Raw genomic sequence first — 52,477 nt, forward strand, 5'->3', positions numbered from 1 at the left:
GGGGCGGGCGGCGAGCCAGGCGCGGTATTCGTCGCGGGCCGGGCCGGGGGTGAGCCGGGCGCAGCCGAGCAGCATGTCGGCGGCGGACTGCTCGATGTTCCCGGCGGGGCTCTGGGCGGCGACGCAGATCTGTTCCAGCTTGACCCAGACCGCCCAGTTGCCGAGCGGGGTGAGGGTGGCGTGTCCGGCGCCGAGGGTGAGCGCGCCGACGGCGGCCAGTCCCTCCAGGGCCCAGTCGAGAAGAAGGGCGACCAGGGCGGCGGGGTGCGCGGCGGGGGCGGATTCGGCCGGTGCGGGCAGCGGCTGCGGTCCGTACGGCACCTCGCAGCGCTCCTCGTGGAGTTCCGCGACGCGCTGGCCGAGCAGGTCCAGGAGGGCGGGCACGGTGACCGGGCCGGCCGAGAGCTGGAGGAGGGAGAGCACCTGGGGCACGGCCTCGACGGCCTCGGCGACCGCGGTGGACTCGATGCCCTCGGGCGCGGGGTGGACCAGCGACCACGCGTCGAAGAGCGCCACCCAGCCGCGGAGCACTGCGGAGTCGTCGCGGTCCCAGGCGCGCAGCCGCCAGCCGGGGCGTGCGGTGCCGCCGTGCAGTTCGACGAGACCGGCGAGGCGGGCCCGGTCCCAGCCGGAGCGCACCTGCGCCGGGGACAACTCCAGGGCCGTCGCGGCCCGTTCGAGAGCCTGGACGGCCGGTGGCGGTGCGCCGGGGACCGCGCCGTCGGCTGCCCAGTGGGCGATTCGTACGGCGTCGGCGAGGACCGCCCTGGCCTGGCGGGCCAGTTCGGCCCGGGGCGGGGTGCCCTCCGGGGGGCGGGGGGCCGGCCTGGTCCGCCGGGCGGTCACGGCCTTGCGAGCGGTGGCGATGGGTCGCGGGCGGACAAGTCGCAGCCTGGAGTCGCGCGGGGTACGGGACGTCACGGGGAGCAGTCTTGCCCCTGACGGCCCGAAAGCCCAAACGGAACCCGAATTCGCGGGGGAGGGCGCCGGAGGGGGTCCGGCACCAATCGGCCGAACCCTCGCATCAGGTCACATCAGGGGCGTGAGGAACCGGCGCAGGGCCTCTTCGTAGTGGACCGGATCGGCATTCCACATCGCCGCATGCGGAGCCTGCGGGACGGCGCGCAGGGCGACCAGGTCCGGGCGGCGGGCGGCCAGCTCGCGGGACGGCTGCCAGGGGGCCAGGGTGTCGTCCGGGCCGTGGAAGATCAGGGTCGGGACGCGGAGCTCCGCCGCGAGGGAGCCGTCCAGGAGCCGGGCGCCGCGCAGCCCGGTCTGCCCCTGGGCGGCACGGACGGCGAGCGGCAGCAGCGCGGTCGGCACCCCGCGGGCGACGGCCAGGGCGCGCAGCGTGGCGACCCAGTCCAGGACCGGGGAATCGAGGACGAGACCGCGGATCCGGTCGCGCAGCGCGGAGTTGACGGCCGCGTGCAGCGCCATGGAGGCGCCGGTGGACCAGCCGTGCAGGACGACCTTCTCGGCCCCGTACCGCACGGCGAAGCGGATGGCCGCGTCCAGGTCGCGCCATTCGGATTCGCCGAGATGGGCGAGGCCGTCCGGGGAGCGCGGGGCTCCGGCGTCGCCCCGGTAGGCCAGGTCGAGCACGGGCAGGCGCAGGTCGTGCAGGAACCCCATGACGTTCAGGGGGTGCTCCCTGGTGGTGCCGAGGCCGTGCACGGTGATGACCCAGGTGGCGCGGGCGCCGGGCAGGAACCAGGCGGGCAGCGCGCCGAGTTCGCCGGGGATCTCGACTTCCCTGTGGGCGAGGCCGAGGGCCGTGGAGGGGTCGCCGCTGTACAGCTGCGGGGTGACGCAGACCTTGGCGCCGGGTTCCAGGCTGCCGCGGCTGACCCGCTCCAGCCGGCGGACGACGGTGTCGGGGGCGTGAGGGGCGTGTTCGATCACCGGGCCGACGACGGCGTGGATGTCGTCGCCCACGAGCCCGTACCTGCCGGGCCGCAGGGCGGCGAAGGAGCGGGTCAGGGTGACCTGCCCGGCGGCCGTGGCGTGCACGGTGAGCCTGCGGTCGGCGGGGAGCGGCCGTCCGGACGGCGCCCTGAGGGCGGCGTCGCTGGCGTACCGGCCGGCCGCGACAGCTGCCGCACCGACGCCGAGGATCGTGGTGACGGCTGCTGCCGTGACTGTTGCCGGGCGCACCGCTTCAGTGTCGTGGGGTGTGCCGCACCCTGCCAGCGGACGGGGGCCGTCCGGTGTCCCGGCGGGGACCGGGCGGCCGGGTCTGCGGCCCGGTTGTCCTTGTCCTTTCGGGGCGGCGGGGCAGCGGGGCCCCGGGGGCGGGGGCCGGGGGGCCGGACGCCCGGTCAGCCGCCGGGTCAGCCGCCGGGTTGTCCGTATCCCTTCAGGGCTTCCCGGACTTCACGCAGTTGGGCCGGGGAGAGCAGGCTCGGGGTGTGTCCGGGGACGGAGCTCGCGGTGAGCCAGAGCCGGCAGAGCCATTCCAGCTGGGCGGTCCGGTCGTACGCCTCGTCCAGGGTGGCTCCGTAGGTGACGGTTCCGTGGTTCTGGAGCAGGCAGCCCGTCCGGCCGCGCAGGGCGGTGAGCATGTTCTCGGCCAGTTCCACGGTCCCGTAGCGCGCGTAGGCCGCGACCCGGACGGAGCCCCCGAGCACGGCGACGGCGTAGTGGACCGGGGGGACCTCGGGGACCAGGGTGGAGACGGCCGTGGCATGCACCGCGTGGGTGTGTACGACGGCCGCCGCGTCGCTGTTCCGGTAGACCGCGAGATGGAGCGGGAGTTCGCTGGTCGGCGCCAGTTCACCGAGGACGCGGTTGCCGTCCAGATCGACGCCGACCGCGTCCTCGGGGCCGAGCCGGTCGTACGGCACTCCGCTCGGGGTGACCAGGACCGTCCCGCCGACCCGGGCCGACACGTTTCCCGAGGTTCCGACGACGAGGCCGTCCGCCGCCGTCCTGCGGGCGGTGGCTACGACACCCTCCCAGGCCCGTTCGATCGCGTCCCGCTGCTGATCGCTCATGCGGAGATCCTGTCAGCCCGGAGGCCGGACGGACATGCCGTCGACCGGAGAGACCGCCGACCGGAGAGACCGCCGTCACGGATCGGAGAAATTAACAAAAGGGTGACAAGTGGCCGAAACATACCTCGCCCGGCGCTGCACCCGGCCCGCACGGCCCCGGAGAACGACCGGAGGACGGGCAGAGCGGCACGACGACGTACGGAGACACCACAACGCCCTGCTCAGTTCATCTTCCGTTCACCCAGGTTGCCTACGGTCCACATGCCACTGACGTCGAACGATTGCCTGGGTAAATGGAACACATCACGCTGCTCCTCGCGATTGTGATCGTGACAGCTCTAGTGTTCGATTTCACGAACGGTTTCCACGACACCGCCAACGCGATGGCGACCACCATCTCGACCGGCGCACTCAAACCGAAGACCGCGGTGGCCATGTCCGCCGTTCTCAACCTCGTCGGCGCGTTCCTGTCCGTGGAGGTCGCCAAGACGATCTCCGGCGGGATCATCAACGAGAACGGGCTGCGGACGGAAGTCATCTTCGCGGCACTCGTCGGCGCCATCCTGTGGAATCTGCTGACCTGGCTGGTCGGACTGCCGTCCAGCTCCTCGCACGCCCTGTTCGGCGGCCTGATCGGCGCTGCGGTGATGTCGGCGGGCTGGTCGTCGGTCAACGGCGGCACCGTCGTCACCAAGGTGCTGCTCCCCGCGGTCGCCGCCCCGATCGTCGCCGGTCTGGCCGCGCTGCTGGCCACCCGGCTGACGTACCGGATCGGCGGGAAGATCCGCGACGGCGCCCAGGAGAAGGCCACCGCGAAGGGCTACCGCGCCGGTCAGATCGCCTCGGCCGGACTGGTCTCCCTCGCCCACGGCACCAACGACGCGCAGAAGACCATGGGCATCATCACCCTCGCGCTGGTCACCGGCGGCGTCCTGCACCCCGGCTCCAACCCGCCGGTCTGGGTCATCGTCTGCGCCGGTACGGCCATCGCGCTCGGCACCTACCTGGGCGGCTGGCGCATCATCCGCACCATGGGCAGCGGCCTCACCGATCTCAAGCCGCCGCAGGGCTTCGCCGCGCAGACCAGTGCGGCCACGGTCATCCTGGCCTCCTCGCACCTCGGCTTCTCCCTCTCCACCACGCAGTCCTGCTCCGGCGCCGTGATGGGCGCGGGCCTCGGCCGCCAGGGCGGCGTGGTCCGCTGGTCCACCGCCACCCGGATGTTCGTCGCCTGGGGGCTGACCCTGCCGGCCGCGGGCCTGGTCGGCGCGGGCGCGGAGTTCCTCACCCGGCAGGGCACCTGGGGTGTCGTCGTCGTCGCGGTGCTGCTGGTCGCGGGCTCCGGGGCGATCTGGCTGGTGTCGCGGCGCAAGCCGGTCGGCCACGGCGATGTCGCGCCGGCGGACGTCCCTGCCGAGCCCGCGGGCGTCGTCACCACGGCCATCGCCGCCGTCAGCCCGCCGCCCACCGCGGCCCAGGCGACGGCCCAGGACCTCAAGACCACCATTCCGGCCCCGGCCGGCACCGCCCCGGACCCGGCGCGACCCGCCACTGTCTAGGCCGGCCCTCCAGGCCCGGCCGTCCGTCTAAGGAATCAGCATGAAAATCGACTGGGCAGCCCTCGGCTCCGTCTTCGGTGTCTCCCTCGTCGTCACCGTCGCGCTGGTGGGCCTCTTCACCCTGGGAATCGTCGGCCTCTCGAAGCAGCCCGAACCGGCGGCGCAGGGCGGCTCCGGCGGCTCACTGCTGCTGGCCCGCGCCGGCGCGTACGTCTGCTTCACGCTGTGCGCGGCGGCGGTCGCGTACGGGATCTATCTGATCGTCGCCTGAGCGGTCCTCCGCTCACCCCCGTCGGGCCGGACACCTCTCGTGTGTCCGGCCCGCAGTGGTGTGCTCCGGCCCGGTGTGGGCCTCAGCACACTGCGCCGCCGCAGGTCAACGGCAAGTTGACGGGCGTTTGCACAGCGTGGTGGACTGCCGGAGCCAATTACGGCGACAGCAGAGGAAGCCGGTGCGAATCCGGCGCGGTCCCGCCACTGTCACCGGGGAGCAGTCCCCCACACCGGAAGTCACGGCACGCGCGAGCGGGCTGGAAGGCCGGGGAACTGCGGATCCGGGAGCCAGGAGACTCTCGTCGCCGGTCACGTCGAACCAGGGCGCGGACCCTGAGTGAGGACATATCGCCATGCCTGGCTGCCGTGCGTCCGATGCCGTGGCGCTCTCGACGAGAGCCGCCTGTACGAAGCTCCTCCGAGGCGTGACGGCCGGTTGAGCCGTGCGTGCCGACCGCATCTTCGCGTACGGCGCCACAGTCGGCCTGATCGGCGATCTGCTGCTCGGTGACCCCCGCAGGGGGCATCCCGTCGCCGCCTTCGGACGGGCCGCGGCGGGCGTCGAGCGCCGGCTGTGGCGCGACCACCGCGGGTGGGGCGCGCTGCACACCCTTGTCTGCGCCGGAGGCGCCGCGGGTGGTGCCGCGCTGATCACCCGTGCCGTACGCAGCCGCCCCGCCGCCTCCGTCGCGCTGACCGCCGCAGCCACCTGGTCCGTCGTCGGCGGTACGTCCCTGGGGCGTGAGGCCCGGACCATCGGCGCCGCCCTGGCCGCCGGTGACATCGAGCGTGCCCGCGAGCGGCTGCCGCATCTGTGCGGGCGGGACCCGTACTCCCTCGACGGACCGCAGATCGCCCGTGCCGTGGTGGAGTCCGTGGCCGAGAACACCTCGGACGCCGTGGTCGGCGCCCTGGTGTGGGGTGCGCTGGCCGGGGTGCCCGGCCTCGTCGGCTTCCGGGCCGCCAACACCCTCGACGCCATGGTCGGCCACAGGTCGCCCCGCCACCGCCGCTACGGCTGGGCCTCGGCCCGGCTCGACGACCTCGCGGGCTGGCCGGGTGCCCGGCTCACGGCCCTGCTCGCCGTGGCCGCGGGCGGGCGGCCACGGGCAGCGGTACGGGCCTGGCGGGCCGACGCGGCCGAGCACCCGAGCCCCAACGCGGGCCCGGTGGAAGCCTCGTTCGCGGGTGCGCTCGGCGTACGGCTCGGCGGGACGCTCGCGTACGGCGGCCGGGTCGAGCACCGTCCGGTCCTCAACGGGGAGACGGGCCGGGCCGTGGAGACCGAGGACATCGAACGCGCGGTACGGCTGTCGCGCCGGGTGGGCGCACTGGCCCTCGGCGTGTGCGTGGCGGGACGGCTGGGCGCGGGCCTCGCCGCACGGCGGATCGCGGGGCGCGGGACCGCCGGAACCCGTGTGCCGGGAACGCGCATCACAGGACGGAGACGGACATGAGCGGCGGACTGCTGGTCGCCGGAACCACCTCGGACGCGGGCAAGAGCGTCGTCACCGCGGGCATCTGCCGCTGGCTCGTGCGCCGGGGCGTGAAGGTGGCGCCCTTCAAGGCGCAGAACATGTCGCTGAACTCGTTCGTCACCCGCGAGGGTGCCGAGATCGGCCGTGCCCAGGCCATGCAGGCGCAGGCCGCCCGGGTGGAGCCGACCGCGCTGATGAACCCGGTCCTGCTCAAGCCCGGCGGCGACCGCTCCAGCCAGGTCGTCCTGATGGGCAGGCCGGTGGGCGAGATGAGCGCCCGCGGCTACCACGGGGGCCGGCAGGAAGCGCTGCTCTCCACGGTCGTGGACTGCCTGGAACAGCTTCGGGGCACGTATGACGCGGTGATCTGCGAGGGGGCGGGCAGTCCGGCCGAGATCAATCTGCGGCGCACGGACATCGTGAACATGGGTATCGCCCGGGCGGCGCGCTTCCCCGTGGTGGTCGTCGGCGACATCGACCGCGGCGGCGTCTTCGCCTCGTTCTTCGGTACGACGGCACTGCTCGACGCCGAGGACCAGTCGCTGATCGCGGGGTACCTCGTCAACAAGTTCCGGGGCGACGTGTCGCTGCTGGAGCCGGGCCTGGAAATGCTGCGCGGGATCACCGGGCGGCAGACGTACGGGGTGCTGCCCTTCGCCCACGGCCTCGGCATCGACGAGGAGGACGGGCTGCGGGTCTCGCTGCGCGGAGCCGTACGCGAATCGGTCGTCGCGCCGCCGTACGGCGACGAGGTGCTGCGGGTCGCGGTGTGCGCCGTGCCCCTGATGTCGAACTTCACCGATGTGGACGCGCTGGCCGCCGAACCGGGCGTCGTCGTCCGGTTCGTGGACCGCGCCGAGGAGCTGGCCGACGCGGACCTCGTCATCGTGCCCGGCACCCGCGGCACCGTGAAGGCGCTGTCCTGGCTGCGCGAGCGCGGCCTCGCCGACGCCCTGGTGCGGCGCGCCGCCGAGGACCGGCCGGTCCTCGGGATCTGCGGCGGCTTCCAGATCCTCGGCGAACACATCGAGGACGAGGTCGAGTCGGGAGCCGGGCACGTCGACGGCCTCGGCCTGCTGCCCGTACGCGTCCGCTTCGACCGCGAGAAGACCCTCGCCCGCCCCGTCGGCGAGGCGCTCGGCGCCCCTGTCGAGGGGTACGAGATCCACCACGGCGTCGCCGACGTACGCGGCGGGGAGGCGTTCCTCGACGGATGCCGGGCCGGTGCCGTGTGGGGCACCCACTGGCACGGCTCGCTGGAGAGCGACGCGTTCCGCCGCCGCTTCCTGACCGAGATCGCACGGACCGCCGGCCGGCGCTTCGTCCCCGCCCCCGACACCTGCTTCGCCGCGCTGCGCGAGGAACAGCTCGACCGCCTCGGCGACCTCATCGAAGAACACGCGGACACCGACGCGCTGCTGCGGCTCATCGAGTCGGGCGCGCCGGCAGAACTTCCCTTCATCGCCCCCGGAGCACCTGGAGCACGCGCATGAACGCCCCTATGAGCACCGTGCTGTTGTTGTCGACCGCCGACACGGACCTCCTCGCCGCGCGTGCCTCCGGCGCGCCGTACCGCATCGGCAACCCCACCCGCATCGACGCCCGCGAGGAACTCCCCGCGCTGATCGAGGGCTCCTCCGTCGCCGTCGTCCGTCTCCTCGGCGGCAAGCGCGCCTGGGAGGACGGGCTGGCCGTCCTCAGGGCGTCCGGCGTCCCGACCGTGCTGCTGGGCGGCGAGGCCGTCCCGGACGCGGAGCTGATGGCCGAGTCGTCCGTGCCGGCCGGTGTGGTCGCCGAGGCGCTGCGCTACCTCGTGGAGGGCGGCCCCGGAAACCTCGTGGAGCTGGCCCGCTTCCTCTCCGACACCGTCCTGCTGACCGGCCACGGCTTCGCCGAGCCGCAGAAGATGCCCGAGTGGGGCCTGCACGGCGACCGCGCGTCCGTCGAGGGCCGCCCGACCGTCGGGGTGCTCTTCTACCGGGCGCACCAGCTGTCCGGGAACACCTCGTTCGTGGACGTCCTCTGCGACGCGGTCGAGGCCCGCGGTGCCAACGCCCTGCCGGTGTACTGCGGTTCGCTGCGCGGCGCGGACGCCGGTCTCTACGAGCTGCTCGGCCGTACGGACGCCCTGGTCGCCACGGTCCTCGCGGCGGGCGGCACCCGCGCGTCGGACGCCTCCGCCGGGGGCGACGACGAGGCCTGGGACATCGGCGCGCTGGCCGATCTGGACGTCCCCGTGCTCCAGGGCCTGTGCCTGACCTCGTCGCGCGCCGCGTGGGAGGCGTCGGACGCCGCCCTCTCCCCCATGGACGCCGCGATGCAGGTCGCGATCCCGGAGTTCGACGGCCGGCTGATCACCGTCCCGTTCTCCTTCAAGGAGCAGGGCCCGGACGACGTGCCGGTGTACCGCGCCGACCCCGAGCGCGCCGCGCGCGTCGCCGGAATCGCGGTGCGCCACGCCGTCCTCAAGCACAAGGCGAACGCCGAGAAGAAGCTCGCCCTCGTCTTCACCGCCTACCCGACCAAGCACTCCCGCGTCGGCAACGCCGTCGGCCTGGACACGCCCGCGTCCGCGGTGCGGGTCCTGGACGCCCTGCGCGACGCCGGCTACGGGGTCGACGGGCACCCCGACAACGGCGACGAGCTGATCCACCGCCTCATCAACGCCGGTGGCCACGACGTCGAGTGGCTGACCGAGGAGCAGCTCGCGGCCGCCCCCGCGCGCGTCCCGCTCGCCGACTACCGGGCCTGGTTCGACACGCTGGAGCCGGAGCTGCGCGACTCGATGCTGGAGCACTGGGGCGAGCCGCCGGGCTCGCTGTACGTGGACGGGGACGAGATCGTCCTCGCCTCGCTGCAGTTCGGGAATGTGGTGGTGCTGATCCAGCCGCCGCGCGGCTTCGGCGAGAACCCGATCGCGATCTACCACGACCCGGACATGCCGCCGTCGCACCACTACATGGCGACGTACCGCTGGCTGGAGAATTCGTTCGGCGCGGACGCCGTCGTCCACATGGGCAAGCACGGCACGATGGAGTGGCTGCCGGGCAAGGGCCTCGGCCTGTCCGCCGGGTGCGGTCCCGACGCCGTCCTCGGCGAACTGCCGCTGATCTACCCGTTCATCGTCAACGACCCGGGCGAGGGCACCCAGGCCAAGCGGCGTGGGCACGCCACGGTGGTGGACCATCTGGTGCCGCCGATGGCACGTGCCGACACCTATGGCGACCTGGCCAAGCTGGAGCAGCTGCTCGACGAGTACGCGCTGGTCAGCGATCTCGACCCGACGAAGGCCCCGGCGGTCCGGGCCCAGATCTGGACGCTGGTGAAGGCCGCCGAGCTGCACCACGACCTCCATGTCGACGAACAGCCGGGCGAGGACGCCTTCGACTCGTTCGTCATGCACATCGACGGCTACCTCTGCGAGATCAAGGACGTCCAGATCCGGGACGGCCTGCACATCCTCGGCGGCGGCCCCGTCGACGAGGCACGGGTCAACCTGGTGCTGGCCGTGCTGCGCGCCTCCCAGGTGTGGGGCGGAACGGCGAACGCGCTGCCGGGGCTGCGGGCGTCGGTCGCCGAGCACTTCGGGCTCAGCGAGAAGGAGTTGCTGGCCGAGCCGGGCGCCGCGGTGAAGGTGCCGGCCGAGCTGACCGGACTGGTCGACGGCCCGGCGCGCACCGGTGCGGACGCGATCGACCTGCTGGAGCGGCTGTGCCGCCGGCTCGCGGAGGGCATGGAGGAGCGCGGCTGGGACCTCGCGGCCGTTGCGGGACTGGTGCGGGACGTCCTGGGCTTCGAACTCCCGGCCGCCGTGGCCGTGCTGGGCTTCGCGTGCGAGGAGGTCGTGCCGCGGCTGGCCCGGACGACGGACGAGATCGACCACATCCTGCGGGCGCTGGACGGCGGCTTCGTACCGGCCGGGCCTTCGGGCTCGCCCACGCGCGGGCTCGTCAATGTGCTGCCGACCGGCCGCAACTTCTACTCGGTCGACCCGAAGGCGATTCCGTCCCGGCTGTCGTGGGAGGTCGGGCAGTCGCTCGCGGACTCCCTGATCGCCCGGTACCTCGCGGACACGGGCGACTATCCGAAGTCGGTCGGTCTGACCGTGTGGGGCACCTCGGCCATGCGCACGCAGGGTGACGACATCGCGGAGATCCTGGCCCTGCTCGGCTGCCGGCCGGTGTGGGACGACGCGTCGCGCCGGGTGACCGGCTTCGAGGTCGTACCGGTGGGCGAGCTGGGCCGGCCGCGCATCGATGTGACCGTACGGATCTCCGGATTCTTCCGCGACGCGTTCCCGCATGTGGTGGGGCTGATCGACGACGCGGTACGGACGGTGGCGGAGCTGGACGAGCCGGCCGACGCCAACTACGTACGGGCGCACGCCGATGAGGACACGGCGGACCACGGCGACCGGCGGCGGGCCACGGCACGCATCTTCGGGTCCAAGCCGGGGGCGTACGGGGCGGGGCTGCTGCCGCTGATCGACGCCCGGAACTGGCGGTCGGACGCGGATCTGGCCGAGGTGTACGCGGTCTGGGGCGGTTACGCGTACGGGCGAGGGCTCGACGGGCGGGCGGCGCGCGGCGACATGGAGACCGCGTTCCGGCGGATCGCGGTGGCGGCGAAGAACGTCGACACGCGCGAGCACGACCTGGTGGACGCGGACGACTACTTCCAGTACCACGGCGGCATGGTCGCCATGGTGCGGCACCTGACCGGCGAGTCGCCCGAGGCGTACGTCGGCGACAGCGCCACGCCGGACCAGGTGAAGACGCGGACGCTGGGCGAGGAGACGCACCGGGTGTTCCGGGCGCGGGTGGTGAACCCGCGGTGGATGGCGGCGATGCGGCGGCACGGGTACAAGGGCGCTTTCGAGATGGCCGCGACCGTGGACTACCTGTTCGGGTACGACGCGACGGCGGGTGTCGTCGACGACTGGATGTACGAGAAGTTGTCGGCGGAGTACGTCTTCGACCCGGAGAACCGGGAGTTCATGCAGAAGTCCAACCCCTGGGCGCTGCGCGGGATTTCGGAGCGGCTGCTGGAGGCGGCCGAGCGGGGGCTGTGGGCGGAGCCGGACGCGGAGACGCTGGAGCGGTTGCGGGCCACGTATCTGGAGCTCGAAGGCGATCTGGAGGGGGACGGGTGAGCGGGCTGCGCGCACCCGACGACCGGGGGATCCGCCCCCGGAACCCCGCTCCGCGAACGCCGCAGGGGCCGACAGCACACCGTTCACCCATGGAGGCACCGTGAGTACGCCGTACCCCTTCACCGCCGTCGTCGGGCAGGACGATCTCCGGCTCGGGCTGCTGCTGAACGCCGTCTCGCCCGCCGTCGGCGGTGTGCTGGTGCGCGGCGAGAAGGGCACCGCCAAGTCCACCGCCGTGCGGGCGCTCGCCGCGCTCCTGCCGGAGGTTCCCGTCGTCGCCGGGTGCCGGTTCTCGTGCGACCCGGCGTCGCCCGATCCGGCGTGTCCCGACGGTCCCCACGAGGCCGGGGCCGGCGTGTCGCGGGATGCGCGCATGGTGGAGCTTCCGGTCGGCGCGTCCGAGGACCGGCTCGTCGGGGCGCTCGACATCGAGCGGGCGCTCGCCGAGGGCGTGAAGGCCTTCGAACCCGGGCTGCTCGCCGACGCCCATCGCGGCATCCTGTACGTCGACGAGGTCAACCTGCTCCACGACCACCTCGTGGACCTGCTGCTGGACGCGGCCGCCATGGGCGCTTCGTACGTGGAGCGCGAAGGCGTCTCCGTACGGCACGCGGCGCGTTTCCTGCTGGTCGGGACCATGAACCCCGAAGAGGGGGAGCTGCGGCCCCAGCTCCTGGACCGGTTCGGGCTGACCGTCGAGGTCGCCGCGTCCCGCGAGACCGACCAGCGGGTCGAGGTCGTGCGCAGGCGACTCGCGTACGACGACGATCCCGCCGGTTTCGCCGCCGAGTGGGCCGCCGAGGAAGGCGCGTTGCGGGCGAGGATCGTCGCCGCGCGTGCGCTGCTCCCCGAAGTGCGCCTCGGGGACGGGGCGTTGCGGCAGATCGCGGCCACCTGCGCGGCCTTCGAGGTCGACGGGATGCGCGCGGACATCGTGATGGCCCGGACGGCGACCGCGCTGGCCGCCTGGGCGGGGCGTACGGATGTGCTCGCCGAGGACGTACGGCAGGCCGCCCTGCTCGCGCTCCCCCACCGGCGTCGGCGCAATCCCTTCGACGCGCCGGGCCTGGACGAGGACAAGCTCGACGACACGCTGGAGCAGAACAGCGGCGAGGGCGACGACCCGGACCCGGACGGCCCCGGTGGCGGCGGCCGGCCCCCGCAGGGCGACGGGCCCGGCACGCCGCCGCAGCCCGAGGGCGAGGCCGGTGACACGCCCGCGCAGTCCGTGCCCGAGCAGGGGCAGGGGCAGCAGTCCTCCGGGGGCGGTGAGCAGCAGCCCGTACGTGCTGCCGAGCCGTTCCGTACGAAGCCGCTGAGCGTGCCCGGCCTGGGCGAGGGTGCGGCGGGACGGCGGTCCCGGGCGCGCACCGAGCACGGGCGTACGACCGGTGCGCGGCGTCCGCGGGGCGCCCTGACCAAGCTGCATCTGGCGGCGACCGTGCAGGCCGCCGCCCCCCATCAGCGGGCGCGGGGGCGGTCGGGACGGGGGCTGGTGGTCCGGCGGGACGATCTGCGGCAGGCGACCCGGGAGGGGCGCGAGGGGAACCTCGTGCTGTTCGTGGTGGACGCCTCCGGGTCGATGGCCGCCCGGCAGCGGATGAGTGCCGTGAAGGGGGCGGTCCTTTCGCTGCTGCTGGACGCCTACCAGCGGCGGGACAAGGTCGGGCTGGTCACCTTCCGGGGCAGCGACGCCGAGGTGGTGCTGCCGCCGACGTCGTCGGTGGACGCGGCGGCGGCACGGCTGGAGGCGCTGCCGACCGGCGGGCGTACGCCCGTCGCGGCCGGGCTGTTGAAGGCCCATGAGGTGCTGCGGGTGGAGCGGCTGCGTGATCCGTCGCGGCGGCCGTTGCTGGTCGTGGTGACCGACGGGCGGGCGACCGGGGGGCCCGAGCCGGTGGCGCTGGCGTCGCGGGCGGCGCGGCTGCACGAGGCGGAGGGCATCGCGTCGGTCGTCGTGGACTGCGAGTCGGGGCCCGTACGGCTCGGGCTCGCGGGCGCCCTCGCGCGTGATCTCGGCGGCACCGCCGTGACGCTCGACGAGCTGCGGGCGGACTCGATCGCCGGACTCGTCAAGGATGTTCAGTCGACCAGCAGGAGGGCCGCGTAATGCCGCAGGGACAGCCGACCACCGTGCCGGACGACGGGCTCACCACCCGTCAGCGCCGCAACCGTCCGCTGCTGGTGGTGCACACCGGCATCGGGAAGGGGAAGTCGACGGCGGCCTTCGGGCTCGCGCTGCGCGCCTGGAATCAGGGGTGGCCGATCGGCGTCTTCCAGTTCGTCAAGTCGGCGAAGTGGAAGGTCGGCGAGGAGAACGCGCTGAAGGTCCTCGGGGCGAGCGGCGAGGGGGGCTCCGTCGCCTGGCACAAGATGGGCGAGGGCTGGTCGTGGGTGCAGCGCGACCGGCAGCTGAACAACGAGGAGGCGGCGCGCGAGGGCTGGGAGCAGGTCAAGCGCGACCTGGCCGCCGAGACGTACCGGCTGTACGTCCTCGACGAGTTCGCGTACCCGATGCACTGGGGCTGGGTCGACACCGGCGAGGTGATCGAGGTGCTGCGCAACCGTCCCGGTACGCAGCATGTGGTGATCACCGGGCGCAACGCGCCCGCGGAGCTGGTGGAGGCCGCCGATCTGGTGACCGACATGTCGAAGGTCAAGCACCCGATGGACGCCGGTCAGAAGGGTCAGCGGGGCATCGAATGGTGAGGGACCCGCGGTGAACGTTCCGCGTCTGGTGATCGCCGCGCCCTCGTCGGGGAGCGGCAAGACCACCGTGGCCACGGGGCTGATGGCGGCCTTCGCGGGGCGGGGTCTCGCCGTGTCCGCGCACAAGGTCGGGCCCGACTACATCGATCCGGGGTACCACACGCTGGCCACGGGGCGGCCGGGCCGCAATCTCGACGCGTACATGTGCGGTCCGGAGCTGGTCGCTCCGCTGTTCGCGCACGGTGCGCTCGGCTGCGATCTGGCGGTCGTCGAGGGCGTGATGGGGCTGTACGACGGGGCGGCGGGCCACGGTGAGCTGGCGTCGACCGCCCAGGTCGCGAAGGTGCTGCGGGCGCCCGTGGTGCTGGTGGTCGACGCGTCGTCGCAGTCGCGGTCCGTGGCCGCGCTGGTGCACGGCTTCGCCTCGTGGGATCCGCGGGTGCGGATCGGCGGGGTGATCCTGAACAAGGTCGGCTCGCAGCGGCACGAGGCGCTGCTGCGGGAGGCGCTGGACGAGTCGGGTGTGCCGGTGCTGGGGGTGCTGCGGCGGACGGAGCGGGTGGCCGTGCCGTCACGGCATCTGGGCCTGGTGCCGGTGGCCGAGCGGCGGGGCGACGCGGTGGACGCCGTCGCGGCGATGGCGGACCGGGTGCGGGCGGGATGCGACCTGGACGCGCTCATGGCGTTGGCGCGGTCGGCGCCCGCGGTGCCGGGCGCGGTGTGGGACGCGGCGGAGGCGGTGGGCGGCGCCCGCGACGGGGCCGCTCCCCGGCTCCAACGGGTCGCCGTCGCGGCCGGGGCCGCGTTCACGTTCTCCTACGCCGAGCACACCGAGCTGCTTGCCGCCGCCGGGGCCGAGGTCGTGCCGTTCGACCCGTTGCGGGACGAGGCGCTGCCCGAGGGCACGCGCGGGCTGGTCGTCGGGGGCGGGTTTCCCGAGGTGTACGCCCCCGAGCTGTCCGCCAACGAGCCGTTGCGCAAGGCCGTCGCGGAGCTGGCGGCCTCGGGGGCTCCGGTGGCCGCCGAGTGTGCGGGGCTGCTGTATCTGGCGCGTTCGCTCGACGGGCTGCCGATGTGCGGGGTCCTCGACGCCGAGGCACGGATGTCCGAACGGCTGACGCTGGGCTACCGGGAGGCCGTGGCGGTCTCCGAGAGTGTGCTGGCGGCGCCCGGGACGCGGGTGCGCGGGCACGAGTTCCACCGGACCGTGCTGGAGCCGGGCGCCGGGGCCGCACCGGCGTGGGGTCTGCATCAGCCGGAGCGGCGCGTGGAGGGGTTCGTGCAGCGGGGCGTGCACGCGAGTTATCTGCATACGCATGGGGCTTCGGCGCCCGGTATGGTCCGCCGATTCGTTGAGAGGTGCGAGGGATGAACCACGGTCACGGTACGAGCAGGCTGGTCGGCGTCGGCGTGGGCCCCGGTGACCCGGAGCTGGTGACCGTCAAGGGCGTGAACGCGCTGCGCGATGCCGCGGTCGTCGTCGTGCCGGTGATGGACACCGGTGAGCGGGGGCGGGCGGAGGCGACCGTGCTGCACTACGTGGCGGCCGACAAGGTCGTGCGGGTGGTGTTCGCGCTCAATGAGCGGACGGACCGGGCACGCCGGGAGGCGGCGTGGGACGCGGCGGGCGAGCGGGTCGCCGCGTTGCTGCGTACCCATGGTTCGGTGGCGTTCGCGACGATCGGCGACCCCAATGTGTACTCGACGTTCACCTATCTCGCGCAGACGATAGGCGAGCTGCTGCCGGGGACGGCCGTGGAGACCGTGCCCGGGATCACGGCCATGCAGGATCTGGCCGCCCGCAGCGGTGCGGTGCTGACGGAGGGCACGGAGCCGCTGACGCTGGTGCCGGTGACGGCGGGGGCCGCGGCGCTGAAGGAGGCCCTCGAAGGTCCCGGGACGGTCGTCGCGTACAAGTTCGGCCGGCTGGCGGCGGAGGTGGCCGCGGCGCTGCGGGAGACGGGGCGTACCGAGGACGCGGTCTGGGGTTCCGCGCTCGGGCTGCCCGAGGAGTCGATCCGGCCGGCGGCGGACCTCACCGAGGGGCCGTTGCCGTACCTGTCGACGCTGATCGCGCCCGCGCCGCGCGACGGCGGGCGGGGCGGGAAATTGTGAGGTGCCCGGGTGCGGCGCGGTGGTCAGTCCGCGATGCCCACGACCAGCCAGATGAAACCCACCCCGGCCACCGTGCACAGCAGCGTGGAGCGGGCCGGGTGTTCGTGGTGTGCCTCGGGGAGGATCTCGGCGGCGGCGAGGTAGAGCAGTGCGCCGCCGAAGAAGCCGAGATAGCAGCCGAGCGGTTCCTCCGGAAGGGTGAACAGCAGCGTCGTCGCGGCGCCCACGACCGGTGCCAGGGCGTCGGCGAACAGCATGAGCAGGGCCTTGCGGCGGGCGTTCCCGTACAGGCTGGTGATCGTGTAGGTGTTGAAGCCGTCGGCGAAGTCGTGCGTGATGACGGCGAGGGCGACGGCGGCTCCCATGCCCGCGCCCACCTGGAAGGCCGCGCCGAGCGCGACGCCGTCCATCAGGCTGTGGCCGACCATCGCCGCCGCCGCCGTGAGTCCGACCTGCGGCACCCGCTCCTCGCCCGCGCCGTGTGCCGCCTGGCGCACCGCGAGCAGGCGCTCCACCAGATGGGCGACGAGGAAGCCGCCCACGAACAGCAGCAGGGCTGCGGGGACGCCGAAGACGGGCTCGCCCGCGGCGCCGACCGCCTCCGGCAGCAGGTCCAGGCCGACCACACCGAGCATCAGTCCGCCGGCGAAACCGAGTACCAGATGGCGGCGGTCGGTGACGCGTTGGGCGACCCAGCCGCCGGCCAGGGTCATCAGGAACGCGCCGAGCGCGACGAACACCGCCATGCGCTCTTGCTAGCCGATTGACCCGGGTGCGCGCATCTCTGCGCGCGCCGCCACCCGTACCACCGTTTCCGTCCCCCCTGTCCCGTTTTCCGAAAGGACCCCGTCCCATGTCCGAAGCAGTCGACGCAGCCGGCGCGGCCGCCCCGCCCACCCACGGCAAAGTGACATTCGTCGGTGCCGGCCCCGGCGCCGCCGATCTGCTGACCTTCCGGGCGGCGCGGGCCATCGCGGATGCCGACATCGTCATCTGGGCGGCGAGCCTGGTGCAGGCGGAGGTCCTGGAGCACGCCCGGGAGGGCGCGGAGATCCTCGATTCGGCGCAGATGTCGCTGGAGCAGGTCGTCGCCGTGTACGAACGCGCGGCCGCCGAGGGGCTGAAGGTGGCCCGCATCCACTCCGGCGACCCGGCGCTGTGGGGCGGCACGCAGGAGCAGGTCGACCGGTGTGCCGGGTTGGGGGTGGCGGTCGAGATCGTGCCGGGGGTGTCGTCGTTCTCGGCGGTCGCGGCGATCGCGCAGCGGGAGCTGACGATTCCGGAGGTCGCGCAGTCCGTGATCCTGACCCGTCTCGGCGGCGGCAAGACGCCGATGCCGCCGGGCGAGGAGGTACGGGAGTTCGCGCGTCACGGCACGACGATGGCGCTGTTCCTTTCGGCTGCCCGCTCCGGGCAGCTCACCCAGGAGCTTCTGGAGGGCGGCTATCCGACCTCGACGCCGGTCGTGATCGCGTACCAGGCGACCTGGCCGGAGGAGCTGGTCCTGCACTGCACGATCGAGACGCTGGAGGAGACGGTCAAGGAGCACAAGCTCTGGAAGCACACCCTCTTCCTGGTCGGTCCGGCGCTGTCGGCGTCGGGGACGCGTTCGCACCTCTACCACCCGGGGCACTTCCACGGTTTCCGCAAGGCCGACAAGGCGGCGCGGGCCCAGCTGCGCGCCCAGCGGTCCGGCTCGTGACCGGAACCTCCGGTACCGGGACCGCCGCGCCGGTGCTGGTCTTCGGTACGGGGACGGGCGAGCCGCTCGGTCACGAGGCCCGCCGGGCGCTGGCCGCGGCCACGCTGGTGGTCGGCGCCCGGCGCCACCTGGAAGCCGCGGGGCGGGAGGAGCGGACCGGGCGGGCCGAGCACGTCGTCCTCGGTCCGCTGGCACCCGCGCTCGACCGGATCGCGGAGCACGCGCCCGGGGACGGGGCCCGGGTGGTCGTGCTGGCCTCCGGCGACCCCGGATTCTTCGGGATCGTACGGGCGCTGGCGGAGCGTTTCGGGGCGGCCGCGCTCGATGTGCGGCCGGGCGCGCCGTCCGTCGCGGTCGCGTTCGCCCGGCTCGGGCTGGCGTGGGACGACGCGGTCGTGGTCAGCGCGCACGGCCGCGACCCGAGGAGCGCGGTGAACGTGTGCCTGGCGCACCCGAAGGTGGCCGTCCTGACCGGGCCCGGCGCCGGGCCCGCCGAGCTGGCCGCCGGGCTGGCGCACGGAACCGAGGGGCGCGTCCTGGTCGTCGCGACGGCGCTCGGCGATCCGGAGCGGGAGCGCGTCGAGCGGCTGACTCCCGCCGAGGCGCTGGCCCGTGACTGGCCGGATCCGGTGAGTGTGGTGCTGTGCCTGGACGAGTCCCGGGTGCTCTCCCCGGTGCGGACCGTCGCGGGAGCGGCGGCCGGGCCCGGCCGGTGGGCGCTGGACGAGACGGAGTTCGAGCACCGCGACTCGATGATCACCAAGTTCGAGGTCCGGGCCCTGGCGCTGGCCCGGCTGGGGCCGCGCACCGGTGACCTCGTGTGGGACATCGGTGCGGGTTCGGGTTCCGTGGCGGTGGAGTGCGCACGGCTCGGCGCGGCCGCCGTCGCGGTGGAGAAGACCCCGGACGGGGTCGGCCGGATCAGGGCGAACGCGGCGGCGCACGGCGTGTACGTGCACGCGGTGCACGGCTCCGCGCCCGCCGTGCTCGACGGTCTGGACGAGCCGGACGCGGTGTTCGTCGGGGGCGGTGGGCGTGAGCTGCCCGCCATCGTGACGGCGTGCGCCCGGCGTGCGCGGCGCTCGGTGGTGGTGGCGCTGGCGGCGCTGGACCGGGTGCCCGAGGTGCGTGCGGCGCTGGCCGGTGCCGGGCTCGTGCCCGAGGGGGTGCTGCTGCAGTCCTCCCGGCTGGCGCCGCTGCCCGGTGAGGTGACGCGGCTCGCCGCGACCAACCCGGTCTTTCTGCTGTGGGGCACCCGCCCCGCGGTTCGTGCAAGTGAAGGAGCAACCCAGTGATCGGCCTGATCTCCGCCACGGCGGCGGGCACCGTCGCCCGCGACCGGCTGGCCGCGGCCTGGCCCGGCCGCACCGCGGTCTACGAGGGACCGGTGCGCGAGGCCGTGCAACGGGCGTTCGCCGAGTGCGAGCAGCTGGTGTGCTTCCTGGCGACGGGGGCCGTGGTGCGGCTGCTCGCGCCGCTGCTGTCGGACAAGTCCTCGGACCCGGGTGTCGTCTGCGTCGACGAGGCGGGCCGCCATGCGGTGGCGCTGCTCGGCGGGCACGCCGGCGGGGCGAACGCCCTGGCCGAGGCGGTCGGTGAGGTGCTGGGCGCGGCGCCGGTCGTGACGACGGCGACCGACGCGACGGGGGTGCCGGGGCTGGACATGCTGGGCCTCCCGGTGGAGGGCGATGTGGCGGGGGTGTCGCGCGCGGTGCTCGACGGGGCTCCGGTGGAGCTGCGGGCGGACGCGGTGTGGCCGTTGCCGCCGCTGCCGCCGCAGGTGTCCCCGGGTGCCGAGGGGCCGACGGTGCTGCATGTCACCGACCGCATCGTGGAACTCGGCGCGCGGGCGGCCGTGTTGCGGCCCGCGTCGCTCGCCGTGGGGGTCGGTGCGTCGAGGAACGCGCCGGTCGAGGAGGTCGTCGGGCTGATCCGGGACGCCCTGGGCGAGGCCGGGCTCTCGCCGCTGAGCGTCGCGGAGCTGGCGACGGTCGACGCGAAGGCGGACGAGCCGGGGATCGTCGAGGCCGCCGCGCGGTTCGGCGTACCGCTGCGCACGTACACCGCCGACGAGCTGGCCCGGATCGAGGTGCCCAACCCGTCCGGCGCACCGCTCGCCGCCGTCGGAACGCCGTCCGTCGCGGAGGCCGCGGCGCTCGCCGCGGGGGGCGAACTCCTCGTGCCGAAGCGGAAGTCGAACCCTGCGGGGCGGGCCGCGATGGCCACCTGCGCGGTGGTGCGCCGCGGCCCGCGCGGGCGGCTGGCCGTCGTCGGTCTCGGACCGGGCGCGCGTGATCTGCTGACCCCGCGGGCCCGCGAGGAGCTGCGGCGGGCCTCGGTACTGGTCGGGCTCGATCAGTACGTCGACCAGATCAGGGATCTGCTGCGCCCCGGCACCACGATCCTGGAGTCGGGGCTCGGCGCCGAGGAGGAGCGGGCCCGCACCGCGGTCGCCGAGGCGCGCAAGGGGCATGCGGTGGCGCTGATCGGCAGTGGTGACGCGGGCGTGTACGCGATGGCGTCGCCCGCGCTCGCCGAGGCCGGTGCCGACATCGATGTGGTGGGTGTGCCGGGTGTGACGGCCGCGCTGGCGGCTGCCGCGATCCTGGGCGCCCCGCTGGGCCACGACCACGTGTCGATCAGCCTCTCCGATCTGCACACGCCGTGGGAGGTCATCGAGCGCCGGGTCCGGGCCGCGGCCGAGGCCGACATCATCGTGACGTTCTACAACCCGCGCAGCCGGGGCCGCGACTGGCAGCTCCCGAAGGCCCTGTCGATCCTGTCCGGGCACCGGGAGCCGGCGACCCCGGTCGGGGTCGTACGCAACGCCTCGCGCCCGGACGAGAGCAGCCGGGTGACCTCGCTCGCCGCCCTGGACCCGGCGACGGTGGACATGATGACGGTCGTGACGGTCGGCAACACCGCCACCCGGGAGATCGCGGGCCGCATGGTGACACCGCGCGGCTACCGCTGGCAGTCGGCCACCGCGGCGCGGGGAGGAGAGAAGTGAGCCGGCCCTGGGAGAGAACCGTCCACCCCATCGAGCAGGAGTCGTTCCGGCGGCTCCGCGCCCGCCTGGACACCTCGCACTTCGCCCCGCTGACCCGGGCAGTCGTGGAGCGGGTCGTCCACTCCGCGGCGGATCTGGCGTACGCGACCGATCTGGTCTGCGACGAGGCGTCGCTCGTCGTCGCACACGCGGCGCTGCACGCCGGTGCCCCGGTCGTCACCGATGTGGAGATGGTCGCGGCGGGCATCACCCGCCGCGAGACCGTGTGCCGCCTGAAGGAGGCCAGGTCCGGTCCCGGGCTGACCCGTTCGGCACATGCGGTCCGGCTCGCGTACGAGCAGGTCGGGCCGGGCGCGATCTGGGTGATCGGCAACGCCCCGACCGCGCTGGAGGAGCTGCTCGTCCTCGATGCCGCGCCCGCCCTCGTCATCGGGCTGCCGGTCGGTTTCGTCGGCGCGACCGAGTCGAAGGCGGCGCTGCGCGAGAGCGGTCTGCCCGCCGTGAGCAATGTGTCCGAGAAGGGCGGCTCGGCCGTGGCCGCGGCCGCGCTGAACGCCCTGCTGTACCACCCCGTACCCCCCACCGACACCGAGGAGAACCTGTGACCGCCCCTGCCACCCCGTCCAACCAGCCCGCACTGCTCGTCGCCGGCCACGGCACCAGGGACGAGGGCGGGGCCGCGGCGTTCCGTGACTTCGTGACGGAACTGGGCGAGCGCCACCCCGGACTGCCCGTGGCGGGCGGCTTCATCGAGCTGTCCCCGCCGCCGCTCGGCGACGCCGTGACCGAGCTCGTCGGGCGCGGTGTGCGGCGTTTCGCCGCCGTGCCGCTGATGCTGGTGTCGGCCGGGCACGCCAAGGGGGACATTCCGGCGGCGCTGGCCCGTGAGAAGGAGCGCCACCCCGGCATCTCGTACACCTACGGCCGCCCGCTCGGCCCGCACCCGGCACTGCTGCGGGTGCTGGAGCGCCGGGTCGACGAGGTGCTGGGCGACACCGACCGGTCCGAGGTGACGGTGCTGCTGGTGGGGCGCGGTTCGACCGACCCGGATGCCAACGCCGAGGTGTACAAGGCGGCGCGGCTGTTCTGGGAGGGCCGCGGTTACGCGGGGGTGGAGACGGCGTTCGTGTCGCTCGCGGCGCCCGACGTACCGTCCGGTCTCGACCGTTGCGTGAAGCTGGGTGCCGGGCGCATAGTCGTTCTGCCGTACTTCCTCTTCACCGGCATCCTGCCGGACCGGGTGCGTCGTCAGACCGAGGAATGGGCCGGCGCCCACCCGGAGTCGGACGTCCGCCCGGCCGAGGTCATCGGTGGGGCCGAGGAACTGTTCGACCTGGTCATGGAGCGCTATCGGGAGGCCGTCGAGGGCGATCTGCGGATGAACTGCGACTCATGCGTGTACCGAATCGCGCTGCCGGGCTTCGAGGACAAGGTGGGGCTGCCGCAGCAGCCGCACTTCCACCCCGACGACGACGGCCACCATCACCACCACCCCCACGGCGGTCATGCACACTCCCACTGAAAGTCCCGACGCGACAGGCGCGGGCACGCACGATCTGCGCCACCACGGTGACGCGGAGGTACGGGGACGGGGCCGGGATCTGACCGATCTCGCCGTCAACGTACGGGCCGATACGCCCCCGGCCTGGCTGCGGGCGCGTATCTCCGCGTCGCTGGGCGCGCTCGCCGCCTACCCGGACGGCCGTCCGGCGCGGGCGGCGGTCGCGGCCCGGCACGGGCTGCCGGTGGAGCGCGTGCTGCTGACGGCGGGTGCGGCGGAGGCGTTCGTGCTCGTCGCACGGGCGCTGCCGGCCCGCCGTCCGGTCGTGGTCCATCCGCAGTTCACCGAACCGGAGTCGGCGCTGCGCGCGGCGGGGCACGAGGTGCGGCGGGTGCTGCTGCGCGCCGAGGACGGTTTCCGGCTGGACCCGGCGGCCGTGCCCGAGGACGCGGATCTGGTGGTGGTCGGCAATCCGACCAACCCCACGTCGGTCCTGCATCCCGCGGCCGTGCTGGAGAAGCTGGCGCGTCCGGGACGGACGTTGGTGGTCGACGAGGCGTTCATGGACGCGGTGCCGGGCGAGCGCGAGGCACTGTGCGCTCGCGTGGACGTGCCGGGGCTCGTGGTGCTGCGCAGCCTCACCAAGACCTGGGGGCTCGCGGGGCTGCGCGTCGGTTACGTGCTGGCCGGCCCGGAGACGATCCACGCCCTGGAGGAGGCGCAGCCGCTGTGGCCGGTGTCGTCCCCGGCCCTGGCGGCGGCCGAGGCGTGCATGGAGCCGCGGGCCCTTGCCGAGGCAGCCGCCGCGGCGGAGCGGATCACGGTGGACCGGGCCCATCTGGTCGCGGGACTGCGGGAGTTCACCGAGGTGCGGGTGGCGGAGCCGGCCGAGGGCTCCTTCGTCCTGGTGCGGCTGGAGGGGGCCGCCGAGGTCCGGGAGCGGTTGCGGGCGCTGGGGTTCGCGACACGGCGTGGCGATACGTTTCCGGGGCTGGGCCCGCAGTGGCTGCGGCTGGCGGTACGCGACCGCGCGACGACCAACCGCCTCCTTCAGGCACTCGACCAGGCGCTGCAGACGCTGACCGCCGTCACAGGCTGACGGGGCGGCTCGCGGGGAGCGGCGTTCCGGCACGCGAACGCCGCTCCCCGCTCCTCCGTCAGCTCTGGGCGCGACGCCTGGCCACGACCGTCGCCCCGGCGCCCACCGCCAGCAGCAGGGCCGCGCCGCCCGCGATGTACGGCGTCGCGGAACTGCCGCCCGTCTCCGCGAGGCTGGAGTCGGCGGCCGGAGCGTGGCCGGTGCCGGTCTGGGGCTTCACACCGCCGCTGTCACCGCCGCCGGTGGCACCCGAGGTGCTGCCGGCCGTACTGCCGGACGTGCTGCCGCCGGTCGCCCCGCCGTTGCCGGAGCCTCCGTTGTCCGAACCGCCGCTGCTCGCACCTCCGTTGTCCGAACCGCCGTTGCTCGTACCGCCGCTGTCGCCGCCCGGCCCGGTCGGCTTCGGCGTCTCGCAGGTCGCCCCGGCGAGCGTGACCTCGCCCTGTACATCGGCGACGTTCAGCTTGAGCGGGTTGACGGAGACTTTCAGTTGCAGTGCGGCCGCCGCCGCGGTGCGCGAGGTGGTGTGCGTCTTCGACAGGTCGAGGGTCACCTCGCCGACGCCCGGCACCTTCACCTGCGTGGTGCCGCCCGCGGTGAGGGTGATCCGCTTGCCGAGGACCGACACGTGCCCCAGCACGTTCGACTCGGCGACCGGCTTCCTGCCCGCCTCGCAGACCGCCCTGGAGGTGACCTTCTCGACCTCGATCAGGGGGAGCATCGGCAGTCCGGGCACATGGACCCGGACCTTCGCCAGATTGCTGTACCCCTCGGCCTTCTGCTTGGCGACGGTCGCCCTGGCGGTGGCCACATCGGCGCTCAGCACGCTGAACGGCTGTCCGTTGTCCACCCCGTCGAGCCGCACGCTCAGCGCCGTCCTGTCGGCGCTGGCGGGTGCCTGCACTTCATTGAGCGTGGCCTTGAGCGGCAGCTCGATCGTCTTGTTCAGGAGCGAGACGTCGAGTGCGGTACGGAGCACGACCGCGCTCGCCTTCCCGTCGCCGGTGGTCGCGGTGGTCGCGGTGGTGGCGTGCGCCGGGACGGCGGCCAGCAGGGCGACAGGAGCGACGGCGGCCGCCAGGGCGGCCAGGCGGAAGGTGTTGCTGTTCAAGATGGTGGAACCCCCACAAGAGACATGGAGCCACCGGCGCCGTCCAATGGGGGACATCGCGAGCGCCGGTGACCTCGACCCCGAAAGCTTTACGCACAGAGGGTGAACCGGCAGACACCTGACGTGAGTTCACCCCAAAGGGGGGTTTTCGCGCCTGTATTCGAATATCTCGGTACGTTCGTTCCTCGGAGTCACCCGATCCGCCGAGCGCGGACGGCACGTGGGCCGACTGCGCCGGGGTGCGCGCAGAGGTGTTTCAACGACACGGCAGCGCCGCGGCAACTGCCTGTCAACACGGCGCACCCCGGCCGGGAAGCGGTCCCGTGCGCCGCGCTCAGCCGATCACCCGCCCGTTCAGCACCACCCGTCGCGGCGCCGCCAGCACCCGCACGTCCGCCCGCGGGTCCTCGTCGTACACCACCAGGTCCGCCGGGGCGCCCTCCTCCAGCACCGGCCGCCCCAGCCACCGACGCGCACCCCAGGTGGTCGCGGACAGTGCGTCCAGGGCCGGGATGCCCGCCTTCACCAGCTCGGCGACCTCGTCCGCCACCAGCCCGTGGGCGAGCACCCCGCCCGCGTCGGTACCGACGAAGACCGGGACCCCGGCGTCGTACGCGGCGCGCACGGTGTCGTAACGCCGTTCGTGCAGCCGCCGCATATGGGCCGACCAGCGGGGGAACTTGGTGTCGCCGCCCGCCGCGAGCGAGGGGAAGGTGGCGATGTTGACCAGCGTGGGGACGATCGCCACACCGCGCTCGGCGAAGAGCGGAACGGTGTCCTCGGTGAGCCCGGTGGCGTGCTCGATGCAGTCGATCCCGGCCTCGACGAGATCGCGCAGCGCGTCCTCGGCGAAGCAGTGCGCGGTGACCCGGGCGCCGAGCCGGTGCGCCTCGGCGATGGCCGCCTCGACCGCCTCGCGCGGCCAGCAGGCGGTCAGATCGCCCGCCTCCCGGTCGATCCAGTCACCGACCAGCTTCACCCAGCCGTCGCCGCGCCGCGCCTCCTGGGCGACGTACGCGACCAGTTCGTCCGGCTCGATCTCATGGGCGTAGTTCCGGGTGTACCTGCGGGGCCTGGCGATGTGGCGGCCGGCCCTGATGATCTTCGGGAGGTCCTCGCGGTCGTCGATCCACCGCGTGTCGGCGGGCGATCCGGCGTCCCGCAGCAGCAGCGCACCCGCCTCACGGTCGGCGAGGGCCTGCTTCTCGCTGGTCGCCTCGTCGACGGCGCCGTGCAGGTCGAGCCCGACGTGGCAGTGGGCGTCGACCAGCCCCGGCAGCACCCAGCCGGTGACGGTCACCGCCCCGTCCGCGCCGGCCGGCCTCCCGTACGAGATCCGCCCGTCGACGACCCAGAGCTCGTCCCGGACGTCCTCGGGTCCGACGAGCACCCGCCCCTTCACATGCAGCACCTGCGGTGCCCTGCGATCAGTCATGAACAGCACTGTACGAGGCACCGCTCGGCGCCCTGGGTACGCTTCGACGGAAGCACCGTCCGTACGCGGCACCGCAGCACACCGACCCGACCCGACCCGAAGAGAGCACCACCGTGACGCACCCCTTCCTCGACCTCGCCCCGCTCACCGCCGCGCATTTCGCGGCCGTCGAGAAGCGGGTGGCCCGCCTCCTCGCCACCGAGCAGGACGTCGTCATCATGCAGGGCGAGGCGCTGCTCCCCCTCGAAGGCTGCATCCGGGGCGGCGCCCGGCCCGGCTCGACCGCGCTGAACGTCGTCACCGGGCCGTACGGGCAGACCTTCGGCAACTGGCTGCGGGACTGCGGCGCCAACGTCGTCGACCTGGCGGTTCCGTTCCACACGGCGGTCACCGCCGACCAGGTGGCGCGGGCGCTGGCCGAGCACCCGGAGATCGACTTCGTCTCCCTGGTGCATGCGGAGGCGGCGACGGGCAACACCAATCCGGTCGCCGAGATCGGTGAGGTGGTCCGTTCGCACGGGGCGCTGTTCATGCTGGACGCCGTCGCCTCCGTGGGCGCGGAGCCGTTGCTGCCGGACGTGTGGGGCGTCGACCTCTGCGTGATCGGCGCGCAGAAGGCGATGGGCGGCCCGGCCGGGGTGTCGGCGGTGTCGGTGAGCGAGCGGGCCTGGGAGCGGATCGCGGCCAACCCCCAGGCCCCGCGCCGCTCGTACCTCTCGCTCCTGGACTGGAAGGGGCGCTGGATCGACGGCGGCCGCAAGGCGCTGCTGCACGCACCCGCCCAGCTGGAGATGCTGGCGCTGGAGGCCTGCGTGGAGCGGATCGAGGCCGAGGGCCTGGACGCGCTGATGGCCCGGCACGCCTCGGCGGCCGCGGCGACGCGTGCGGGCGCCGTGGCGCTCGGCGGGGGCCTCACCCCGTATGTGCACGAGGCGAGGGAGGCGGCGCCGGTCGCGACGACGCTGCGCGCCCCGGCGGGCGTGGACGCGGCGGAGCTGGTCGCGCGGGCGCTCGCGGCCGACCCGTCGCTGCCGCTGATCGCGGGCGGGGGCGCACTGTCCAAGGAGATGATCCGGGTCAATCACTACGGTGTGGATGCGACGCGGGGCGCGGTGCAGTCCTCGCTCGCGGCTCTGGGGGCGGCGCTGGCCGATGCGGGCCGGCAGGTCGACTTCGAAACTGCCCGCAAAGCCGTTTCGGAAACCTGGCCGAACGAATAGATCCGGGCCGGCACGCCAATATTCCATAAATGCGGGGAGCTGCTCAATTCCGAGCAGCTTCCCGCATTCTTCTGCCCGCTTTCCCGAACCCTAAACACCCGAGTTTCCAGGATCTCGACGCAACCCCGATCCACACAATTCCGTTGCGTCATCCGAGAGTTACGACCTTGTGACCGACTCCACATCGCGCCCGTAATGCCGGATAAATAGCACCCAAAACGGAAGAAAGCGCGACCGGATCGCGCCGGGGCACGCGCCTGCGTGATAACACAGCGGACCGCGCCACCCAACCCCTTGCGTCGATGCGATTTCGAAATTTGCTGGGTAAATTCAATTTGCATGACCGCCGCACCAGCAGATTTTGCACGTGCCCGAAGCGAATTCCTCACCATCGACACCCCGCGAGTGGAGGACGGAGCCGCGATCTGGCGCATCGCCCGCGACTCCGAGGTCCTGGACCTCAACTCCTCGTACAGCTACCTGCTGTGGTGCCGTGACTTCGCGGCCACCTCCGTGGTCGCCCGCGACGAGGCCGGCGAGCCCGTCGCCTTCGTGACGGGGTACCTCCGGCCCGACCGTCCCGACACGCTCGTCGTCTGGCAGGTGGCCGTCGACCGGGGCCACCGCGGGACCGGCCTCGCGGGAAAGCTCCTGGACGCGCTGACCTCACGGGTCGCCGCCGAACAGGGCCTGGCCTCGGTCGAGACGACCATCACCCCGGACAACACCGCGTCGGACCGGCTGTTCAGCTCCTACGCGCGGCGCCATGACGTTGCCCTGGAACGCGAGGTCCTCTTCGACGGCGGGCTGTTCCCCGAGGGAACGCATCAGCCCGAAGTGCTGTACCGCATCGGCCCGTTCCACGCCTGAGCGCCCCGGCCGACCCGCTGCGAGCCCGTCGGCCGCCGCCTCGCCCGAGCGGCCCGGCCCGTTCCGCTCCCGAGCACACCCGCACCGCCGCCCGTCACACACCCCCCTCAAGCAGGAGAATCCCTGTGACCATCACCCCGCCCGCGCTGAGTGTCTTCGAGACCCTGGAGTCGGAGGTACGGAGCTACTGCCGCGGCTGGCCCGCCGTGTTCGACCGTGCGCAGGGCGCCCGTCTCACCGACGAGGACGGCCACAGCTACCTCGACTTCTTCGCCGGCGCCGGATCGCTCAACTACGGCCACAACAACCCGGTGCTGAAGCGCGCGCTGATCGACTACATCGAGCGCGACGGCATCACCCACGGCCTCGACATGGCCACCACCGCGAAACGGGCCTTCCTGGAGTCCTTCCAGAACAACGTGCTGCGCCCGCGCGACCTCCCGTACAAGGTGATGTTCCCCGGTCCGACCGGCACCAACGCGGTCGAGGCGGCGCTGAAGCTGGCCCGCAAGGTGAAGGGGCGGGAATCGATCGTCTCCTTCACCAACGCCTTCCACGGCATGTCGCTGGGCTCGCTCGCCGTCACCGGCAACGCCTTCAAGCGGGCCGGGGCCGGCATCCCGCTGGTGCACGGCACCCCGATGCCGTTCGACAACTACCTCGACGGCCGGGTACCCGACTTCCTCTGGTTCGAGCGGCTCCTGGAGGACCAGGGCTCCGGCCTCAACAAGCCCGCCGCCGTGATCGTCGAGACGGTGCAGGGCGAGGGCGGCATCAATGTGGCGCGCCCCGAGTGGCTGCGGGCCCTGTCCGATCTGTGCCGCCGCCGCGACATGCTCCTGATCGTCGACGACATCCAGATGGGCTGCGGACGCACGGGGGCGTTCTTCTCGTTCGAGGAGGCGGGCATCACCCCCGACATCGTGACCCTGTCCAAGTCCATCAGCGGCTACGGACTGCCCATGTCGCTCTGCCTGTTCACACCGGATCTGGACATCTGGGCACCGGGCGAGCACAACGGCACCTTCCGCGGCAACAACCCGGCGTTCGTCACGGCGGCGGCCGCGCTGGACGCCTACTGGGCGGACGGCCAGATGGAGAAGCAGACCCTGGCCCGGGGCGAGCAGATCGAGCAGGCGCTGCTCTCGATCTGCGACGAACACGCCCGGCTCGGTGCGCGGTTCCGGGGCCGCGGCCTGGTCTGGGGCGTGGAGTTCACCGACAAGGCGCGCGCCGCCGCGATCTGCGCCCGCGCCTTCGAGCTGGGTCTCCTCGTCGAGACCTCCGGTCCGCGCAGCGAGGTCGTGAAGCTGCTGCCGCCGCTGACCGTCACCCCCGAGGAACTGGACGAGGGCCTGCGGACGCTGGCCCGCGCGGTCCGCGAAACCACCTGACCGGCGACCGACCGACCGTCCGTCCGTCCGTCCGTCCGAGGCTGTCCGGGGCCGTCCCGTCCCGGTCGGACCCGTACCGAAACACCACCGCAGAGAGAAAGGCACCGACCCACCGTGATCGTCCGTTCGTTCAGTGACATCGAGAACACCGACCGGCATGTGAAGGCCGCCTCCGGAACCTGGGAGAGCAAGCGCATCGTGCTCGCCCAGGAGAAGGTGGGCTTCTCGCTCCACGAGACCACCATGTACGCGGGTACCGAGACGTCGATGTGGTACGCGAACCACATCGAGGCCGTCCTGTGCGTCGAGGGCGAGGCCGAGCTCACCGACGACGAGACCGGCGAGAAGCACTGGATCACCCCCGGCACGATGTACCTGCTGAACGGCCACGAGCACCACACCATGCGGCCGAAGACCGACTTCCGCTGCGTCTGCGTCTTCAACCCTCCGGTCACCGGACGGGAGGAGCACGACGAGAACGGTGTCTACCCGCTGCTGACCGAGGAGGGCTGAACCATGGCCACCGATGTACGCACCGATCTGTACCCCACCCGCGGCGCGGCCGAGATGATCACTCCCCGCCAGGACCCGGTCGTCTGGTCGGCACCCGGTGCGCCGGGACCGGTCGCCGCAAAGGATCTCCAGGGCTTCGAGCGCGACGGGTTCCTCACCGTCGACCAGCTGATCGCACCGGCCGAAGTCGCCGTCTACCACGCCGAACTGGACCGGCTGATCGCCGATCCGGCGGTGCGGGCCGACGAGCGCTCGATCATCGAGCCGACGTCGCAGAAGGTGCGGTCGGTCTTCGAGGTCCACCGGATCAGCGAGGTCTTCGCCCGGCTGGTCGCGGACGAGCGCGTGGTGGGCCGGGCCCGCCAGATCCTGGGGTCGGACGTGTACGTCCACCAGTCCAGGATCAACGTCAAGCCGGGCTTCGGCGCTTCGGGGTTCTACTGGCACTCGGACTTCGAGACCTGGCACGCCGAGGACGGGCTGCCGAACATGCGGGCGGTGTCCGTGTCGATCGCGCTGACCGAGAACCACGACACCAACGGCGGGCTGATGATCATGCCCGGTTCGCACACGTCGTTCCTCGGCTGCGCGGGCGAGACGCCGAAGGACAACTACAAGAAGTCCCTGAAGATGCAGGACGCCGGCACGCCGTCCGACGAGGCGCTGACGAAGCTGGCCGACCGGCACGGCATCAAGCTCTTCACGGGCCGGGCGGGTTCGGCGACCTGGTTCGACTGCAACTGCATGCACGGCTCGGGGGACAACATCACCCCGTACCCGCGCAGCAACGTCTTCATCGTCTTCAACAGCGTGGAGAACACCGCCGAGGAGCCGTTCGCGGCACCGGCCCGGCGCCCGGAGTTCATCGGCGCGCGGGACTTCACACCGGTGAGGTGACGTACCGGCGGGCCCGGGGGACGGGGTGGGGGACGGGTGCCGTCCCCCACCCCGTCCCCGGCCCGTCCCCCCTCTCCCCGCCCGAAGTCGGTGGACCGGGGCGGCCACCTGCGGCGACAGTGGTGCCCATGACTTCACTCGTACGTCACATCACGATCGACTGCGCCGACGCCTACGAGCTCGCCGGCTTCTGGTCCGGGGTGCTCGAAGCGCCGCTCTCCGACGACGACGCCCCCGGAGACCCCGAGGCACTCGTCACGGCCCCCGGCGCCGCGCTGCTGTTCATCTCGGTGCCCGAGCCGAAGAGCGCCAAGAACCGTCTGCACCTGGACCTCCAGCCGCAGGACCGCACCCGGGACGAAGAGGTCGAGCGCCTGCTCGGCCTGGGCGCCACCCTCGTGGCCGACCACCGCAAGCCGAACGGACGGGGCTGGGCGACGCTCGCCGACCCGGAGGGCAACGAGTTCTGTGTCGAGTGCAGCGCGGCCGAACGGGCCGCGTTGACCGGGACCCGGCTCCCGGTCACCGCGGACGACGTGACCACCGCGGTCCGCCTCGCGGTCGACGCGCTCCGTGAGTCCCCGGCGGACGACTGGCGGGTCCCGGCCGGTGCGCTGGAGTGGAACTGCTGGGAGACCGCGGAGCATCTGAGCGACGATCTCTTCTCCTACGCGGTCCAACTGGGCCCGCGGCGGCCGCCGCTGGACGCGTACGTCCCGTACCGCTTCGGCGCCGACCGCGAGGGCGGTCCGGAGAACGCCCTGTCCGCGGACCCGGCGGCCGGTCCGGCGGGGCTCCTCCACACGCTGGAGGCGAACGGCGCGCTGCTCGCGGCGATGGTGCGGACCACCTCGCCCGAGGTCCGCTCGTACCACACCTACGGGGTGTCCGACCCGGAGGGCTTCGCCGCCATGGGCATCGTGGAGACCCTGGTGCACACGCACGACCTCGCCGCGAGCCTGGACGTCCCCTGGACGCCGCCCGCCGGACTCTGCGACCGGGTGCTGGCCAGGCTGTTCCCGGACGCCCCGAAGGACGCCGACCGGTGGACCGTCCTGCTCTGGGCCACCGGCCGCGCCGAACTCCCCGGCCGGCCGCGGGTCACGTCGTGGAAGTGGCACAGTGCGCCGCTGGACGAGGCCGGTCAGGAGTAACGGGAGGCCGCCCGGACCGCTGTCCCGGGAACGCTGCTGTCCCGGCCACCGTGCCGGGACGGCCGGGGAAGTGCTCGTCTCGGGGGCGTACCGAAGCGGCGGTCAGAGCTCCGCGTCGAGGAAGTCCGCCCACATCGCGCCCTCCGCGCTCCCGTCGGGCCGGGGCAGCGGCATCTCCGCCCAGATGACCTTTCCCTGCGGGGTGTAACGGGTGCCCCAGCGCTCGGCCAGCCGTGCGACGAGGAACAGGCCGCGGCCCCCTTCGTCCATCGCGGCGGCGTCGCGCAGATGGGGCGAGGTGCTGCTGCCGTCGGTCACCTCGCAGGTCAGGGTGCGGTCGTACAGGAGTCGTACGGTGACCGGCGCGGAGCCGTAACGGAGGGCGTTGGTGATCAACTCGCTGAGCAGCAGTTCCACGGCGAACGCGAGCTCGGACAGACCCCAGTCGTCGACCTTCTCGACCACGGCGGCACGCATCCCCGCCACGGCGGCGGGATCGAACGGTACGTCCCAGTCGACGACCCGGTCGGGCGGGATCGCCTGTGTCCGGGCGATGAGCAGCGCCACGTCGTCCTTCGGCCGACTGGGCAGGAGCTCGTCGAGCACCGCCTGGCAGCTGTCCTCCGGCGACCGGTCGGGGTGGCACGCCAGGGCCTGCCGCAGCAGCTCGATCCCCACGTCGATGTCCCGGGTGCGGTCCTCGATGAGCCCGTCGGTGTAGAGGACGAACTGCGTGCCCTCCTCCACCTCCAGTTCCGCCGTCTCGAACGGCATACCGCCCAGGCCCAGGGGCGGGCCGGCCGGCAGGTCGGGGAACGACACACTGCCGTCGGGCCGGACCAGTGCGGGCAGGGGGTGCCCGGCCCGCGCCATGGCGCAGTGGCGGGAGACGGGATCGTAGATCACGTACAGGCAGGTGGCCCCTATGATCCCCGCGACGGCGCTGGTCTCCCCCTCCTCCTGGTCGATGCGCCCGACCAGGTCGTCGAGGTGGCGGAGGATCTCGTCGGGCGGCAGGTCGAGCGTGGAGAAGTTGTGCACGGCCGTGCGCAGCCGTCCCATCGTCGCGGCCGCGTGCAGGCCGTGTCCGACGACATCCCCGACGACCAGCGCCACCCGGCTGCCCGGGAGCGGGATCACGTCGAACCAGTCGCCGCTCACCCCGGAGAGTGCGGGCAGGTAGCGATGGGCCACCTCCAGCGCGCTCTGTTCGGGCAGGGCGCGCGGGAGCAGGCTGCGCTGCAGGGTCGCGGCCACGGCGTGCTCACGGGTGTAGCGGCGGGCGTTGTCGATACTGACGGCCGCCCGGGCGACCAGTTCTTCGGCCAGGGACTGGTCGTCCTCCTCGAACGGCTGGGGTTTCTCGGAGCGCCAGAAGTTGGCCATGCCCAGGATGACGCCCCGTGCCTGGAGGGGCACGGTGATGAGTGAGTGGACGCCGCAATCGATGATCAGCCGGGTCCGCTCCGGGTCCTGGGCGAGCCATCCGGATGCGGTGGACAGGTCGGTCACCAGCACCGGCTTACCGGTGGCGAAGGCCCGTGCCTGTGGTGTGGAGGGGAGAAATTCGATCAGCCGACCGGTTTCGTAGAAGGGGTGGTCCTCCCGGATTCCGTGTACGGCGGCCCGCCGCATGTCCGTGTCCGCACTGGTCGGCTCGTCCCCGTGAAGGACCAGGTCGGCCAGATCGACGGTGACGAAGTCGGCGAGCCGGGGCACCGCGACCTCGGCCAGTTCCTCGGCCGTGCCCACCACGTCGAGGGTGGTCCCGATGCCGAGACCGGCGTCGTACAGCAGGCGCAGCCGCTCGCGGGCGTTCTCCGCCCTGCCGGACAGCGCCCGCAGCTCGGTGGAGTCACGCAGGGTCGCGACCGTCCCCTGGGGGCCACCGTGGCGGTCCGTGAGCCGCTGGTTCACCACGAGCAGCCGGCTCCCCGCGAGGTGCACCTCGTCCGTGGCCGGGCGTCCCGAGGTCAGCAGTTCCGCCATGCCGGGATCAAGGCCGGACAGGTCCGGGATGCGGCGCCCCTCGGCGTCGAGCGGCAGATCCAGCAGCCGTCGGGCCTCGTCGTTGGCCAGCAGCAGCCGGCCGTCCTCGCCGACGATGAGCACGCCTTCGCGCACCGCGTGCAGCACGGCGTCATGATGGTCGTACATACGGGTCATCTCGGCAGGGCCCAGACGGTGGGTCTGCCGCTGCAGCCGCCTGGTCACCAGCGCCGTCCCGCCCGTGGCCAGGGCGAGCGCGGCCACTCCTGCGCCGAGGATGATCGGGATCTGCCGTGCCACCACGCCGGCCACGTGCTTGACCTTCATGCCGGCGGCCACCAGGGCCACGACCTTGTGCGCGTGATCGTGGACGGGGACTATCGCCTGCACCTCTTCGCCGAGCGGGCCCTTGACGCTCTCGGTGTAGACGCGGCCCGCCAGCGCCGGCGCGATGGTGCCGACGAGCCTCTTCCCGATCAGGTCCGGCCGAGGATGTGTGTAGCGGACACCTTTCGTGTCCGTCACCACGATGAAGTCGACACCGGCCGCCTTCCGTCCCACCTCGGTCAGCGGCTGGAGCACCTTGGAGGGATCAGGGGTGTTCAGCGCGGCGAGGAGCCCCGGTGCGTGCGCGAAGGTCTGCGCGACGGCGACGGAGCGGTCCTTCGCATCCGCGCTGCTGTCGCGCCGGGACTGCACGACGAGCGCCAGCACCGCAGCGGCCACGAGGAGCGCGACCACAGCCACCTGCAGGGCAAAGACCTGGCCTGCGAGACTCCGGGGATACTTACCCGTGAGTGACCGAATCTGTGCGCTCCGGAATCGGCCGAAACGATTGACCACAGTGCCCTTTGTAACACCGTGGGGTCGCATGCGCGTGCGGTCGGGGCCCACCCGGGACGGGAGTACGCGACCGCGCCGACGCCGATCCGGCGGTTGCGGGACCGGATCGGCGCCACGACGGCACGGATGCGGACGGCCCGGACCGGCGGGGAGGGCCCGGCGGTGTCGGTCCTCCCCGCCGAACCGGTGTGCCGCCGTTCGGCGCAAGCGCCAGGGTGCCCGGCCGGCGGTCGCGCACCCCGGCGGCCCCTGCCGTCCTCACGGCCCTCGCAGTCCTCACGGCTCTCAGGGCCTTCAGGGCCTTCAGGGCCTTCAGGGCCTTCAGGGCCTTCAGGGCGAAACGGCGTCCAGTGCCGGGTAGTCGACGTACCCCTTCGCGTCCCCGCCGAAGAAGGTCGACGGGTCCGGGGTGTTGAACGGGCCGCCGGCCTTCAGGCGGGCGGGCAGGTCCGGATTGGCGATGAACAGCGCGCCGTACGAGATGATGTCGGCGATTCCGTCGTCGATCACCGAGTGGTCGTCCGGCCCGGTCGGCCCGTCCGTCCGCACGTTGACGACGAAGGTGCCGGAGAACTGCTTGCGCAGGGCGAGGGTCAGTTCGCGGATCTCCACCGCCTCCAAGACGTGCAGGTAGGCGAGGCCGATCGGCTCGATCTCCCGCACCAGCGCGGTGTAGACGGCTTCCGGCGCGGGCTCGTCGATGTCGTTGTACGCGTTTCCCGGAGAGATACGCAGCCCCGTCCGCTCCGCACCGATCTCGGCGGCGACGGCCTTGACCACCTCGACGGCGAACCGGATGCGGGCCTCGTCGGAGCCGCCCCACTCGTCCGTGCGGAGGTTGGTGTTGGGCGCGAGGAACTGGTGGATGAGGTAGCCGTTGGCACCGTGCAGCTCGACCCCGTCGAAGCCGGCGTCGACCGCGTTGCGGGCGGCCGCCGCGAAGTCGGCCACGGTCTGCCGGACCTCGTCGGCGGTCAGCTCGCGCGGTGTGGTGAAGTCCTCCAGCCCCGCGCCGGTGTACAGCCGTCCGGCGGGCCTGACCGGAGAGGCACTGACCGGGGTGAGCCCGTCCGGCAGCAGGACCGGGTGGCCGATCCGGCCCGCGTGCATGAGCTGGGCGAAGATCCGGCCGCCCGCCGCGTGCACGGCGTCCGTGACCCTGCGCCAGGACGCGACCTGCTCCGCGCTGTGCAGTCCCGGGGTGCCGGGGTAGCCCTGGCCCACCACCGAGGGCTGGATGCCCTCCGTGATGATGAGGCCCGCAGAGGCACGCTGCGCGTAGTACTCGACGACGAGATCGGTGGCGGTGCCGCCCTCACCGGCCCGGCTGCGGGTCATCGGAGCCATCGCGATGCGGTTGGCGAGCTGGGTGCCGGACAGGTCGATCGGGTCGAATGCGGTGGTCATGGAAGCCCCCAGGGAATTATGTGGTCGACCAAGTATCTGCGACTCGCCCACTGTAGCCCATTACTTGGCCGACCAAGGTAAAGTTCACGGAAGGCGGCCGGAGCCGGCGTCGGAGCAGTCGGCCGGGGCGCTGCCGATCCACACGTTACGGAGACGCGATGAAGGCCGAACGAGCCGATTCCACCGAACCGGACGGACCCGCCGACTCCGCCGGTCTGTCCGGCCCGTCCGGTTCGTCCGGCCCCGCCGGTCCCGCCGAATCGACCGGCCTCGCCGGATCGGCCGATCCCACCGCCGACACCGCCTGTATCCGGCTGCCGAGCGCCGCACGCGGCGGCCCCGTCAGCCACGCCGTCTCGCGGATCGCCCGGCTGCACCGGATCGCGGCGGGCAAGCTGCTCAAGGGGCTCGGGCTCTACCCCGGCCAGGAGTTCCTGATGATGTGCCTGTGGGACACGGGTGCGGTGCGCCAGTCCGAGCTGATCAAGGCCATGGACCTCGATCCCTCCACCGTCACCAAGATGCTCCAGCGCCTCGAACAGACCGGGCACGTCCGCCGCTGCCCCGACCCCGACGACCGCCGGGCCGTCCTGGTCGAGGCCACCGACGACAGCTGCACCCTGCACTCGGACGTCGAGCGGGCCTGGACGAATCTGGAGGAGCACACCCTCGCCGGACTGGACGCGGCCGAACGTCAGGAGCTGGCCCGGCTGCTCGCCAAGGTCGAGGAGAACCTCTGCCGGGAGACCGACGACTGCCCCGAGCGCCGCTGATCCCCCTGCCTTCCCCGGCTTTTTCCCCGGGCTTTCTTCCTCCTCCCCCGGCCTTCCTTCCCGGCCCTTTTCCTTCCCCCCGGCCTTCTTCCCCGGCCTTCTCCCCCGGCATCCGCGCGGGTTCAGCCGGAGAGCACGTCCAGGACCCGGTCCACGTCGGCCTCCGTGTTGTACAGGTGGAAGGTCGCGCGCAGGCTTCCCGCCCGGTTCCCGACCACCACCCCGGCCCGCGCCAACTCCGGCTCCCGCCCGCCGAGTCCGGGGACGGCGACGGTCGCCGACTCCCCCGGCACCGCCTCGTGCCCCAGCCCGGCCAGCCCCGCCCTCATCCGGGCCGCGAGCCCGGTGGCGTGGGCGTGGACGGCGTCGATACCGACCTCGCCCAGCAGCGCGAGGGAGTGCTCGGCGCCGTGGTACGGGAGGAAGGCGGGCGGTTCGTCGTAGCGGCGGGCGGTCGGGGAAAGCCGCTCGACCGGGCCGTACGTACTGTTGCTGGGGTCGTCGGAGGCGATCCACGCCGCGAAGACGGGCGGAAGGGTGCGCTGCGCCTCCTCGGTGACGGTGAGGAACGACGTACCCCGGGGGCAGAGCAGGAATTTGAAGCCGCCGGTGACGGTGTAGTCGTACGCCCCGGCGTCCAGCGGAAGCCAGCCGGCCGCCTGGGAGGCGTCGAGCAGCGTCCGGGCCCCGTGGGCGGACGCCGCCGCGCGTACCGCGTCGAGATCGGCGACCCGGCCGTCGGCGGACTGCACGGCCGAGAAGGCGACGAGCGCGGTGCCGGGCCGCACCGCGTCGGCCAGTCCGTCCAGCGGGACATAGCGCACCTTGAGATCGCCACGGACCGCGAACGGGCTCACGACGGAGCTGAACTCCCCCTCGGGCGCCACGATTTCGGCCCCGGGCGGCAGTGCGGCCGCGATCAGCCCGACGTGCACGGAGACCGAACTGCCGGTGGCGACCCGGTCGGCGTCGATCCCGACGAGACGGGCGAAGCCGGTCCGGGCCGCTTCCACCGCTTCGAAGTCGCCGGAGCCGGCCCTGCGGCCCGCGGCGAGCGCCTCGGCCAGCGACTTCACCGCGTCCACGGAGCGGCGGGGCAGCAGCCCGCAGGTGGAGGTGTTGAGGTAGGTGGTCTCGGGCGCGAACTCGTCGTCCACCGAACGGCTGAGCGAAGTGGTCTCCATGCGCCCAGCCTGCGGTGCCCTTGGCCCGAGGTCAATCAACCATGCACAGAGTCGACGGGGACAGCCCGGCGGTGCCGCGGGCTCGGCCTCACGGCCGCCCCGCGGGGGCACGGCGTCCGTCCGGCCGGCTCAGGCGTTGCTTCCGTGCTGCGGGACCTCGCAGGCACCGTCGGCGTCGCACGCGGCGGCGTCCCCGCCGATCGCGGTGAGCGGCCGGTCCTTCCACGCCTGTTCGAGTGCCTGGGCGAACACCTCGGCGGGCTGGCCGCCGGAGATCCCGTACCGCCGGTCGAGCACGAAGAACGGCACGGCGTTGGCCCCCAGCTCGGACGCCTCCCGCTCGTCGGCCCGCACCTCGTCGGCGTACGCCTCCGGGTCGGCGACGACGGCGCGCGCCTCCTCGGCGTCGAGCCCGGCCTCGACGGCCAGCTCGACCAGCACGTCACCGTCGAAGACGGAGCGCTCCTCGGCGAAGTTCGCCCGGTAGGCGAGGCTCAGCAGCTCGTCCTGGCGGCCGCGGACCTTGGCCAGGTGGAGCAGCCGGTGGATGTCGAAGGTGTTGCCGTGGTCACGGCCCTCGGTGAGGTAGCCGAGCCCCTCGGACTGCGCGTTGGCCGCGACGTTCGCCTCCATGGCCTGCGCCTCTTCACGGGTGCGCCCGTACTTCTGCGCCAGCATGTCGATCACCTGCGCGGTGTCCCCCTTGGGGTACGCGGGGTCGAGCTCGAAGGACCGGTGCACGACCTCGACCTCGTCGCGGTGGGCGAATCCCGCCAGGCCCTTCTCGAAGCGGGCCTTCCCTATGTAGCACCAGGGGCAGGCGATGTCGCTCCAGATCTCGACGCGCATGTCTCTTCTTCTCTCCGTGTTCCCGTATGTACGGCTCAGGCGACGCGGAGCCACCCTCCGCTCCCGTGCACAACGCGCGAGCGGACTCTCTCATTCCCCGGTGGGGACCCTGGCGGTCTCGTCGCGGCTGGGCCCGGTCCCGGCGTGGAAGCGCCGCGAGAGCGTCCGCGTGGAGACGCCCGCGTTGCGGGCCGGGCCGGTGGGGGTCAGCGGTGCGCCGAGGTGCTGCACCGCCCACGCGCGGGTGCAGGCGAAGGAGGCTCCGCGCTCGGGCGGCAGCGGGGTGGTGTGCGGCGCCGACGGTGTCCGGGCCGGGGAGGCGCCGGTCCCTGGCCGGCCGGCGCCGGGCTCGGCTATCCCGCGGTGCTGAGTTCCCAGAACCGGAAGACGGTCGATGTGTCCAGGCAGTTCTGCAGGCCCCGGACGTTCTCGTGGGCGACCGCGTACTGCTTGCCCTGCCAGAGAGGCAGGAGCGGCAGCTGACTCGCCACGATGTCCTGCAGCTTCATGAAGTCCTGCCGGGTGTCCGCGCGGTCGGTCATGGACGAGGTCTTCGGGATGATCCGGTTGATTATCTCTTTGTTCTCGAAGTTGTTCGACAGGACGTTGCCCTTGCCGAAGAACGGCTGGGTGAAGTTGTCGGGGTCCGGATAGTCCGGCACCCAGCCCTTGACGTAGACGCCGTACTTGCCGTCGGCGATGTCCTTCTCGTACTGGTCGAACGGGACGGACTTCATCCTGGCGTCGAAGAGTCCGCTCTTGTTCAACTGGTCGGCGATGGTCTGGAGTTCGTCGTCGGTGGCGGGTCCGTAGCGGCTCGGGGTGGACCAGAGGGTGAGTTTCACCTTGTCGGTGATGCCGGAGTCCCGCAGGGCGGCCTTCGCCCGTTGCGGCTGCGGGCTGTCGCCGTACGTGTCGAAGAAGGAGGTGCCGTGGCCGGTGATACCGACCGGGACGATCGAGTAGAGGGGTGCCGCCGTGGACTGGTAGACCTGGCTGACCAGGGAGTTGCGGTCCACGAGATAGGCGATGGCCTTGCGCACGGCGAGCTTGCCGACCACGGGGTCGGCAACGTTGAAGACCATGTGCTGGACTTCGGCGCTGTTCCCCTGGACCACCTCGATGCCGTCCTTCTGGGCCGTGGGCGAGGCGTCCAGGGCGGCTATCGCCTTGGCGGTGAGGCCGCGGTAGGCGATGTCGACCTTGCCCTTCTCCAGGGACGTCCTGAGGGCCTGCTGGTCTCCGTGGAAGAGCTGCAGCGTCACGCCGGAGTTCTTCACCTCGGCGTTTCCGCGGTAGCCGGAGTAGACCGAGAAGTCGGCCTTCGACTTGTCGATGGAGTCCAGCTTGTAGGGGCCGGAGCCGACCGTCTTGCCGCCCTCCAGCAGGCTGTCCTCGGGGTAGACGTGACGGTCCACGATGGAACCGGCGCCCGATGCGATCTTGCTGGGAAATATCGCGTCCGGCACCTTGAGGTGGAAGACGACGGTCTTGTCGTCCGGAGTTCTGATCGACGAGATGGTGGCGAGCAGCGGTGCCGGGCCCGCCGGATCGTTGATCTTGATCGCCCGGTCGAAGGAGTACTTGACGTCCGCCGATGTGAGGCTGTTGCCGTTGCTGAACTTCAACCCGCCGCGCAGGGTGCAGGTGTAGGTCTTGCCGCCGTCCGAGAAACTGCACTCCTCGGCGGCCTCCGGCACGGGGATGGAGCTCCCGGGCGGGAAGCTCAGCAGGGACTGGAAGACGTTGTTGAACAGCAGCCAGGACCCCGGGTCGTACCCGGCGGCCGGATCCGTCGCCAGAATGCCGTCGGACATCCCGACGACCATTCTGTCCTTGGACTCGAACGGCCAGATCTCGTCCTCGGAGCCGCAACCCGCCAGCAGCACCATTGCCAATCCCCCTGCGAACAGGGCACTCGACCGCCTCGTACGAACCTTCACAGAACGTGCCTCATACTCTCGGCCGGCCTCATGGGTGTCCCGCGACAACCGGATCGGTTCAGGAAGTACTGCGAACGCCGCGACCGTCCAGCACTGCCAGCCCGGCCGGACGCGGTGGTGCGGGACCGAACAGCCTGCCCGGACTCGGCGTTCACCAGTGAATTCCATGCGTACGGACTGGCTGCCAATTTTCCAGCCGGTGAACGAAAAGGGGCAGGTCATGGTCGGTCTCGTGGTGCGGCCAACAATCTAGTAGTACACGGTGTCGCGCGATGGCACATCGTGCGCCAAAAAAATCTCGCTGAAAGCCGGTACTGTTGGCCTGGTATGCCTGGTATCAGATCATGGTGGCCGTGCCGACCGACCCGGTCGTCACTCCGCCGGAACTGATCGGCGAGCGGCCCCGGATGGGCAGTACACGGGCCGCGCGGCGGCCTCGCGGGGCACCTTCCCGGAAACCACGGCCAGCCCGACGGCCCCGGTCCGCCGTCACGTTCCATCACCACGTCGTCGAGGCCGAAAATCGTCGGATCATCAACGGAACAGCCGTGCTCCTGACGTCCGTCGGCGGGCCGTGGATGTCCGTCGGCACTGGCGAAAACCGGACGTGTACGAAGCGTACGCCCTGACACGGACATAGGACACGTACGGGAGTTGATCGACGAACACCGGCGAAGTCGGCAGGGCACGCACAGCCCTTCAACGGACCGTGCGCCCCCGGTGTCCTCAGATCATCGGTGTCCTCAGATCTTCCCGGCGCCCGCGGGTGTCGCGGAGACCTCTGCCCAGACCGTCTTGCCGGACGGCGGGTACGGACGCACACCCCGGTCCGCCGCGAGAGCATCGACGATGACCAGCCCCCGACCTCCCTCGACGGCCTCTCTCAGCACGGCGGGCAGGAGGCGTTCCCCGCGCGGGTCCGTGACCTCGATCCGCAGCCGTGCGGTCGGGAGAAGGACCGGCCCGAGCCGGAGGCCCCGCCCCTCCAGCCGCCCGTGCGTCACCGCGTTCGCCGCCAGTGGTTCGGCGACGACGAGCGCGGCGTCGTCGGTGCGGCGCCGGGCGCCGGTCCGCGTCTCCCGGCCCGGCCGTGCCGCCCGGGTTCAGCTGCCGTCGCGCAGGTCGTCGACTCCCGTCGTACGGAACGCGATCCGGTCGAAGGCCGCCTCGCAGCCCTCGCCCGTCGGCGACTGGACCAGGAAGCCGATCGACGCCTCGGCCGCCCGTTCCGGTTCGCCGAGGGCGAAGACGCGGACGAAGGTCCACTTCTCGCCGTCGGGTGAGGCGTGGAAGGCGAACGCGTTGCCCGTGCGGCTGAGGCGGAGCCAGCAGCTGTCGCCGTCCACGACGAAGGAGTTGACGTCGTCGGAGTGGCCCCGGGTGACGACCGTGCAGACGGTGGGGAGGTCCGGGGAGAGTTCCAGGCAGATCTTGGCCCACTCCCGTTCACCGACGTGGAGGTAGAGCACTCCGGCGTCGAAGGCGGCGGCGAAGCCGACCCGGACCCGGGCGATCAGCTGGAAGTCGCCCCGGGGCGCGGGACCGAGGAGGCGGGGTGCGTCGCTCGCGGAGTCGAGGGCTTCGCCGCCCGGTGGTACGAAGCGGTCCTGGCGGGCGCCCGCCCGGCCGGTCAGTACGCCGTTCTCGTACGTCCACTCGGCCTCGGGGCCGAACGGGAGAAGCGCAAAGGGGAGTTCGGAAAGGTGCGGGGTCATGCGCGTCGGCCGTCCACTCGGCGGGGCAGGTTCAGGGGGTTGTCCTCGCGGAGCTCCGGGGGGAGCAGGGCCTCGGGGGTCGTCTGGTAGGTGACCGGGCGCAGCCAGCGTTCGATCGCGGTGGCGCCGACCGAGGTGGAGGTGGAGGTGGTGGCCGGGTAGGGGCCGCCGTGGTGCTGGGCGGGGGCGACGGCGACGCCGGTCGGCCAGCCGTTGACGAGGACCCGGCCGGCCAGCGGGGTGAGGGCCGCGAGGAGTCCGGGGGCGTCGGCGTCGGCGCCGTCCGCGGCGACCTGGAGGGTGGCGGTGAGGTTGCCGGGGAGCCGGGAGAGGACGGCGGTGATCTCGTCCTCGGAGGCGTAGCGGGCGACGACGGTGACCGGCCCGAAGCACTCCTCCAGGAGCGCGTCGTGCGGGCCCTCGGCGGTGAGGAGGTGCGCCGGTACGGTGAGGAAGCCGGCCGCGACGGTGTGGTCGCCGCCCGCTCCGGGGGTGACCGGGGCCTCCACACCGGGGAGTCCGGCCCGTTCGCGTACGCCCGCGACGAAGGCGTCGCGCATGCGGTGGTCGAGCAGGACTCCGGCCTCGGTGTCGCTGACCGCGTCGGTCAGCGACTTCAGCAGCTGGTCGCCCTTCTCGCCGGCCGGGGCCAGGACGAGGCCGGGTTTGGTGCAGAACTGGCCCGATCCCATCGTCATCGAGCCCGCGAGCCCCGCGCCGATCTGCTCGCCGCGCTCGGCGGCGGCCGCCTCGGTGACGACGACGGGGTTGAGGGAGCCCAGTTCGCCGTGGAAGGGGATGGGCACGGGGCGGGCCGCCGCCGCGTCGAACAGGGCGCGGCCGCCGCGTACGGAGCCGGTGAAGCCGGCGGCGGCGACGAGCGGGTGCTTGATCAGCTCGATGCCCGCGTCGAAGCCGTGCACCAGGATCAGCACGTCTTCCGGCAGGCCCACCCGGGCCGCCGCCCGGCGCAGTACGGAGGCGCACAGTTCGGAGGTGGCGGGGTGGTCGGGGTGCGCCTTGACGACGACCGGGCAGCCGGCGGCCAGTGCGCTGGCGGTGTCGCCGCCGGGGACGGAGAAGGCGAGCGGGAAGTTGCTGGCCGCGTAGACGGCGACGACGCCGAGCGGGATCTTGTAGCGGCGCAGGTCGGGCCAGGGCGGGGTCCTGGTGGCGTCCTCGTGGTCGATGTGGATGTCGAGGAAGGCGCCCTCGTCGACGACCTCCGCGAAGGCCCTCAACTGGGCCGCTGTGCGCGCGAGTTCACCGGTGAGCCGGGCCGGGCCGAGTGCGGTCTCCGCGTCGGCGGCCTCGATGATGTGCTCCCCGGCCTCGGTGAGCAGCTCGGCGGCCGTACGCAGGAACGCGGCGCGCACGGTGCGGTCGGTGAGCGATGCGCGCACCGCGTGGGCGGCCCGGACCGCACGGTCGACCTCCCCGGCTGTAGCCTCCACCGCAACCTGCTCACGCGGGTTCCCGGTACGGGGGTCGACGCTCCAGACTGGTGCTGCTGCCACCGTGATTCCTTCCGCTCCGCTGCCACACATCAGAAGTTGTTCGGTATTCTGAACAGAGTTCCTGATCGTGAATATGCGGCGACTCTATTTCCGGGCGTTCGGTGTTGGCAAGGAGTCGCCGATTCCAAGGGGCCGCAGGATTTCGCAGGTGGGTTGGAAGGGACGTAGGACGATGTCGGCTGCCGAGTCTGGTGGGGCGCAGGTCAAGTCCGCTGTGCGGACGGTGGAACTGCTCGAATACTTCGCCGGGCGGCCCGGCATGCACTCGCTCGCGGCGGTGCAGGAGGCCGTCGGCTATCCCAAGTCCAGCCTCTACATGCTGCTGCGCACGCTGGTGGAGCTGGGCTGGGTGGAGACCGACGCGACGGGCACGCGGTACGGGATCGGCGTACGGGCCCTGCTGGTCGGCACCTCGTACATCGACGGCGACGAGGTCGTCGCGGCCGCCCGTCCGACCCTGGACCGGCTCTCCGACGACACGACGGAGACCATCCACCTGGCCCGCCTCGACGGGACGAACGTGGTGTACCTGGCCACCCGGCAGTCCCAGCACTATCTGCGCCCCTTCACCCGCGTAGGCCGCCGGCTGCCCGCCCACTCCACCTCGCTCGGCAAGGCGCTGCTGGCCACCCACAGCGACGAGCAGGTCCGCAAGATGCTCCCTCAGACGCTGCCCGCGCTGACCGAGCACACCATCACCGACCGCGAGAAGCTCATCGAGGAGCTGCACCTCATCCGCGAGCAGGGGTACGCGGTGGACCGCGAGGAGAACACCCTCGGGCTGCGCTGCTTCGGCATCGCCGTCCCGTACCGCACCCCCGCGCGCGACGCCATCAGCTGCTCGGTGCCGGTCGCCCGGCTCACGCCCGCGCACGAGCAGATGGTGAAGGACGCGCTGTTCGACGCGCGCGACCGCCTCACGCTGGCCACCCGGAGGCTCTGATCATGCGGGTCTCCCTGCGAGAGGTGCGCGACAGCGACCTGCCCCTGTTCTTCACGTTCATGTCCGACCCGGAGTCGGTCAGGACGGCCGCCTTCACCAGCGAGGACCCCACCGACCGGCATGCGTTCGACGCCCACTGGCGACGCATCCTGGCCGACCGTTCCGTGGTGACGCGGACGGTGGTCGCGGACGGCGTGGTGGTCGGCAGCACCGCGGCGTACGGGCCGCCGGACGACCGCGAGGTCACCTACTGGATCGACCGGGCGCACTGGGGCCGCGGGCTCGCGACGGCCGCGCTGCGCGCGCTGCTCGACGCCGTACCGGAACGCCCGCTGCACGCGCGGGCCGCGGCCGACAACGCCGGATCGCGCCGGGTGCTGGAGAAGTGCGGGTTCGCCGTCACCGGCAAGGACCACGGGTTCTCGCACGCCCGGGGCGAGGACACCGACGAGCTGCTCTTCACCCTGCCGGGTTGACCCGGGGCATCCCCCGAGGCGGCTCCGGCCGCTCATGAGGAATCGATGAGAAGCGGCAGGCCCGGGAACTCCGCGCCGCGCCCCGCTCGTCCTCCCGGCGGGATGAACAAGACAATCAGGCACACCTCGGTCTTCTGCCTGCTGCTGGTCCTCGCCCTGCTGGGGCGGGCGACCTGGGTGCAGGCATACCAGGCACGGGCGCTCGCAGACGACGACCACAACCGGCGGAACACCATCGCGCAGTACGCGCAGCCGCTCGGGGACATCATCGTGGCCGGGAATCCGGTCACCGGATCGAAGAGGACGGAGGGCGGCGACCTCGCCTACAAGCGCACCTATACGCAGGGCGAGCTCTACGCGGCCGTCACCGGCTACAGCTCGCAGGCGTACGGTGCCACGCAGCTCGAAGGGATCTACAGCCATGTGCTCGACGGCACCGACGACCGGCTGAAGAACCCGATGAACGCGGTGACGGGCAAGCAGGCGGCCCCCGGCAACGTCCTGACGACGATCGACCCCGGCGTGCAGAAGGCGGCGTACGAGGCGCTCGGCAACGACAAGGGTGCGGCGGTCGCGATCGACCCGAAGACCGGGCAGATCCTGGGCGTGGTCTCCACCCCCTCGTACGACCCGTCGAAGATCAGCGGGACGGCGGACGGCGACGCCTGGAAGAAGCTGCTCGACGACGAGGAGAAGCCACTGGTCAACCGCGCGCTGCGGCAGCCGCTGGCACCCGGTTCGACGTTCAAGCTGGTGGTGGCGGCCGCGGCGCTGGAGGACGGGCTGTACAGCTCCGTCGACGAGCGCACGGACAGCCCCAATCCGTACCCCCTGCCCGGCACCAGCAGGAACCTGGAGAACGAGAACGCGTCGGCCCCCTGCGAGAACGCCACGCTGCGCACCGCGCTCCAGTACTCCTGCAACAACGTCTTCGGGAAGGTCGCCGTCGACCTCGGCCAGGACAAGGTCAGGGCGATGGCGGAGAAGTTCGGCTTCAACACCGAGAAGCTCGACATGCCGGTGCGGGCCTCCGAGAGCGTCTATCCGTCCGGCATGGACAAGCCGCACACGGCGATGTCGGGCATCGGCCAGTTCGAGGTCACCGCGACACCGCTGCAGATCGCCATGGTCTCGGCGACCCTCGCCAACGGCGGCGAACTGGCCGCACCGCACATGGTGTCCGAGGTGACGGACTCCAAGGGCAACACGCTGCAGGACTTCGCGGACGGGGATACGAAGCGGGTCGTCTCGCAGTCCACCGCCGAGCAGTTGCGCAGCGCGATGGTGACCGTCGTCGAAGAGGGCACCGGCACCAACGCCCGGATCCCCGGCGCCGAAGTGGGCGGCAAGACGGGCACCGCGCAGAACGGCGTGGGCAACAGCAAGTCCCCGTACGCCTGGTTCACCTCGTACGCGAAGGACAAGTCCAGCGGCAAGGAGGTCGCGGTGGCGGTGGTCGTCGAGGACTCGGGCGCGGCCCGCGCGGAAGTCAGCGGCAACGGCCTGGCGGCGCCGATCGCCCAGAAGATGATGAAGGCGGCGCTCAAGGGGTGAGAAGGAGCGACGCCCTCGCGTCGCACGGCGCCGGCCGGCGCGGGCGCCCCGGGCCGGAACCGGGGTGGCCGCCGCGCAGGCCATGGGTGACGGGTTCTCCCGTCTCGCGTACCGCGTCCCCTCCACGACCTGCGAAGTACGGCTGTGCGGCGTGCGAAGCGCTTGGCGTGCGAAGCGCGAAGTACGAAGTACGACGCGATGAAGCCAGAAGGGACCTGCCCCTTTCGTCCACGCCTCTGGCGGAAGAACTCCGCGGACATCCGGCATGTGCCCTACACCCGGCGCGGGGCCGGCCGGCACGGCCGGGTGCGGAGTAGGGCATCCGCCCGATGCCGCCGGGTGCCCTCAGTGACCAGCCTGAGCAGGTGACACAGGTACGGGTCAGGAGGGCTGTGGTGGGTGCGATGGCACGGTCGGCGACGGTGCGGGTGCTGCGGGACCGTACGGCGGGGCTGTTTCTGGCGGCGGTCGTCGTCTCCGGTTTCGGGACGTCCGCGATGTGGCTCGCGGCCGGGGTCTGGGTCAAGTCGCTCACCGGCTCGGACAGTCTGGCGGCGCTCGCCGTCTTCGCCATGTGGCTGCCGGTGCTGGTCGGGCCCGCGCTCGGGACGATCGCCGACCGGATGCCCAGGAAGCCGCTCCTCGTCCGGTCGAACCTCGTCATGGCGGCGCTGCTGACCTCGCTGGTCGTGGTCGATTCGGCGGGGCGGATCTGGATCCTCTTCGCCGTGCTCGTCCTGTACGGAACGAGTTTCGTCCTGATGGACGCGGCCGAGTCGGCGCTGGTCGCCGGGGCCGTCGACGCGCGGCTGCTGGGCGATTTCAACGGGCTGCGGATGATGGCGAACGAGGGCATGAAGCTGCTGGCGCCGCTGGCCGGAGCGGCGCTGTACGCCCGGTTCGGGGGCGGCGCGGTGGCACTGCTGGACGCGGTGTCGTTCGCGCTGGCGGCCGGGGTCTACGCACTGCTGCCGGCTCCGGTACCGGTACCGGTACCGGCCGCGGCCGCTCCGGCCGACAGGCGGGGAGAACTCGCCGCGGGCATGAGGCAGTTGTGGAGATCGCCGGTGCTGCGGCCGCTCGTGCTCGCGGGCTCGGTGACGATGCTGTGCGCGGGACTGAACGGAGCCGCGGTCTACGCCGTCGTCGATGACGGTCTCGGGCACTCCCCCACGTACGCGGGGGTGCTGTACGCCGTGCAGGGCGCCGGATCCGTCGCCGTCGGGCTGCTGGCCGGGCCGCTGCTGCGGCGGCTGCCCGAGCGGGTGTTCACGGCGGCCGGGATCTCACTGTTCGCGGTGGCGGTGGGGGCGCGGGCGCTGCCGTACGACGCGGTGGCGCTGGCGGCGAGCGCGGCCATCGGGATCGGGCTGCCGTGCGTGCTGATCGCCGCGATGACGGCGGTGCAGCGGGAGACCCCAAACGCCGTGCTGGGCCGTACCACCGCGACCGCCAACACGCTGCTGATGGCGCCGAACGCGGTGGCGCTGGCGCTCGGCGCGGGGCTGGTCGCGCTGGTGGACATCCGGGTGCTGCTGCCGGCGACCGGCGCGGCGGCGCTGCTGACCGCGGTCCTGCTGGTCACGGGCCGGCGGGTGGGATCGCCGCTGCCCGAACGGAGCCGAGAGCCCAGGGACGGCTGACGGACACCCCCACCGGCCCGACCCGGTCCCTTTCACCGGCGGGTCCCCTCACCGGCCGGGCCCCTTCACCGGCCGAGGCGCGACAGCGCTCCGGCGACGGCCCCGAGGTCCGGGTCGGAGGCCAGACCGGCGTGGTACAGGCGCAGTTGGTTCGCGCCGAGCGATGCCGCGTGCGCGGCGTCCCGCTCCAGCGCGGCGGGACTGCCGCCCATCCCCGTGACCACGGTGAAGTTGGCCGCGAGCACGCCCTCGCGCCCGGCGAACGGGCCGAGTACGGCCTCGCGCGCCGCGTCGCCACCGGTGCAGGGCAGCACCACACCGTCCGCCACGGACAGGATGTGCTCCGGGTCGACACCGACGTTGGCGCCACAGCGGTACGGGGCGGGGTCGGCGTGCAGCAACACCTGGAAGCCCGGCTCCGCCGCCGCGCGCACGGCGGCGACCGCAGCCTCCTGGAGCGTACGGGCGACCCGGCCGCGCCACTGGAGGGTGGCGGCGGCGAGATCGGCGCCGAGCAGCTTCTCGATGCCCGCCCGCCCGGCCTCCGGGGAGCCGGAACCGGACCAGGCCGGCTCCAGCGCGCGGCGTACGGCTGCCGCCAGTTCGTCGCCGTCCAGGTCGTGTTCGGCGTACCCGGTCCGACAGGCCGGGCAGAAGCAGAGCGACATCAGATACTGCGCCGCGTCCCCGAGGCCGACGCCCGCGATCTTGTCGTGGGCGTGCAGATGCGCGAAGCCGTACCAGCCGCAGGACTCCAGCTCCGCGCCGCGCGCCCCGTCCCGCACCGCCGCCTCCGCCGCCAGAGCGACCAGGTACTCGCCCACCGCGGGCTGGGCGATGCAGGGCGCCCACGGGTAGCGGTCGCCGTAGGCGTTGACCACCGAGGTGCCCGGATGCTCGGCGCCCATCCGGGAGTTGTGCGCGAGGACCACCCAGGTGTGCACCTCTAGACCGGCATCGGCGAGGGCCTGTGCGGCCTCGGCGTACGGATCGTCCGAGGCCACCCAGGACTGTTCGTACGGACGCAACTCGCGCCCCGCCCATCGTGCGGCGTCCGGCGGGTAGAGCACCGCGGCATGCTCGGCGGTGACGATGCGGCGGCCGGGGTGGCGCGGGGTCAACGCCCGGGTGGAGTGGTAGGCGGCGGCGAGCGTCACCTGCTGGACGCCCAGGTCCGCGACGCGGTCGGCCGCGTCCGGGTCGCCGACGACGTCCCACGGGTAGAGGAAGGCGGAGGTCTTCATCAGTGCCGCTCCTGCCCGTACTTCTCCAGCAGGGCGCGGCCGCGCGCGATGATCCCGGTGAGCTCCTCGATGTGGGCGGCGGGAGGCTCGCTGAGGGGGGTCCGCACCTCTCCCACGTCCAGACCGCCCAGCCGGACCGCCGCCTTGACGAGCGAGACCGCGTAACCGCGGCCCTGGTCGCGCAGCTCGACGAGCGGCCGGTAGAAGTGGTCGAGGAGCCCGGCCACCAGTTCGTCGTCGCCGGAGTCCAGCGCCCGGTAGAAGGCGAGCGCGATGTCGGGCGCGAAGGCGAAGACGGCGGAGGAGTAGAGCCTGACACCGATGCCCCGGTAGGCGAGGCCGGTGAGTTCGGCGGTGGGCAGCCCGTTGAAGTACAGGAAGTCCCGGCCAGGCCGTTCGGTGCGGACGGCGCTGACGATGCGCTGCATCAGATCGAGGTCGCCGTAGCCGTCCTTGAGGCCGATGACACCGGGCGTCCCGGCCAGCGCGACGACGGTCTCCGGGGTGAAGACGGCGTTGTCCCGCTGGTAGACGATCGTCTCCAGGCCGGTGGCCGCGGCGAGCGCCGTGTAGTGGCCCAGCAGTCCCGCCTGGTCGGCGACGACGAGATACGGGGGCATGGCCAGGAGCCCGTCCGCGCCCGCCTCCTCCGCGAGCCTCGCGTACTGGATCGCGAGCGCCGTGCCGTATCCGGCGCCCGCGACCACGGGCACCTCTCCGGCGGTCTCCTCGACGGCCGCGGCGACGACGAGGCGGAATTCCTCCGGTGTCAGCGCGTGGAACTCGCCGGTGCCACAGCAGGCGAAGACGGCCGCCGCACCTGCGTCGACGCCGGTTCGCACATGCGTGCGGAAGGCGTCGAGGTCGACGGCGCCGTCCGGTCCGTACGCGGTGACGGGGAAGAAGAGCGGCCCGGCGACACGGCCGAGTCGGGCGGCAAGAGGGGCTGAGGTCACGAGCGCTCCCTGAGCAGATTCAGGCGTGCACAATTATGATCGGCGTCCATATTCATGAACGCCCTCACGCTAAGGCAGCCTCCGGGCGCAGGTCAAGGCGGTGACCCGCAACCCTTCCGGGCCCGGCGGCGGAGCTTCCGACGCCGCGCAGATGCCGGAGACAGGAATCGACAGCTCCGCAAGAGGGGACCCCGACACTTGACGCGATACGGCCGAACTTCTTAGCTTGTCCATGCATATGAATGTCGTCCATGGAGTTGACGCCCCGTGTGCACGCGCCCCGTGTGCCGCAGGGCCTGTGCCCGGCGCGCAGCTCGCGCGCCGGCACCTATGTACCGAGGAGATCCGCGTATGCCCGCTCCCCGCACCGTCCTGCTGACCGGCGCCGCCGGCGGCCTCGGCACCCTGATGCGCGGACTCCTGCCCGCGTACGGCTACGAGCTCCGCCTCTTCGACATCGCCCCCGTGGCGGGCGAGCCGGACGCGATCACGGCCGACCTCGGTGACAAGGAGGCGCTGCGCGAGGCCGTGCGGGGGGTCGACGCGATCATCCACCTCGCGGGCATCTCCCTGGAATCCTCCTTCGACAAAATCCTGAAGGCGAACATCGAGGGGACGTACAACCTCTACGAGGCCGCGCGCCAAGAGGGCGTGCGGCGTGTCGTGTTCGCCTCCTCCAACCACGTCGTCGGCTACACCCCCCGCCCCCTCCCCGGCGATCCGCTGATCCCCATCGGCGCCCCGCGCCGCCCCGACACCTTCTACGGCCTGTCCAAGTCCTTCGGCGAGGACCTCGCCCAGCTGTACTGGGACCGGCACGGCATGGAGACCGTCTCCGTGCGCATCGGCTCCTGCTTCCCGGAGCCGACATCCGTACGGATGCTCTCGGTCTGGATGAGCCCCGAGGACGGCGCCCGGCTCTTCCACGCGGCGCTCACCGCCGAGGACGTGCGGCACACCGTCGTCCACGGCTCCTCCGACAACACCCGGCTGTGGTGGGACCTGACGACGGCACGTTCGCTCGGATACGAGCCCAGGGACGACTCGGAGCGTTACGCGGCCGGGCTCGTCGCCGAACAGGGCGAACTGGACCCGGACAACCCCGACCATGCCCACCTCGGCGGCCACTTCTGTACCAACCCGCCGATCTGGCCGCGCTAAGGCCGTGTCCTATGTGGTGAGTCGGAGGAGTCGTTTGTAGCAGCAGAGTGCGGCGGCGAGTCCGAGGAAGGCCAGGTAGTTGCGGGGATGGC

42 protein-coding genes, 1 pseudogene and 1 riboswitch (1 of these 44 cut by a window edge) are annotated in these 52,477 nt (G+C 72.5%); of the genes and pseudogenes, 27 read left to right on the plus strand and 16 right to left on the minus strand.

The window, feature by feature from the left end; translation table 11 throughout:
- The 3 genes from ACFVT1_RS31950 to ACFVT1_RS31960 all read right to left on the minus strand — a co-directional run.
- Positions 1-846, minus strand: the 5' portion of a protein-coding gene (locus ACFVT1_RS31950; RefSeq protein ID WP_389801779.1) for a hypothetical protein. It extends 465 nt beyond the left edge of the window; 846 of the gene's 1,311 nt are visible here — the first part of the coding sequence; the start codon lies at positions 844-846; its stop codon lies beyond the left edge, outside the window.
- Between the two features lie 183 nt (positions 847-1,029).
- Positions 1,030-2,157: an alpha/beta hydrolase gene (locus ACFVT1_RS31955; RefSeq protein ID WP_389801677.1), complete on the minus strand. Its 1,128-nt coding sequence runs from the start codon at positions 2,155-2,157 to the stop codon at positions 1,030-1,032.
- A gap of 176 nt (positions 2,158-2,333) precedes the next feature.
- The gene (locus tag ACFVT1_RS31960; RefSeq protein WP_389801680.1) at positions 2,334-2,996 is read right to left on the minus strand and encodes a class II aldolase/adducin family protein; all 663 of its coding nucleotides are present in this window, start codon (positions 2,994-2,996) and stop codon (positions 2,334-2,336) included.
- Between the two features lie 293 nt (positions 2,997-3,289).
- On the opposite strand from ACFVT1_RS31960, the gene ACFVT1_RS31965 reads away from it, so the two are divergent.
- The 9 genes from ACFVT1_RS31965 (at position 3,290) to cobI (ending at position 16,282) form a co-directional block, all read left to right on the plus strand.
- Positions 3,290-4,555: an anion permease gene (locus ACFVT1_RS31965; protein ID WP_389801682.1), complete on the plus strand. Its 1,266-nt coding sequence runs from the start codon at positions 3,290-3,292 to the stop codon at positions 4,553-4,555.
- A 40-nt stretch (positions 4,556-4,595) separates the two neighbouring features.
- A complete protein-coding gene (locus tag ACFVT1_RS31970; protein WP_389801685.1) occupies positions 4,596-4,826 on the plus strand; it encodes a hypothetical protein in 231 nt (76 codons plus the stop codon).
- Positions 4,827-4,996: 170 nt separating this feature from the next.
- A riboswitch (cobalamin riboswitch) is annotated at positions 4,997-5,127 on the plus strand.
- A 144-nt stretch (positions 5,128-5,271) separates the two neighbouring features.
- On the plus strand, positions 5,272-6,285 hold the full coding sequence (locus ACFVT1_RS31975) for a cobalamin biosynthesis protein (protein WP_389801687.1): 1,014 nt from the start codon (positions 5,272-5,274) through the stop codon (positions 6,283-6,285).
- Positions 6,282-7,799, plus strand: coding sequence for a cobyric acid synthase (locus tag ACFVT1_RS31980; RefSeq protein WP_389801690.1), 1,518 nt, complete (start codon positions 6,282-6,284; stop codon positions 7,797-7,799). Before ACFVT1_RS31975 ends, ACFVT1_RS31980 begins: the two co-directional genes overlap by 4 nt.
- An 8-nt stretch (positions 7,800-7,807) precedes the next feature.
- Positions 7,808-11,458: a cobaltochelatase subunit CobN gene (gene cobN, locus ACFVT1_RS31985; RefSeq protein ID WP_389801782.1), complete on the plus strand. Its 3,651-nt coding sequence runs from the start codon at positions 7,808-7,810 to the stop codon at positions 11,456-11,458.
- 100 nt (positions 11,459-11,558) lie between these two features.
- A complete protein-coding gene (locus ACFVT1_RS31990; RefSeq protein WP_389801693.1) occupies positions 11,559-13,568 on the plus strand; it encodes a putative cobaltochelatase in 2,010 nt (669 codons plus the stop codon).
- Positions 13,568-14,167, plus strand: a complete 600-nt coding sequence (cobO, locus tag ACFVT1_RS31995) for a cob(I)yrinic acid a,c-diamide adenosyltransferase (RefSeq protein WP_389801697.1) — start codon at positions 13,568-13,570, stop codon at positions 14,165-14,167. Before ACFVT1_RS31990 ends, cobO begins: the two co-directional genes overlap by 1 nt.
- Positions 14,168-14,177: 10 nt before the next feature.
- Positions 14,178-15,539, plus strand: a complete 1,362-nt coding sequence (locus ACFVT1_RS32000) for a cobyrinate a,c-diamide synthase (protein WP_389801700.1) — start codon at positions 14,178-14,180, stop codon at positions 15,537-15,539.
- Complete coding sequence (gene cobI, locus ACFVT1_RS32005) at positions 15,536-16,282, plus strand: precorrin-2 C(20)-methyltransferase (RefSeq protein ID WP_389801703.1); 747 nt, start codon at positions 15,536-15,538, stop codon at positions 16,280-16,282. Before ACFVT1_RS32000 ends, cobI begins: the two co-directional genes overlap by 4 nt.
- 23 nt (positions 16,283-16,305) lie before the next feature.
- Here the strand turns inward: cobI and ACFVT1_RS32010 are convergent, their stop codons facing one another.
- Entirely contained in the window at positions 16,306-17,028 is a 723-nt protein-coding gene (locus ACFVT1_RS32010; protein ID WP_389801705.1) for a ZIP family metal transporter, read from the minus strand.
- A gap of 107 nt (positions 17,029-17,135) precedes the next feature.
- On the opposite strand from ACFVT1_RS32010, the gene cobM reads away from it, so the two are divergent.
- From cobM to cobC, 6 genes and pseudogenes are all read left to right on the plus strand, one after another.
- Positions 17,136-17,984 (plus strand): precorrin-4 C(11)-methyltransferase, encoded by an 849-nt coding sequence (gene cobM / locus ACFVT1_RS32015; protein ID WP_389801708.1) that lies wholly within the window; start codon positions 17,136-17,138, stop codon positions 17,982-17,984.
- Positions 17,981-19,279, plus strand: coding sequence for a precorrin-6y C5,15-methyltransferase (decarboxylating) subunit CbiE (gene cbiE / locus ACFVT1_RS32020; RefSeq protein WP_389801711.1), 1,299 nt, complete (start codon positions 17,981-17,983; stop codon positions 19,277-19,279). The genes cobM and cbiE overlap by 4 nt, the downstream gene beginning before the upstream one ends.
- On the plus strand, positions 19,276-20,994 hold the full coding sequence (cobJ, locus tag ACFVT1_RS32025) for a precorrin-3B C(17)-methyltransferase (RefSeq protein WP_389801713.1): 1,719 nt from the start codon (positions 19,276-19,278) through the stop codon (positions 20,992-20,994). The genes cbiE and cobJ overlap by 4 nt, the downstream gene beginning before the upstream one ends.
- The gene (locus tag ACFVT1_RS32030; protein WP_389801716.1) at positions 20,991-21,599 is read left to right on the plus strand and encodes a precorrin-8X methylmutase; all 609 of its coding nucleotides are present in this window, start codon (positions 20,991-20,993) and stop codon (positions 21,597-21,599) included. The genes cobJ and ACFVT1_RS32030 overlap by 4 nt, the downstream gene beginning before the upstream one ends.
- Positions 21,596-22,516 carry a sirohydrochlorin chelatase gene (locus ACFVT1_RS32035; protein WP_389801718.1) on the plus strand — a complete coding sequence of 307 codons (921 nt, stop codon included), beginning with the start codon at positions 21,596-21,598 and terminating at the stop codon, positions 22,514-22,516. The genes ACFVT1_RS32030 and ACFVT1_RS32035 overlap by 4 nt, the downstream gene beginning before the upstream one ends.
- Positions 22,446-23,594 (plus strand): annotated as a pseudogene (gene cobC, locus ACFVT1_RS32040) (Rv2231c family pyridoxal phosphate-dependent protein CobC); the annotation flags it as partial. The gene ACFVT1_RS32035 and the pseudogene cobC, both read left to right, overlap by 71 nt.
- 58 nt (positions 23,595-23,652) lie before the next feature.
- Here the strand turns inward: cobC and ACFVT1_RS32045 are convergent.
- Together ACFVT1_RS32045 and ACFVT1_RS32050 are read right to left on the minus strand one after the other, a co-directional pair.
- Positions 23,653-24,705, minus strand: coding sequence for an SCO1860 family LAETG-anchored protein (locus ACFVT1_RS32045; RefSeq protein ID WP_389801720.1), 1,053 nt, complete (start codon positions 24,703-24,705; stop codon positions 23,653-23,655).
- Between the two features lie 334 nt (positions 24,706-25,039).
- Positions 25,040-26,116, minus strand: coding sequence for an amidohydrolase family protein (locus ACFVT1_RS32050; RefSeq protein ID WP_389801785.1), 1,077 nt, complete (start codon positions 26,114-26,116; stop codon positions 25,040-25,042).
- 137 nt (positions 26,117-26,253) lie between these two features.
- Here ACFVT1_RS32050 and ACFVT1_RS32055 point away from each other — a divergent pair, with 137 nt between their 5' ends.
- From ACFVT1_RS32055 to ACFVT1_RS32080, 6 genes are all read left to right on the plus strand, one after another.
- On the plus strand, positions 26,254-27,360 hold the full coding sequence (locus ACFVT1_RS32055; protein ID WP_389801723.1) for a pyridoxal-phosphate-dependent aminotransferase family protein: 1,107 nt from the start codon (positions 26,254-26,256) through the stop codon (positions 27,358-27,360).
- Positions 27,361-27,765: 405 nt separating this feature from the next.
- Positions 27,766-28,230, plus strand: a complete 465-nt coding sequence (ectA, locus tag ACFVT1_RS32060; protein WP_389801788.1) for a diaminobutyrate acetyltransferase — start codon at positions 27,766-27,768, stop codon at positions 28,228-28,230.
- Between the two features lie 125 nt (positions 28,231-28,355).
- Positions 28,356-29,624: a diaminobutyrate--2-oxoglutarate transaminase gene (ectB, locus tag ACFVT1_RS32065; RefSeq protein WP_389801726.1), complete on the plus strand. Its 1,269-nt coding sequence runs from the start codon at positions 28,356-28,358 to the stop codon at positions 29,622-29,624.
- Positions 29,625-29,738: 114 nt separating this feature from the next.
- Positions 29,739-30,137 carry an ectoine synthase gene (locus ACFVT1_RS32070; protein WP_358941895.1) on the plus strand — a complete coding sequence of 133 codons (399 nt, stop codon included), beginning with the start codon at positions 29,739-29,741 and terminating at the stop codon, positions 30,135-30,137.
- A 3-nt stretch (positions 30,138-30,140) separates the two neighbouring features.
- Positions 30,141-31,034: an ectoine hydroxylase gene (thpD, locus tag ACFVT1_RS32075; protein ID WP_389801729.1), complete on the plus strand. Its 894-nt coding sequence runs from the start codon at positions 30,141-30,143 to the stop codon at positions 31,032-31,034.
- Between the two features lie 128 nt (positions 31,035-31,162).
- Positions 31,163-32,188 carry a VOC family protein gene (locus ACFVT1_RS32080; protein ID WP_389801732.1) on the plus strand — a complete coding sequence of 342 codons (1,026 nt, stop codon included), beginning with the start codon at positions 31,163-31,165 and terminating at the stop codon, positions 32,186-32,188.
- A 102-nt stretch (positions 32,189-32,290) separates the two neighbouring features.
- Here the strand turns inward: ACFVT1_RS32080 and ACFVT1_RS32085 are convergent, their stop codons facing one another.
- Both ACFVT1_RS32085 and ACFVT1_RS32090 read right to left on the minus strand, forming a co-directional pair.
- A complete protein-coding gene (locus ACFVT1_RS32085) occupies positions 32,291-34,924 on the minus strand; it encodes a SpoIIE family protein phosphatase (protein WP_389801735.1) in 2,634 nt (877 codons plus the stop codon).
- A gap of 426 nt (positions 34,925-35,350) precedes the next feature.
- Positions 35,351-36,427, minus strand: coding sequence for an alkene reductase (locus ACFVT1_RS32090; protein ID WP_389801737.1), 1,077 nt, complete (start codon positions 36,425-36,427; stop codon positions 35,351-35,353).
- A 158-nt stretch (positions 36,428-36,585) separates the two neighbouring features.
- On the opposite strand from ACFVT1_RS32090, the gene ACFVT1_RS32095 reads away from it, so the two are divergent.
- Positions 36,586-37,200 carry a MarR family winged helix-turn-helix transcriptional regulator gene (locus ACFVT1_RS32095; protein ID WP_389801740.1) on the plus strand — a complete coding sequence of 205 codons (615 nt, stop codon included), beginning with the start codon at positions 36,586-36,588 and terminating at the stop codon, positions 37,198-37,200.
- 122 nt (positions 37,201-37,322) lie between these two features.
- Here ACFVT1_RS32095 and ACFVT1_RS32100 read toward each other — a convergent pair whose 3' ends face one another.
- The 6 genes from ACFVT1_RS32100 to ACFVT1_RS32125 form a co-directional block, all read right to left on the minus strand.
- Positions 37,323-38,384, minus strand: a complete 1,062-nt coding sequence (locus ACFVT1_RS32100) for an aminotransferase class V-fold PLP-dependent enzyme (RefSeq protein ID WP_389801743.1) — start codon at positions 38,382-38,384, stop codon at positions 37,323-37,325.
- Between the two features lie 129 nt (positions 38,385-38,513).
- Entirely contained in the window at positions 38,514-39,233 is a 720-nt protein-coding gene (locus ACFVT1_RS32105; RefSeq protein ID WP_389801746.1) for a DsbA family oxidoreductase, read from the minus strand.
- Between the two features lie 353 nt (positions 39,234-39,586).
- Positions 39,587-41,176, minus strand: coding sequence for an ABC transporter substrate-binding protein (locus tag ACFVT1_RS32110; protein WP_389801749.1), 1,590 nt, complete (start codon positions 41,174-41,176; stop codon positions 39,587-39,589).
- Between the two features lie 743 nt (positions 41,177-41,919).
- Positions 41,920-42,180, minus strand: a complete 261-nt coding sequence (locus ACFVT1_RS32115; protein ID WP_389801751.1) for an ATP-binding protein — start codon at positions 42,178-42,180, stop codon at positions 41,920-41,922.
- Between the two features lie 99 nt (positions 42,181-42,279).
- Entirely contained in the window at positions 42,280-42,891 is a 612-nt protein-coding gene (locus ACFVT1_RS32120) for a DUF1349 domain-containing protein (protein WP_389801754.1), read from the minus strand.
- Positions 42,888-44,408 carry an aldehyde dehydrogenase (NADP(+)) gene (locus ACFVT1_RS32125; protein ID WP_389801756.1) on the minus strand — a complete coding sequence of 507 codons (1,521 nt, stop codon included), beginning with the start codon at positions 44,406-44,408 and terminating at the stop codon, positions 42,888-42,890. The genes ACFVT1_RS32120 and ACFVT1_RS32125 overlap by 4 nt, the downstream gene beginning before the upstream one ends.
- Before the next feature lie 172 nt (positions 44,409-44,580).
- Here ACFVT1_RS32125 and ACFVT1_RS32130 point away from each other — a divergent pair, with 172 nt between their 5' ends.
- The 4 genes from ACFVT1_RS32130 (at position 44,581) to ACFVT1_RS32145 (ending at position 49,024) form a co-directional block, all read left to right on the plus strand.
- On the plus strand, positions 44,581-45,351 hold the full coding sequence (locus tag ACFVT1_RS32130; RefSeq protein WP_389801759.1) for an IclR family transcriptional regulator: 771 nt from the start codon (positions 44,581-44,583) through the stop codon (positions 45,349-45,351).
- Positions 45,352-45,353: 2 nt separating this feature from the next.
- Positions 45,354-45,827, plus strand: coding sequence for a GNAT family N-acetyltransferase (locus ACFVT1_RS32135; protein WP_389801762.1), 474 nt, complete (start codon positions 45,354-45,356; stop codon positions 45,825-45,827).
- 102 nt (positions 45,828-45,929) lie between these two features.
- Positions 45,930-47,381 carry a penicillin-binding transpeptidase domain-containing protein gene (locus tag ACFVT1_RS32140; protein ID WP_389801765.1) on the plus strand — a complete coding sequence of 484 codons (1,452 nt, stop codon included), beginning with the start codon at positions 45,930-45,932 and terminating at the stop codon, positions 47,379-47,381.
- A 404-nt stretch (positions 47,382-47,785) separates the two neighbouring features.
- Positions 47,786-49,024: an MFS transporter gene (locus ACFVT1_RS32145; protein WP_389801792.1), complete on the plus strand. Its 1,239-nt coding sequence runs from the start codon at positions 47,786-47,788 to the stop codon at positions 49,022-49,024.
- A gap of 65 nt (positions 49,025-49,089) precedes the next feature.
- Here the strand turns inward: ACFVT1_RS32145 and ACFVT1_RS32150 are convergent, their stop codons facing one another.
- Positions 49,090-50,268, minus strand: coding sequence for a hypothetical protein (locus ACFVT1_RS32150; RefSeq protein WP_389801768.1), 1,179 nt, complete (start codon positions 50,266-50,268; stop codon positions 49,090-49,092).
- Entirely contained in the window at positions 50,268-51,224 is a 957-nt protein-coding gene (locus ACFVT1_RS32155; protein ID WP_389801771.1) for a 5-dehydro-4-deoxyglucarate dehydratase, read from the minus strand. Before ACFVT1_RS32155 ends, ACFVT1_RS32150 begins: the two co-directional genes overlap by 1 nt.
- Positions 51,225-51,575: 351 nt before the next feature.
- On the opposite strand from ACFVT1_RS32155, the gene ACFVT1_RS32160 reads away from it, so the two are divergent.
- Positions 51,576-52,385 (plus strand): NAD-dependent epimerase/dehydratase family protein, encoded by an 810-nt coding sequence (locus ACFVT1_RS32160; RefSeq protein WP_389801774.1) that lies wholly within the window; start codon positions 51,576-51,578, stop codon positions 52,383-52,385.
- The last annotated feature ends 92 nt before the right edge of the window (positions 52,386-52,477 follow it).

Source organism: Streptomyces sp. NPDC057963, assembly GCF_042887155.1.
In the GTDB taxonomy this organism is placed as follows: Bacteria; Actinomycetota; Actinomycetes; order Streptomycetales; family Streptomycetaceae; genus Streptomyces.

Excerpts from the sequence above, each read along its gene's own strand:
- cobO (WP_389801697.1), top strand. The coding sequence starts at position 13,568 with ATGCCGCAGGGACAGCCGACCACCGTGCCGGACGACGGGCTCACCACC.
- ACFVT1_RS32140 (WP_389801765.1), top strand. The coding sequence starts at position 45,930 with ATGAACAAGACAATCAGGCACACCTCGGTCTTCTGCCTGCTGCTGGTC.
- thpD (WP_389801729.1), top strand. The coding sequence starts at position 30,141 with ATGGCCACCGATGTACGCACCGATCTGTACCCCACCCGCGGCGCGGCC.
- ACFVT1_RS31980 (WP_389801690.1), top strand. The coding sequence starts at position 6,282 with ATGAGCGGCGGACTGCTGGTCGCCGGAACCACCTCGGACGCGGGCAAG.
- ACFVT1_RS31970 (WP_389801685.1), top strand. The coding sequence starts at position 4,596 with ATGAAAATCGACTGGGCAGCCCTCGGCTCCGTCTTCGGTGTCTCCCTC.
- ACFVT1_RS31960 (WP_389801680.1), bottom strand. The coding sequence starts at position 2,996 with ATGAGCGATCAGCAGCGGGACGCGATCGAACGGGCCTGGGAGGGTGTC.
- ACFVT1_RS31965 (WP_389801682.1), top strand. The coding sequence starts at position 3,290 with ATGGAACACATCACGCTGCTCCTCGCGATTGTGATCGTGACAGCTCTA.
- ACFVT1_RS32090 (WP_389801737.1), bottom strand. The coding sequence starts at position 36,427 with ATGACCACCGCATTCGACCCGATCGACCTGTCCGGCACCCAGCTCGCC.
- ACFVT1_RS32120 (WP_389801754.1), bottom strand. The coding sequence starts at position 42,891 with ATGACCCCGCACCTTTCCGAACTCCCCTTTGCGCTTCTCCCGTTCGGC.
- ACFVT1_RS32135 (WP_389801762.1), top strand. The coding sequence starts at position 45,354 with ATGCGGGTCTCCCTGCGAGAGGTGCGCGACAGCGACCTGCCCCTGTTC.
- ACFVT1_RS32160 (WP_389801774.1), top strand. The coding sequence starts at position 51,576 with ATGCCCGCTCCCCGCACCGTCCTGCTGACCGGCGCCGCCGGCGGCCTC.
- ACFVT1_RS32150 (WP_389801768.1), bottom strand. The coding sequence starts at position 50,268 with ATGAAGACCTCCGCCTTCCTCTACCCGTGGGACGTCGTCGGCGACCCG.
- ACFVT1_RS32145 (WP_389801792.1), top strand. The coding sequence starts at position 47,786 with ATGGCACGGTCGGCGACGGTGCGGGTGCTGCGGGACCGTACGGCGGGG.
- ACFVT1_RS32105 (WP_389801746.1), bottom strand. The coding sequence starts at position 39,233 with ATGCGCGTCGAGATCTGGAGCGACATCGCCTGCCCCTGGTGCTACATA.
- cobN (WP_389801782.1), top strand. The coding sequence starts at position 7,808 with ATGAGCACCGTGCTGTTGTTGTCGACCGCCGACACGGACCTCCTCGCC.
- ACFVT1_RS32010 (WP_389801705.1), bottom strand. The coding sequence starts at position 17,028 with ATGGCGGTGTTCGTCGCGCTCGGCGCGTTCCTGATGACCCTGGCCGGC.
- ACFVT1_RS32080 (WP_389801732.1), top strand. The coding sequence starts at position 31,163 with ATGACTTCACTCGTACGTCACATCACGATCGACTGCGCCGACGCCTAC.
- ACFVT1_RS32095 (WP_389801740.1), top strand. The coding sequence starts at position 36,586 with ATGAAGGCCGAACGAGCCGATTCCACCGAACCGGACGGACCCGCCGAC.
- ACFVT1_RS32130 (WP_389801759.1), top strand. The coding sequence starts at position 44,581 with ATGTCGGCTGCCGAGTCTGGTGGGGCGCAGGTCAAGTCCGCTGTGCGG.
- cobM (WP_389801708.1), top strand. The coding sequence starts at position 17,136 with ATGTCCGAAGCAGTCGACGCAGCCGGCGCGGCCGCCCCGCCCACCCAC.
- cobI (WP_389801703.1), top strand. The coding sequence starts at position 15,536 with ATGAACCACGGTCACGGTACGAGCAGGCTGGTCGGCGTCGGCGTGGGC.
- ACFVT1_RS32100 (WP_389801743.1), bottom strand. The coding sequence starts at position 38,384 with ATGGAGACCACTTCGCTCAGCCGTTCGGTGGACGACGAGTTCGCGCCC.